The 56,829-nt window shown below is 65.2% G+C and carries 51 protein-coding genes (1 of these 51 cut by a window edge); 31 read left to right on the forward strand and 20 right to left on the reverse strand.

The window, feature by feature from the left end:
- Positions 1–55 precede the first annotated feature (55 nt).
- The 3 genes from ACVIGA_RS33805 (at position 56) to ACVIGA_RS33815 (ending at position 2,966) form a co-directional block, all read left to right on the forward strand.
- Entirely contained in the window at positions 56–916 is an 861-nt protein-coding gene (locus tag ACVIGA_RS33805; RefSeq protein WP_456669418.1) for a VOC family protein, read from the forward strand.
- A gap of 343 nt (positions 917–1,259) precedes the next feature.
- Positions 1,260–1,916, forward strand: coding sequence for a TetR/AcrR family transcriptional regulator (locus tag ACVIGA_RS33810; RefSeq protein ID WP_223968073.1), 657 nt, complete (start codon positions 1,260–1,262; stop codon positions 1,914–1,916).
- A 240-nt stretch (positions 1,917–2,156) separates the two neighbouring features.
- Complete coding sequence (locus ACVIGA_RS33815; RefSeq protein ID WP_456669419.1) at positions 2,157–2,966, forward strand: ABC transporter permease; 810 nt, start codon at positions 2,157–2,159, stop codon at positions 2,964–2,966.
- On the opposite strand, the gene ACVIGA_RS33820 is transcribed toward ACVIGA_RS33815, so the two are convergent.
- Positions 2,963–3,124: a hypothetical protein gene (locus tag ACVIGA_RS33820; protein WP_223968071.1), complete on the reverse strand. Its 162-nt coding sequence runs from the start codon at positions 3,122–3,124 to the stop codon at positions 2,963–2,965. The genes ACVIGA_RS33815 and ACVIGA_RS33820 overlap by 4 nt on opposite strands.
- 15 nt (positions 3,125–3,139) lie before the next feature.
- Here ACVIGA_RS33820 and ACVIGA_RS33825 point away from each other — a divergent pair, with 15 nt between their 5' ends.
- The 7 genes from ACVIGA_RS33825 to ACVIGA_RS33855 all read left to right on the forward strand — a co-directional run bounded on the left by ACVIGA_RS33825 (position 3,140) and on the right by ACVIGA_RS33855 (position 10,882).
- On the forward strand, positions 3,140–4,135 hold the full coding sequence (locus ACVIGA_RS33825; protein WP_456669420.1) for an ABC transporter substrate-binding protein: 996 nt from the start codon (positions 3,140–3,142) through the stop codon (positions 4,133–4,135).
- A 3-nt stretch (positions 4,136–4,138) separates the two neighbouring features.
- Positions 4,139–4,984 (forward strand): ABC transporter ATP-binding protein, encoded by an 846-nt coding sequence (locus tag ACVIGA_RS33830; protein WP_456669421.1) that lies wholly within the window; start codon positions 4,139–4,141, stop codon positions 4,982–4,984.
- Between the two features lie 14 nt (positions 4,985–4,998).
- Positions 4,999–6,405 (forward strand): hypothetical protein, encoded by a 1,407-nt coding sequence (locus ACVIGA_RS33835; RefSeq protein WP_456669422.1) that lies wholly within the window; start codon positions 4,999–5,001, stop codon positions 6,403–6,405.
- Positions 6,402–7,553, forward strand: coding sequence for a Gfo/Idh/MocA family protein (locus ACVIGA_RS33840; protein ID WP_456669423.1), 1,152 nt, complete (start codon positions 6,402–6,404; stop codon positions 7,551–7,553). The genes ACVIGA_RS33835 and ACVIGA_RS33840 overlap by 4 nt, the downstream gene beginning before the upstream one ends.
- A gap of 14 nt (positions 7,554–7,567) precedes the next feature.
- Positions 7,568–8,761 (forward strand): dihydrodipicolinate synthase family protein, encoded by a 1,194-nt coding sequence (locus tag ACVIGA_RS33845; RefSeq protein ID WP_456669424.1) that lies wholly within the window; start codon positions 7,568–7,570, stop codon positions 8,759–8,761.
- Positions 8,761–9,624: a sugar phosphate isomerase/epimerase family protein gene (locus tag ACVIGA_RS33850; protein ID WP_456669425.1), complete on the forward strand. Its 864-nt coding sequence runs from the start codon at positions 8,761–8,763 to the stop codon at positions 9,622–9,624. Before ACVIGA_RS33845 ends, ACVIGA_RS33850 begins: the two co-directional genes overlap by 1 nt.
- 112 nt (positions 9,625–9,736) lie before the next feature.
- A complete protein-coding gene (locus tag ACVIGA_RS33855) occupies positions 9,737–10,882 on the forward strand; it encodes an alpha-hydroxy acid oxidase (RefSeq protein WP_212311245.1) in 1,146 nt (381 codons plus the stop codon).
- Between the two features lie 18 nt (positions 10,883–10,900).
- On the opposite strand, the gene rocD is transcribed toward ACVIGA_RS33855, so the two are convergent.
- From rocD to ACVIGA_RS33870, 3 genes are all read right to left on the reverse strand, one after another.
- Positions 10,901–12,115 (reverse strand): ornithine--oxo-acid transaminase, encoded by a 1,215-nt coding sequence (gene rocD / locus ACVIGA_RS33860; protein WP_456669426.1) that lies wholly within the window; start codon positions 12,113–12,115, stop codon positions 10,901–10,903.
- A 130-nt stretch (positions 12,116–12,245) separates the two neighbouring features.
- The gene (locus tag ACVIGA_RS33865; RefSeq protein WP_223968062.1) at positions 12,246–12,923 is read right to left on the reverse strand and encodes a potassium channel family protein; all 678 of its coding nucleotides are present in this window, start codon (positions 12,921–12,923) and stop codon (positions 12,246–12,248) included.
- 4 nt (positions 12,924–12,927) lie between these two features.
- Positions 12,928–14,163 carry a cytochrome P450 gene (locus ACVIGA_RS33870; protein ID WP_456669427.1) on the reverse strand — a complete coding sequence of 412 codons (1,236 nt, stop codon included), beginning with the start codon at positions 14,161–14,163 and terminating at the stop codon, positions 12,928–12,930.
- Between the two features lie 205 nt (positions 14,164–14,368).
- Here ACVIGA_RS33870 and ACVIGA_RS33875 point away from each other — a divergent pair, with 205 nt between their 5' ends.
- From ACVIGA_RS33875 to cnbZ, 6 genes are all read left to right on the forward strand, one after another.
- Complete coding sequence (locus ACVIGA_RS33875; protein WP_092124983.1) at positions 14,369–14,902, forward strand: thiamine pyrophosphate-binding protein; 534 nt, start codon at positions 14,369–14,371, stop codon at positions 14,900–14,902.
- On the forward strand, positions 14,899–15,489 hold the full coding sequence (locus ACVIGA_RS33880; protein ID WP_456669428.1) for a thiamine pyrophosphate-dependent enzyme: 591 nt from the start codon (positions 14,899–14,901) through the stop codon (positions 15,487–15,489). Before ACVIGA_RS33875 ends, ACVIGA_RS33880 begins: the two co-directional genes overlap by 4 nt.
- Before the next feature lie 64 nt (positions 15,490–15,553).
- Positions 15,554–16,255 (forward strand): TetR/AcrR family transcriptional regulator, encoded by a 702-nt coding sequence (locus tag ACVIGA_RS33885; RefSeq protein WP_212311240.1) that lies wholly within the window; start codon positions 15,554–15,556, stop codon positions 16,253–16,255.
- A 1-nt stretch (position 16,256) separates the two neighbouring features.
- The gene (locus ACVIGA_RS33890; protein WP_223968059.1) at positions 16,257–17,450 is read left to right on the forward strand and encodes an efflux RND transporter periplasmic adaptor subunit; all 1,194 of its coding nucleotides are present in this window, start codon (positions 16,257–16,259) and stop codon (positions 17,448–17,450) included.
- An 83-nt stretch (positions 17,451–17,533) separates the two neighbouring features.
- Complete coding sequence (locus ACVIGA_RS33895) at positions 17,534–20,635, forward strand: multidrug efflux RND transporter permease subunit (protein WP_456669429.1); 3,102 nt, start codon at positions 17,534–17,536, stop codon at positions 20,633–20,635.
- A gap of 262 nt (positions 20,636–20,897) precedes the next feature.
- Complete coding sequence (cnbZ, locus tag ACVIGA_RS33900; protein WP_456669430.1) at positions 20,898–21,641, forward strand: 2-amino-5-chloromuconate deaminase CnbZ; 744 nt, start codon at positions 20,898–20,900, stop codon at positions 21,639–21,641.
- 136 nt (positions 21,642–21,777) lie between these two features.
- Here cnbZ and ACVIGA_RS33905 read toward each other — a convergent pair whose 3' ends face one another.
- From ACVIGA_RS33905 to ACVIGA_RS33960, 12 genes are all read right to left on the reverse strand, one after another.
- Positions 21,778–22,668: an ABC transporter permease gene (locus tag ACVIGA_RS33905; protein ID WP_456669431.1), complete on the reverse strand. Its 891-nt coding sequence runs from the start codon at positions 22,666–22,668 to the stop codon at positions 21,778–21,780.
- 4 nt (positions 22,669–22,672) lie between these two features.
- Positions 22,673–23,614, reverse strand: coding sequence for an ABC transporter permease (locus tag ACVIGA_RS33910; RefSeq protein WP_456669432.1), 942 nt, complete (start codon positions 23,612–23,614; stop codon positions 22,673–22,675).
- Between the two features lie 193 nt (positions 23,615–23,807).
- Positions 23,808–25,319 carry an ABC transporter substrate-binding protein gene (locus tag ACVIGA_RS33915; RefSeq protein WP_456669433.1) on the reverse strand — a complete coding sequence of 504 codons (1,512 nt, stop codon included), beginning with the start codon at positions 25,317–25,319 and terminating at the stop codon, positions 23,808–23,810.
- Between the two features lie 33 nt (positions 25,320–25,352).
- Entirely contained in the window at positions 25,353–26,435 is a 1,083-nt protein-coding gene (locus ACVIGA_RS33920) for an ABC transporter ATP-binding protein (RefSeq protein WP_456669434.1), read from the reverse strand.
- Positions 26,432–27,421: an ABC transporter ATP-binding protein gene (locus ACVIGA_RS33925; protein WP_456669435.1), complete on the reverse strand. Its 990-nt coding sequence runs from the start codon at positions 27,419–27,421 to the stop codon at positions 26,432–26,434. Before ACVIGA_RS33925 ends, ACVIGA_RS33920 begins: the two co-directional genes overlap by 4 nt.
- Positions 27,418–28,128, reverse strand: a complete 711-nt coding sequence (locus ACVIGA_RS33930) for a DUF1028 domain-containing protein (protein ID WP_456669436.1) — start codon at positions 28,126–28,128, stop codon at positions 27,418–27,420. The genes ACVIGA_RS33925 and ACVIGA_RS33930 overlap by 4 nt, the downstream gene beginning before the upstream one ends.
- A 9-nt stretch (positions 28,129–28,137) precedes the next feature.
- Positions 28,138–29,943 (reverse strand): gamma-glutamyltransferase family protein, encoded by a 1,806-nt coding sequence (locus ACVIGA_RS33935; protein ID WP_456669437.1) that lies wholly within the window; start codon positions 29,941–29,943, stop codon positions 28,138–28,140.
- A 100-nt stretch (positions 29,944–30,043) separates the two neighbouring features.
- Entirely contained in the window at positions 30,044–31,039 is a 996-nt protein-coding gene (locus tag ACVIGA_RS33940) for an ABC transporter ATP-binding protein (RefSeq protein ID WP_456669438.1), read from the reverse strand.
- On the reverse strand, positions 31,036–32,019 hold the full coding sequence (locus ACVIGA_RS33945; protein ID WP_456669439.1) for an ABC transporter ATP-binding protein: 984 nt from the start codon (positions 32,017–32,019) through the stop codon (positions 31,036–31,038). The genes ACVIGA_RS33940 and ACVIGA_RS33945 overlap by 4 nt, the downstream gene beginning before the upstream one ends.
- A complete protein-coding gene (locus ACVIGA_RS33950) occupies positions 32,016–32,981 on the reverse strand; it encodes an ABC transporter permease (protein ID WP_456669440.1) in 966 nt (321 codons plus the stop codon). The genes ACVIGA_RS33945 and ACVIGA_RS33950 overlap by 4 nt, the downstream gene beginning before the upstream one ends.
- 11 nt (positions 32,982–32,992) lie before the next feature.
- A complete protein-coding gene (locus tag ACVIGA_RS33955) occupies positions 32,993–33,973 on the reverse strand; it encodes an ABC transporter permease (RefSeq protein ID WP_456669441.1) in 981 nt (326 codons plus the stop codon).
- A gap of 105 nt (positions 33,974–34,078) precedes the next feature.
- Positions 34,079–35,677 carry an ABC transporter substrate-binding protein gene (locus ACVIGA_RS33960; RefSeq protein WP_456669442.1) on the reverse strand — a complete coding sequence of 533 codons (1,599 nt, stop codon included), beginning with the start codon at positions 35,675–35,677 and terminating at the stop codon, positions 34,079–34,081.
- Between the two features lie 399 nt (positions 35,678–36,076).
- Here ACVIGA_RS33960 and ACVIGA_RS33965 point away from each other — a divergent pair, with 399 nt between their 5' ends.
- The 5 genes from ACVIGA_RS33965 (at position 36,077) to ACVIGA_RS33985 (ending at position 43,115) form a co-directional block, all read left to right on the forward strand.
- A complete protein-coding gene (locus ACVIGA_RS33965) occupies positions 36,077–36,331 on the forward strand; it encodes a DUF6489 family protein (protein WP_456669443.1) in 255 nt (84 codons plus the stop codon).
- Between the two features lie 65 nt (positions 36,332–36,396).
- The gene (locus ACVIGA_RS33970; RefSeq protein WP_456670946.1) at positions 36,397–37,131 is read left to right on the forward strand and encodes an esterase/lipase family protein; all 735 of its coding nucleotides are present in this window, start codon (positions 36,397–36,399) and stop codon (positions 37,129–37,131) included.
- Positions 37,132–37,189: 58 nt separating this feature from the next.
- Entirely contained in the window at positions 37,190–38,740 is a 1,551-nt protein-coding gene (locus tag ACVIGA_RS33975) for a WS/DGAT/MGAT family O-acyltransferase (protein WP_223970663.1), read from the forward strand.
- Positions 38,741–38,751: 11 nt separating this feature from the next.
- Positions 38,752–39,747, forward strand: coding sequence for an alpha/beta fold hydrolase (locus ACVIGA_RS33980; RefSeq protein ID WP_456669444.1), 996 nt, complete (start codon positions 38,752–38,754; stop codon positions 39,745–39,747).
- Between the two features lie 134 nt (positions 39,748–39,881).
- Positions 39,882–43,115, forward strand: coding sequence for a bifunctional cytochrome P450/NADPH--P450 reductase (locus ACVIGA_RS33985; protein ID WP_456669445.1), 3,234 nt, complete (start codon positions 39,882–39,884; stop codon positions 43,113–43,115).
- A gap of 127 nt (positions 43,116–43,242) precedes the next feature.
- Here ACVIGA_RS33985 and ACVIGA_RS33990 read toward each other — a convergent pair whose 3' ends face one another.
- Complete coding sequence (locus ACVIGA_RS33990; protein ID WP_456669446.1) at positions 43,243–43,668, reverse strand: hypothetical protein; 426 nt, start codon at positions 43,666–43,668, stop codon at positions 43,243–43,245.
- A gap of 77 nt (positions 43,669–43,745) precedes the next feature.
- Positions 43,746–44,495, reverse strand: coding sequence for a hypothetical protein (locus ACVIGA_RS33995; RefSeq protein WP_456669447.1), 750 nt, complete (start codon positions 44,493–44,495; stop codon positions 43,746–43,748).
- Between the two features lie 424 nt (positions 44,496–44,919).
- Between ACVIGA_RS33995 and ACVIGA_RS34000 the strand changes: the two genes are divergently transcribed.
- From ACVIGA_RS34000 to ACVIGA_RS34045, 10 genes are all read left to right on the forward strand, one after another.
- The gene (locus ACVIGA_RS34000; protein ID WP_456669448.1) at positions 44,920–45,594 is read left to right on the forward strand and encodes a spermidine synthase; all 675 of its coding nucleotides are present in this window, start codon (positions 44,920–44,922) and stop codon (positions 45,592–45,594) included.
- Between the two features lie 106 nt (positions 45,595–45,700).
- Entirely contained in the window at positions 45,701–46,588 is an 888-nt protein-coding gene (locus ACVIGA_RS34005) for a helix-turn-helix domain-containing protein (RefSeq protein WP_456669449.1), read from the forward strand.
- 169 nt (positions 46,589–46,757) lie between these two features.
- Positions 46,758–47,882 carry a maleylacetate reductase gene (locus ACVIGA_RS34010; RefSeq protein ID WP_456669450.1) on the forward strand — a complete coding sequence of 375 codons (1,125 nt, stop codon included), beginning with the start codon at positions 46,758–46,760 and terminating at the stop codon, positions 47,880–47,882.
- Between the two features lie 25 nt (positions 47,883–47,907).
- Positions 47,908–48,810: an intradiol ring-cleavage dioxygenase gene (locus ACVIGA_RS34015; protein WP_456669451.1), complete on the forward strand. Its 903-nt coding sequence runs from the start codon at positions 47,908–47,910 to the stop codon at positions 48,808–48,810.
- Positions 48,811–48,845: 35 nt separating this feature from the next.
- Entirely contained in the window at positions 48,846–50,636 is a 1,791-nt protein-coding gene (locus ACVIGA_RS34020; RefSeq protein ID WP_456669452.1) for an FAD-dependent oxidoreductase, read from the forward strand.
- 81 nt (positions 50,637–50,717) lie between these two features.
- Positions 50,718–52,043, forward strand: coding sequence for an ABC transporter substrate-binding protein (locus tag ACVIGA_RS34025; protein WP_456669453.1), 1,326 nt, complete (start codon positions 50,718–50,720; stop codon positions 52,041–52,043).
- Between the two features lie 85 nt (positions 52,044–52,128).
- Entirely contained in the window at positions 52,129–52,842 is a 714-nt protein-coding gene (locus ACVIGA_RS34030) for an ABC transporter ATP-binding protein (protein WP_456669454.1), read from the forward strand.
- A complete protein-coding gene (locus ACVIGA_RS34035) occupies positions 52,839–53,543 on the forward strand; it encodes an ABC transporter ATP-binding protein (RefSeq protein WP_456669455.1) in 705 nt (234 codons plus the stop codon). Before ACVIGA_RS34030 ends, ACVIGA_RS34035 begins: the two co-directional genes overlap by 4 nt.
- A gap of 7 nt (positions 53,544–53,550) precedes the next feature.
- Entirely contained in the window at positions 53,551–54,417 is an 867-nt protein-coding gene (locus ACVIGA_RS34040; protein ID WP_375779789.1) for a branched-chain amino acid ABC transporter permease, read from the forward strand.
- Positions 54,414–55,508 carry a branched-chain amino acid ABC transporter permease gene (locus ACVIGA_RS34045; RefSeq protein ID WP_456669456.1) on the forward strand — a complete coding sequence of 365 codons (1,095 nt, stop codon included), beginning with the start codon at positions 54,414–54,416 and terminating at the stop codon, positions 55,506–55,508. Before ACVIGA_RS34040 ends, ACVIGA_RS34045 begins: the two co-directional genes overlap by 4 nt.
- Before the next feature lie 156 nt (positions 55,509–55,664).
- Here the strand turns inward: ACVIGA_RS34045 and ACVIGA_RS34050 are convergent, their stop codons facing one another.
- Complete coding sequence (locus tag ACVIGA_RS34050; protein ID WP_456670947.1) at positions 55,665–56,060, reverse strand: nuclear transport factor 2 family protein; 396 nt, start codon at positions 56,058–56,060, stop codon at positions 55,665–55,667.
- Between the two features lie 189 nt (positions 56,061–56,249).
- Positions 56,250–56,829, reverse strand: partial view of an alpha/beta fold hydrolase gene (locus tag ACVIGA_RS34055; RefSeq protein WP_456669457.1) — the 3' portion only. Its footprint extends 341 nt past the window's final position; the window shows 580 of its 921 coding nt (coding positions 342–921); its start codon lies beyond the right edge, outside the window — the gene reads right to left on this strand; the stop codon is at positions 56,250–56,252.

A 56,829-nucleotide genomic window follows, 5' to 3' on the forward strand; every position in this document is an offset into this window, starting at 1 on the left:
TTCCGGGATTCGTAAGGAGAAGCACAATGACGGCAGATTCGAGGAGGCCAATGCCATGATTACCGGTCTCGATCATGTCGTCGTCCTCACCGGCGACATTGCTGCCGCCAGCGCCGCCTATGAGACGCTGTTCGCGCGGGCGCCGGCCTGGCGCAACAGCGGCGACGGCGCCGACCGTGTGCTGTTCACGCTCGACAACACGACGCTGGAATTGATGGCGCCGCGCGGCGACGACGAGGCAGCCCAGCGCGTCCGCAGTGCGCTCGTCACGCAAGGCGAGGGGCTCGCGAGCCTCTGCTTCCGCACCAGCGATATCGCCAGGACACACCGCAAGCTCGACCGGCTGACCCTGAAGCCCGAGCCCGTCGCCGAGGTCGAGAGCCGCGACGAGATCAGCGGCGCCACGCTGGCGTGGAAGCGGACGCGCGCGGCGACCGATGCGACGCGCGGCGTGCGCATGTTCTTCCTGGAGCGCGAGCAGGAGCGGCCGCTATCGGTGCGCACCACGCCGGCCTCGATCACCGCGATGGATCATGTGGTGGTCTCGACCGCCGACCCGGAGCGCGCGGCGGCACTCTATGGTGCGCGGCTCGGGCTCGACATGGCGCTCGACCGGTCACATCCCGAATGGGGCCGGCTGATGTTCTTCCGCTGCGGCGACCTCGTGGTCGAGGTCACGCACCGGCCGGCCAAGGAAAACGTCAAGGCGGAGACGGACGCGCCGGACCGGCTGCGCGGCATCTGCTGGCGCGTCGCCGACGCCGATGCCACACGTGCGCGGCTGGTTGCCGCCGGCGTCGACGTCTCCGAGGTTCGCACCGGCCGCAAGCCCGGCACGCGCGTGATGACGGTGCGCAACGGCACGTGCGGCGTGCCGACGCTTCTGGTGCAGCCCTCACAGGGAAAGCCAGACTAGGCCGCGTTGCATCCGCGCGTCGTCCCGACAGCGTGCACCCCGGGTAATTGAGTTTTATTCGTCATTCCGGGGCTCGCGAAGCGAGAACCCGGAATCCATTCATCACCGGTACATGCGGGTCGATGGATTCCGGGTTCGTGCTGCGCACGCCCTCAGGTGCGCAATTGCGCACCGGGGAATGACGAAAGCCGCCGCACTTGCGAAAAATATTCCCGCATGGCGGTCACGACAACATTCGTTCTCAAACGCCGCGCGTCATGCTACATTCGACAGTTCAGCATCACGGGCGATCGATTTGGCGAAAGCAAAGCGGATACAGAGATGGCAGCGCGACCCTCAGGGGATGCGGCTGCGGATTCTCGAGGCGGCCAAGCAGGAATTCGCCGCCCATGGCCTCGCCGGCGCGCGCGTCGACCGCATCGCGGCCAATGCCGACGCCAACAAGCGCATGCTGTACTACCATGTCGGCAACAAGGAGGATCTCTATCTCGAGGTGCTTGAGGGCGCCTACGAGAAGATCCGCGCCGAGGAGCGCACGCTCGATCTCGAGCATCTCGACCCGCCCGAGGCGATCGGGCGCCTGATCGCCTTCACCTGGAACTATTTTCTGCGCAACCCCGAGTTCCTGGCGTTGCTGAACACGGAAAACCTCGCCAAGGCAAAGCACCTGAAGCGCTCGACCAAGGTCAAGTCGATGCACTCGCCCTTTGTCGAGATGATCCGCACCGTGGTGACGCGCGGGGTCGAGAGCGGCGACTTCCGCGACGCGGTCGATCCGGTGCAGCTCTATATCTCGATCGCGGGGCTCGCGTTCTTCTATCTCTCCAACAGCGCCACGCTGAGCGTGATCTTCGGCCGCGACCTGCTCAAGAAGGACGCCCGCGACGAGCGCCTCGAGCACATGACCGCGCTGGTGCTGGCGGCGCTGACCGGCAAGTCCACCGCCGCGTTTGGCAACGCGATGCCGCCGCTGCGCGCGGCGGAACACCGGGTGGTGTGAACGCCAGTGGCCGCGTAGCCCGGATGCGCGAAGCGACATCCGGAACAGACCATCCGCGCGGACGGATTTTCCCTGATATCGCTGTGCTCATCCGGGCTGCGGCGAACCTCAAATCCAAAAAAAATCGCGCCTGACGAAAGTCGCGTGCTACGGCGCGATTTTGCTGTGTGCGAGGGCTGGACAGTATTTATCCAACGGGTTAATTTCTGCACGAACACAGAGACGGCAAGGGAGCGTGACGTGGCGGAGGCAAAGAGCCCTTCGGGCGTGTCGAAGGTGCTGAACGCGGCGTGGGTGCGCCCGTTCCTGTTCCTGGTGGTCATCGTGGTGGCGTGGGACCTCGCGATCCGCCTGTTCCGCATCCCGGCCTATCAGATCCCGTCGCCCGGCGACGTCGTCGCGGTGCTGTGGAGCGACTGGCCGGAGTTGCTGCGGCAGTCCTGGCCGACCACCTATGCGACGATCTGCGGTTTCCTGCTCTCGGCGCTGTTCGGCATTCCCACAGCGATGCTGATCGCGGGCTCGAGGACGGTCGAGAGCTACGTCTATCCGCTGCTGGTGTTCTCGCAATCGGTGCCGAAGATCGCGATCGCGCCGCTGTTCGTGGTGTGGTTCGGCTTCGGCATCATCCCCAAGGTGATCTCCGCATTCCTGCTCGGCTTCTTCCCCGTGGTGGTCTCGGCGGTGCAGGGCTTCAAGTCGGTCGATCCCGACATGGTTGACCTCGCGCGCGCGATGCAGGGCAGTCGCTTCAATGTGTTCTGCGCGGTCAACCTGCCGCACGCGATGCCCGCGATCTTCTCCGGCCTCAAGGTCTCGGTGACGCTCGCCGTGGTCGGCGCCGTGGTCGGCGAGTTCGTCGGCTCCAATTCCGGCATCGGCTATGTGATGCAGCGCTCGATCGGCACCTTCGACCTGCCGACGATGTTCGCGGCGCTGGTGATCCTGGCGCTGCTCGGCGTCATCCTGTTCTGGATCGTCGACCGCATCGAGCGGCTGGTGATCCCCTGGCACGTCAGCCAGCGCGACGACATCATCTTCGCATCCTAGGATTTGTGCACAGAAACAACAGCAAGCGTCATTGCGAGCAGCGATAGCGACGAAGCAATCCATTTCTCCACTTGCTGCACGATGGATTGCTTCGCGGAGCCTGTCATCCGGCGGCGCTTCGCGCCGACCGGGTGGCTCGCAATGACGAAAAAGAACAACGGGAGGATTATCTGATGCGATTGCTCACTGCCGTTATTGCCGCACTGGCCTGGACCGCGCTTGCGGTGGCGCCGGCGTCCGCGGCCGACAAGGTCGTGCTGATGCTGAACTGGTACGTCTATGGCGAGCACGCGCCGTTCTATTACGGCAAGGCCAAGGGCATCTATGCCGCTGAGGGCATCGACCTCGAGATCCAGGAAGGCCGCGGCTCGGCCGCGACCACGCAGGCGGTGGCGGCCAAGACCGCCGATTTCGGCTATGTCGACGTGCCGACGATGATGCGTGCCGCGGTGAAGGGTGCGCCGGTGATCGCCACCGGCGTGCTGCTGCAGACCAGCCCGATGTCGGCGATGGGCTTCGTCGACAAGAACATCAGGAAGCCGGAGGACATCAAGGGCAAGACGGTCGCGATCACGCCGGCGGATTCGATGACGCAGATCTGGCCGCTGTTCCTGAAGAAGACCGGCCTGAAGGAAAGCGACTTCCAGACCGTTGCCGGCGACGGCCAGACCAAGCTGAACGCCGTCATCAACGGTCAGGCTGACCTGCTGCTCGGCTACGTCATGGACCAGTCGATGAAGATCAAGGACGCCACGGCTAAGGACGTCTATCCGATCAAGTTCGCCGACTACGGCATCAACATGGTGTCGTCCGGCATCATCGCGAACTCCGACTATGTGAAGGCCAATGCCGACCTGGTCCGCCGCTTCATGTCGGCGACGACAAAGGCGGTGGAAGCCGCCGAGAAGGACCCGAGGGCCGCAGCGCAGTCGATCCTCGACGCCAACCCGAAGGGCGGCAAGATCGACACGCTGACGCAGGGCTTCGAGCTGACGATCCCGCTCTATCGCACACCGGAGACCAGGACCAAGCGGCCGTTTCAGGTCACCGACCAGAACATGACCGAGTCGGTCAATCTGATGGTCGAGTATGGCGGCCTCGACGCCAAGGCGAAGGCCAATCCGAAGGCGTTCTACACCAACGACTATCTGCCGAAGGGTGACTCGTAAGCCATGAAATCGGCAATCAAGAGCGCTGCCGAGCAGCCCGCCGCCCATCTGCGTCTGGTGTCAGGCCGCGCGGCCGGCGCAGCGCCGGGCATCAAGCTCTCAGGCGTATCGAAGACCTACCGGTCGCGCGACGGCGACGTGCCGTCGCTGCGGCCGCTCGACTTCACCATCAATGACGGCGAGTTCTTTGTCGTGGTCGGGCCCTCCGGCTGCGGCAAGTCCACGCTGCTCAAGATGATCTCGGGCCTGCTGCCGCCGACGACCGGCGAGGTGCTGATCGACGGCGAGCCGGTGACCAAGCCGCACGGCAATGTCGGCATCGTGTTCCAGAACGCGCTGCTGCTGCCATGGCGCAACATCCTCTCCAACGTGATGCTGCCGATCGACATGAAGCAGCTCGCCCGGGACAAGTATCTCGCCCGCGCCAAGGCGCTGCTGAAGCTGGTTGGGCTCGAGGGTTTCGAGAAGAAGCTGCCCTGGCAGCTGTCCGGCGGCATGCAGCAGCGCGCCTCGATCTGCCGCGCGCTGGTGCACGATCCCAAGATCATGCTGATGGACGAGCCGTTCGGCGCGCTCGACGCCATGACGCGTGAGCGGATGAATGTCGAGCTGATGCGGATCCAGCGCGAGACCGGCAAGACGGTGCTCCTGATCACGCACTCGATCCCCGAGGCCGTGTTCCTCGCTGACCGCGTGCTCGTGATGACCGAGCGGCCCGGCGCGATCGCCGCGATCTACGACGTGCCGATGCCGCGGCCGCGCTCGCTCGAGACGATGTCCGATCCCGTCTTCACCGAGCTGGTGCAGCGGATCCGCAAGCATTTCTTCACGCAGGGATCGTTGGACTAACACCCGAGCCTTCAATGCCGCTTCGCCTCAAAGTCAACGATATCGCTTTCTTCGAACGGCCGCTGGTGTTCGCCCGGCCGTTCCGTTTCGGCGCGGTAACGATCACCGCGTCGACGCAGCTGTTCGTGCGGGTCGAGATCGAGGTGGAGGGCAAGGGCCGCGCGACGGGCGCCAGCGCCGAAATGCTGGCGCCGAAATGGTTCGACAAGCGGCCACATCTGACGGAGGCGCAGTCGCTCGACGGCCTGCGCCGTTCGCTCGCGATTGCACGTGAGCTCTATCTGGCGAACCGGAGTTTCGAGACCGCGTTCGGTCTGCATGCCGCGTGTATCGGTCCGCAGGTCGCGGTCTGCGCTGCGGAGGATATTCCACCGCTCGCCGCCGGCTTTGGCCCGGCCGAGATCGACAAGGCGATCCTCGATGCGCTGCTGCGTGTCGCAAGCGCGAATTTCTTCGACGGCATGACCGGCAATATCGCCGAAATCGACGCGCGGCTGTCGCCGGATATCGACGACGCGGCCATCGCGCGGTTCTTGTCGACGCGCAAGCGGATCGACCGCGTGGCCGTCAGGCATACGGTCGGGATGGACGACACGGTTGAAGGCGAGGGCGGCGTCGCCGACGCAGGCGAGAACGCCGGAGCGCGCTATTTCAAGCTCAAGCTGAACGGCGACCCCGCCCATGACGCGGCGCGGCTGGCGCGGATCGGCAGCGAGCTCGCAAGGCTGCCCTACGCCGCCAAGGTTACGCTCGACGCCAACGAGCAGTATGCGGACCTGGCGGCTCTGAACGCGCTGGTCCACCGGCTCGACCATGACGCGGCGCTTAAGCCGATCGCGGCAAACTTGCTCTATATCGAGCAGCCGATGCCGCGCGATATTACCAAGGCTTCGCCACTCGGCGGATTGGCGGCGCGGAACTTCATCATCGACGAGGCCGACGACAGCTACGACGCATTCCCGCAGGCCCGGACGCTCGGCTATCGCGGCATTTCCTCGAAATCGTGCAAGGGCATCTACAAGTCGATCATCAATGCCACACGCGCGGCCGCATGGAGCGCAGATGGTGGCCAGTACTTCATCAGTGGCGAGGACCTGACCTGCCAGGCCGGGCTCGGCGTGCAGCAAGATCTCGCGCTCGGGGCGCTGATCGGCGTCACCCATGCGGAGCGCAACGGACACCATTACGTCGACGGCTTTGCCGACACCCCGGCCGATGAGGCCGATGCCTTTCTTGTCGCGCATCCCGATTTCTACACGCGCACCGGCGGCAAGGTCCGCCTCGCGATCCATGACGGCGATCTGCTGACGGGATCGATCGCCGCCGCGCCGGGCTTTGCCAGTTCGATCCATCCGGACTGGTCCACCATGCAGCCGCTGAAGCGGCCAACACCACGCGTTTCGCAGGAGCAGACAGTATGACGACCAAACGCCTCGGCCTGATCATGAACGGCATCACGGGCCGGATGGGTCTCAACCAGCATCTGATCCGCTCGATCGTCGCGATCCGCGAGCAGGGCGGCGTGCAGCTCGCGAACGGCGACCGCATCATGCCCGATCCGATCCTGGTCGGCCGCGACGCCGAGAAGGTCGCTGGCCTGGCCAAGCGCTACAACATCGAGCGCCACACCGCCGATCTCGATCGCGCGCTGGCCGACAAGAATGACACCGTGTTCTTCGATGCCGCCACAACGCAGGCGCGGCCCTCGCTGCTGACCAAGGCGATCAACGGCGGCAAGCATGTCTATTGCGAGAAGCCGATCGCGACCAATCTCGAGGAAGCCGTTGCGGTCGTGAAGCTCGCCAATGCCAAGGGATTGAAGCACGGCACGGTGCAGGACAAGCTGTTCCTGCCGGGCCTGAAGAAGCTCGCCTTCCTGCGCGACTCCGGCTTCTTCGGCCGCATGCTCTCGGTGCGCGGCGAATTCGGTTACTGGGTGTTCGAGGGCGGCTGGCAGGAGGCGCAGCGGCCGTCATGGAACTACCGCGCCGAGGATGGCGGCGGCATCATCCTGGATATGGTCTGCCACTGGCGCTATGTGCTCGACAATCTGTTCGGCGAGGTCGAGAGCGTGGTCTGCATCGGGACGACAGATATCCCCGAGCGCTACGACGAGAAGGGCAAGCAGTACCAGGCGACGGCCGACGATTCCGCTTACGCCACCTTCAAGCTGAAGGGCGGCGTGATCGCGCATATCAACATGAGCTGGGTGACGCGGGTTTACCGTGACGATCTTGTCACCTTCCAGGTCGACGGCACCCACGGCTCGGCGGTGGCGGGCCTGACCGACTGCGTGATCCAGGCGCGACAGGCGACGCCTCGGCCGGTGTGGAATCCGGACGAGAAGCGCATGCACGATTTCTATGCCGACTGGCAGAAGCTCCCTGAGAACGTCGTCTACGACAACGGCTTCAAGGAGCAGTGGGAGATGTTCATCCGCCATGTCTGCGAGGATGCGCCCTACAAATACACCCTGCTCGAGGGCGCCAAGGGCGTGCAGCTCGCCGAATGTGCGCTGAAGAGCTGGAAGGAACGGCGCTGGATCGACGTTGCCCCGATATCAGTCTGAGAGAGGACGTTGTCATGAACAAGCCGATCTTGCCGATGTCATCGTTGTCGCTGAAGCTGCCGACCGTCGATGGCGGCCTCGAGACCTATCGCCTGGCGGCGTCGCGGACCTTTCCGGCGAAGCTCGAGGGCACGCTGAATCGCGTCGCGTTCTCGGCCGCCCATGTGGTCGCCGATCCGCGCGCCGACGTCGACCCCTGGCTGACGGCCGCGATCGACTGGGACAAGACGATCGCGTTCCGCGAACACGTCTGGGACCTCGGCCTTGGTGTGGCCGAGGCGATGGACACCGCGCAGCGCGGCATGGGGCTGGACTGGGCGACCTCGCTCGAATTGATCCAGCGTTCGGTAAAAGCGGCAAAGGCCAGGGGCAACGCGCTGGTGTTCTCCGGCGCCGGCACCGATCATCTTGCGGCGGAAGATGCGAAGTCGATCGATGACGTGATCCATGCCTATGAGGAGCAGATCGCGGCGGTGGAGAAGGCCGGCGGGCGGATCATCCTGATGGCCTCGCGCGCGCTGGCAAAGCTCGGCAGGAATGCGGACGACTACGCGAAGGTCTATGACCGCGTGCTGTCGCAGGTTCGTGAGCCCGTGATGATCCACTGGCTCGGCGACATGTTCGATCCGGCTCTGTCAGGCTACTGGGGCACGGCCGACCTCGACAAGGCGATGGACATTGCGGTTGCGATCATCAACGCCAATGCGGCCAAGGTCGATGGCGTCAAGGTCTCGCTACTCGACAAGCAGCGCGAGATCGGCATGCGGCGGCGGCTCGATCCGCGCGTGAAAATGTACACCGGCGACGACTTCAACTATGCCGAGCTGATCGCCGGCGACGACAAGGGATTTTCCCACGCGTTGCTCGGCATCTTCGATGCGATCGCGCCCGCGGCGTCCTATGCGCTGTCGCGGCTCGCCGCCGGCGACGAGGCCGGCTTCCATGACGTGCTGGGACCAACCGTGCCGCTGTCGCGCCACATCTTCAAGGCGCCGACACGCTTCTACAAGACCGGCATCGTGTTCATGGCTTATCTCAATGGTCACCAGGATCATTTCACGATGGTCGGAGGACAGGAAAGTGCGCGCTCGACCCTGCATCTGGCCGAGCTGTTCCGGCTCGCTGACCAAGCGGGGCTGCTCGCCAATCCGGAACTCGCGACACGCCGAATGGCGGCGATCCTGGCGACCCGTGGTATCGACGCCTGATGCGTGATTTTTCCAACGACCACCGCTGGCTGTCGCTGAACACGGCGACCGTCCGAAAACAGGGCGATCTCATCGCCATTATCGAGGCCTGCGCGCGCCACGGCATCCGCGCCATCGATCCCTGGCGGGACCAGGTCGCAGCCGTCGGCCTCGACCGCGCCGTGCGTGCGATCAAGGACGCCGGGCTCGATCTCTCGGGCTATTGCCGCGGCGGCATGTTCACGGCTGACAGCGCGCATCGCAGCGAGGCGCGCGACGACAATCGCCGCGCGGTCGACGAGGCGGCCGCGCTCGGCGCGTCCTGCATCGTGCTCGTGGTCGGCGGCCTGCCGCAATATTCGCGGCCGGGCAGCACGGCGTCCAAGGATATCGCGATGGCCCGGTCGCAGGTGCGTGACGGCGTCGCCGAGATGCTGGAGTATGCAAAACAGGCAAAGCTGCCGCTCGCGATCGAACCGTTGCATCCGGCCTATGCGGCCGATCGCGCCTGTGTGAACACCACGAAACATGCGCTCGACATCTGCGACGCGCTCGATCCCGACCGCACCGGCGCGATCGGGGTCGCGCTCGACGTCTATCACATCTGGTGGGATCCCGAACTCAGGCGCCAGATCGCCCGCGCCGGCAAGGACCGGCTGCTCGCGTTCCACGTCTGCGACTGGCTGGTGCCGACGAAAGACATTCTCAACGACCGCGGCATGATGGGCGACGGCGTCATCGACATCAAATCCGTGCGCGCGATGGTCGAAGCGCAGGGCTTTGCCGGTTATTCGGAGATCGAGATCTTCTCGAATGACTGGTGGAGCCGGCCCTTGGACGACGTGCTGCGGACCTGCATCGAGCGGCATCGGACGGTGGTCTGACCCAACGACCGGTTCGGTGGACAAGGCGAGGCGTGCCGGTTATTCCGAATGCTGTGGTGTGAACGGCACTGGGGGCCGTTGAACTCCGCGGTCCGGACCTTCGGAGCACGACATGCGTTTGAGCGATTGCCACAATTTCCATGACTTCCGCGAACTGGCAAGGCGCCGGCTTCCGGGGCCGATCTTCGACTACATCGACGGTGGAGCGGACGATGAGGCGACGCTTCGGCAGAACACCGCGAGCTTCGAGCGTTGCGATCTGGTGCCCAATGTCCTGCGCGGCGTGGAGAACGTCGATCTCTCGGTCACCGTGATGGGCCAGAAGCTGGCAACGCCGTTCTATTGTTCGCCGACCGCGCTGCAGCGTCTGTTTCATCATGAGGGCGAACGGGCCGTCGCCGCTGCGGCGGCGAAATACGGAACGATGTTCGGCGTGTCCTCGCTCGGGACCGTGAGTTTGGAGGAATTGCGCAAGGCTTACGCTACGCCGCAGGTCTATCAGTTCTATTTCCACCGGGACCGAGGCCTGAACACGGCGATGATGCAGCGCGCCAAGCAGGCCGGCGTCAACGTGATGATGTTGACGGTCGACAGCATCACCGGCGGCAACCGCGAGCGCGACCTGCGCACCGGGTTTTCGATTCCTTTCAGGCTCACGCTCGGCGGCATGCTGCAATTCGCGATCAAGCCTGCGTGGGCCATCAACTACGTCACCCATGAGAGCTTCAAGCTGCCGCAACTCGACGAGCATGTCGACATGAGCGGTGGCGCGATGTCGATCGGGCGCTATTTCACGGAAATGCTCGATCCCGCCATGACATGGGACGACGTCGCGCAAATGGTCCGGCAATGGAATGGCCAGTTTTGCCTGAAGGGCGTCATGTCGGTCGATGATGCGAAGCGCGCGGTTGAGATCGGCTGCACCGGCATCATCCTGTCCAATCACGGCGGCCGGCAGCTCGACGGCTCGCGGGCGGCGTTCGATCAGCTGGCCGAGATCGTCGATGCCGTGGGCGATCGGATCGATGTGATGATGGACGGCGGCATCAAGCGGGGCAGCCATGTGCTGAAGGCGCTGTCGCTGGGCGCCAAGGCCGTCGGCCTCGGACGCTTCTATCTCTATCCGCTGGCGTCGGCCGGCCAGGCCGGAGTCGAGCGGGCACTTGGTCTGCTGCAGGCGGAGCTGGTGCGGGACATGCGGCTGATGGGGTGTTCCTCGATCAGCCAGCTCTCCCGCGCAAACCTGCGGTTCAGGTAGCCGCCCGCTATCTCGCCGTCATGAAAGGTCCTGCGTCAGCGCGGCGCCGATCTGCTCCAGCGCCCAATCGACCTGATCGGGCGTAATCATCAGCGGCGGGGCGATCCGGATGGTGTGGTCATGGGTGTCCTTGGCGAGGATGCCCTTCTCGCGCAGCAGCTCGCAATAGCGGCGGGCGGGACCAGCCTCGGGGTAAAGCTCCACCGCGAGCATCAGCCCGCGTCCACGTACTTCGCGAACTGTGTTGGCGTGGATGCCGCGCAAGCCGACGAGGAAGCGTGCGCCTTCGATGGCCGCGTTCTCGATCATGCCTTCGTCGACGAGCGCGCGCAGCGCCGCGCGTGCGATCGCGCAGGCGAGCGGATTGCCGCCGAAGGTCGAGCCGTGCTGGCCGGGCTTCAGCGTGCCGAGCACCTCGTTGTTGGAAAGCACCGCCGAGACCGGATAGAAGCCGCCGGACAGCGCCTTGCCGAGCAGCGTCACGTCGGCCTCGATGCCTTCGTGCTGTTCCGCGAGCAGCTTGCCGGTGCGGCCGAGCCCGGTCTGGATCTCGTCGAGGACCAGCATGATGTTGTTGCGGGTGCAGAGCGCGCGGACTTCAGCGAAATAGCCCGCGGGCGGAATGACAACGCCGGCCTCGCCCTGGATCGGCTCGACCAGGAAGGCAACGGCGTTCGGCGTGATCGCATCCTCCAGCGCCTTGGCGTCGCCGAACGGAATGATCTTGAAGCCCGGCGCGAACGGCCCGAAATGCGCGCGTGTGTCCGGGTCGGTGCTGAAGCCGACAATCGCAAGCGTGCGCCCGTGGAAATTGTCGGCACAGACGATGATCTCGGCCTCGCCGTCAGGCACGCCCTTGACCTCGTAGCCCCATTTGCGCACCGACTTGATTGCGCTTTCCACCGCCTCCGCGCCGCTGTTCATCGGCAGCACCTTGTGCGATCCGGTCAGCTCGGCGAGTTCCTCGTAGAACGGGGCGAGCTGATCGTTGTGGAAGGCCCGCGAGGTCAGCGTCAGCCGGCCGGCCTGCTCCACCATGGCGGCAAGGATCTTTGGATGGCAGTGGCCCTGATTGACCGCCGAATAGGCGGACAGGCAATCGAGGTAGCGCTTGCCATCGGTATCCCAAACCCAGACGCCTTCGCCGCGCGACAGCACGACGCCGAGCGGCGCATAGTTCTGGGCGCCGAACTGCGCTTCCCTTGCGATGAAATCGGTGACTGGCGGACGCATGTTTCGTCACTCCAGCTGTGCCGGCACCAAGGGTGCCGTCCCGCACATTATCACTGATTTGGGTATCGGCCCGCGCGGCTTAAAGGATTGCTGTGGACCAAATTTGGTCAATCCTGTCAGCGTCGCTGCGCTACGAATCCTGATCGCGGTGCGCGATCTCGAGCGTGACGAGCCGGGCGAGCAATGTCGCCGGGTACAGCTGGCCGAAGATCGCCTCGACATTGCAGAGGCTGCGCGCAAGCGGATGCAGCGGCGCGACGTCGCCATAACCTGTCGTCGTGAGCGTAGCGAAGGAGAAGTAGATCAGCTGGCTCGCGAGCGACGGGCGGTCCTCGACCTTCATGCCGGCAAACGCATCCGGTACCAGCGTGCCGATGAAGGTGTAGAGCGCGGCGAAGATCACCGCCACCGTGAGATAGAGCAGGACCGCGCCGATCACCCGGTGATAGGTGACGCGTCCGGGCGCGAAGGTCGCGCGTGCGACCGTCACCGCCATCGTGATGCCGACCAGCAGCCAGGAGCCGGCAAACAGATTGAGGTCGAGGATCGAGGGCGAGCGCAGCCGCAGGATCGCGCCGGTCACGATCATCGCCAGCGCGATCAGCATGGTGACGACGGCGATCGCGCTGCCCGACATCACGAACACGCCGCCGACCAGGAAGATGGCGAGCAACAGCTCGAACACCTGAAACTCGAACAGGCCGAGCGCCTGCAGCGGCGCCACCACGAACATCATGATCACGAGCAGCACGGTCAGCACCGTCAGCAGCGAATCGCCCCAGCGCTTGCGCAATTGCTCTATGCTCATCGGATCACGCGCCGCGCCGGCATGGCACGCTGAGGAAGCCGCGGAAGCGTACCCGGCCGCCGCGCACCGGCTCGCCGTCGAGTGCATAGTTCGGGAAGCGCTTAAGGAAGCGCGAGATCGCGATGGCGCCTTCGAGGCGCGCCAGCGCCATGCCGGCGCATTGATGCGCGCCGGTGCCGAAGGCGAGGTGGCGGTTCAGCGTGCGTGCGACGTCGAAGCCTTCAGCGTTGGGAAATTGCGCGGGGTCGCGGTTGGCAGCGCCGATGCACAGCGTGACCAGCGTGCCGGGGGGCATCTTGATGCCGCCGAGCTCGGTCTCCTCCACGATCATCCGGTTGCCGAGCTGGTTCGAGCTCTCGTAGCGCAGCATCTCCTCGACCGCGGTCTTGATCAGGTCGGGCTGCGCGATCAGCCGCTGCTTCTCCCCGGGATATTGGGTAAGCGTCACCAGCCCGTTGCCGATCAGGTTGGTCGTGGTCTCGTGGCCGGCGTTGAGCAGGAAGATGCAATTGTGCAGCAATTCCTTCGCGGTCAGCCGCTCGCCATTGTCTTCGCCATTACCTTCTCCTCGGATCAATCGCGTCAGCACATCGCGCTCGGGATTGCCCGGCTTGGCGCGGCGACGTTCGACCAGGGTTTCGAGATAGGCGAGGAAATCCTTCACTGCATCGTTGCCGCGGTCGAATGCGTCCTTGGCAATCACAGGCTCCAGCGCACCCAAAATCGCCAGCGACCAGTCGCGCAGCGGCTCGCGCTCGTCGTGCGGCACGTCGAGCAAATTGCCGATCACCTCGACCGGGATTGCGGAGGCGAAATCGCCGATCAGCTCGAAGCGGTCTTTGGTGGCGATCCGGTCGAGCAGGCTGTCGACCAGCGCGACCAGGTCCGGCTCCATGCCGGCAATCGCCCGCGGCGACAATGCGCCCATGATCAGGCGCCGCACGCGGGTGTGCGCCGGCGGGTCGTTGAAGACGAGGCTCGTCGTATGGTGCTCGTAGAGCAGCGAGTTGCCGTATTTCGGCAAGAACTCCTTCTTCTTGTCAGAGGAGAACGTCTTGGTGTTCTTGTAGGCGGCGATGAGGTCGTCGTAGCGGGTGAGGAAATAGCAGCCGTTCGGCAGCCGCTTGACCGGCGCGTGCTCGCGCAGCGCGCGATAGGTCGGGTAGGGATCCGCGTAGAAGTCAGCCGTCAGCTTTTCCAGGTCGAAGCCGTCAGCCAGCTCTCGCGCGTGCCCGTTCATGGCGATCCAGCCCAATTGGTTTCATTTGCAACTATCGTAAGCCGGGGGCGGCGGCCGCGCAACATCATTTACAGCGACCGGGAACAGCTCGCCGCGCACGGCGCGCGATGCGAGTAAATCGCAGAGCCATATGCGCTATTGCGCTTTGATGAAGCGCGCGTGCCCCTCTACAGTCGCGGCCAAACAACAGAGACCGGAAACGCCGATGCATGCCCGAGCCGACACCGCGGCCTCCTGGCCCGAGGAGATCTTTTCGATCTTGCAGCGCTTCGAGGTGCGTCAGGTGCCCTACGTGCCGGACGCCGGGCATTCCGAGCTGATCGAGCGCGTGCTGGGATCGTCCTCGATGCGCGGCATTGCGCTGACCACCGAGGAGGAAGGCGTGGCGCTGCTCGCAGGCGCTTGGGCCGGCGGCCAGCGCGGCGTGCTGCTGATGCAGTCGAGCGGCGTCGGCAATTGCATCAACATGCTGTCGCTGGTGCAGATCTTCCGCTTGCCGTTCCTTACGCTGGTGACGATGCGCGGCGAGTGGGGCGAGTTCAATCCCTGGCAAGTGCCGATGGGCTCGAACACCCAAGGCATTCTCGAATTGGCGGGGATCAAGGTGCTGCGCGCCTCGCGTCCCGACGAGGTGCGCGAAGTCGTCGAAGCCGGCGCGGCGCAAGCCTACAACGCCTGCACGCCAACCGCCGTGCTGCTGTCGCAGCGCCTGATCGGGGCAAAGGTCTTCACCAAATGAGCAAAGCCAATCTCCTCGACCGCCGCGCCGTGGTTGCCGAACTGCTGAGGGATCGCAAGGGCGCCTTCGCCGTCGGCGGCCTTGGTGCCTCGACCTATGACATCGCCGCCGCCGGCGACCACGACCGCAATTTCTATCTCTGGGGCGGCATGGGCGGCGCGGTGATGATCGGGCTCGGCCTCGCGCTGGCCCAGCCGAAGTTGCCGGTCGTCGTCATCACCGGCGACGGCGAGATGCTGATGGGGATCGGGAGCCTCGCGACCGTCGCGCTGCAACAGCCGAAAAACCTCTCGATCATCGTGCTCGACAACGAGGCCTATGGCGAGACCGGCGGCCAGGCCAGCCATACCGGCGGGCCCGCCGACCTCGTCGGTGTTGCCAAGGCCTGCGGAATCGGAGATAGCCGCTCGATCAGCACGATGGCTGAGGTCGAGGCTTTTGCTTCGTCATTGCAAGATGTTACGGTGGGGCCACGGTTCGCTAGCGCGAAGATCGACGGGGCCAATCTGGAACGCGTGCTGTCGAGCCGCGACGGCACCTACATCGTCAACCGCATCAGAGGGTCGATCGGACACACTCCGATATAAAGTGACTTTCGCGGTGCAATAGAACCTTGACTTTTGGTAAAGTGAGTGATTACTCACGACCCAAATGTCTACCTTACGCATGACGAGTGACTTGCGGCGTCAGTTGATCCTGAGCGCTGCCAAGCGGTGTTTCTCCCGCAACGGCTTTGCCGGCACCACGACAAAGAGCGTGGCGGCCGCGGCTGCCATTTCGGAAGGGCTGCTGTTCAAGCACTTCCCGTCGAAGGCGGCGCTCTACGCCGAAATCCTTGCCGAAGAGTGCGAGGCGGATCCCGATCTCGCGCATCTGCTCGGCCAGGAACCCTCCACCGCGACGCTGATCGAACTGGTGCAGGGCATGGTCGGCCACTTCATGCAACTGCGCGACGCGCCGGACCAGGAAGAGGCGCAGCGGATGCGGCTGATGGTGACGAGCCATCTCGACGACGGCGAGTTTGCGCGCCTGCTCTACGACAAGGTCGGCAAGCTGATCGGTCCGACCTTCGCTGCCTCGCTCGAGCGTGCCATCGCCGCCGGCGAAGCGACGCGGATCGGTGACGAGCCGCTCAACCTGTTCTGGTTTGCGCACCATACCGTGCTTATGGGCGCACTGACGCAGCTGCCTGCGACACCTTGTCTCCCCTACGGGGATGCCGCTGCGGCCGAGCGGCAGCTTTGCCAGTTCATTCTTCGCGGCATCGGACTTACCGAAGCCGCAATTTCAACTCATTTGGGCCGCCAGCCGTCGCCGAGCGCAGGACCGTCGGTAACTGCAGAAAGTGCATGACATGAATATCCAGACCGAAAGCCACATCTCGGGGCAACCGCTCAAGGAGAAGCAAGCCAAGCGTCCCGTCCGCCTGGTGCGTTGGTTCATCATCGTGGGATTGTTGCTGGCCCTGCTGGTCGGCGCGCTGGTCGGCTTCAACGCCTTCCGCAGCCACATGATCGCGCAGTTCTTCGCCAACAATAAGCCGCCGCCGTCGAACGTCTCGGTCGCCGAGGCGAAGACTGAGGTGATTCCGAATCTGCTGACCGCCGTCGGCGATCTCGTCGCCGTGCACCAGGTCAATGTCACGACCGACGTGCCGGGCCGCATCACCGAGATCCATTTCACCGCCGGTAGCCATGTGAAGGCGGGCACGCCGCTGGTGCAGCTGTTCGACGCGCCGGAGCAGGGCGACCTCGCCAGCTTCAAGGCGCAGGCGACCGTGGGTGAGCAGCAGCTCGACCGCGCCAAGCAGCTCGCGTCGCGTCAGTTCGGGCCGCAGTCGACCGTTGATACAGCGCAGGCGACCTACGACCAGGCCAAGGCGGGCATCGCCAAGACCGAGGCGCTGATCTCGCAGAAGCTGGTGCGCGCGCCGTTCGAAGGCGATCTCGGCGTTCGCCAGGTTGAAGTCGGCCAGTATCTGACGGCCGGCACGCAGATCGTGTCGCTCACCGATCTGTCGGTGCTGTACGCCAACCTGACCGTGACCGAGAAGCAGAGCTCGCAGATCAAGGTCGGCCAGGCCGTGCGGGTCGCGGTCGACGCCTATCCGGGCCGCACCTTCGAGGGCAAGATCACCACCATCGAGCCGCAGATCGCGACCGAGACCCGCAACATCCGGGTGCAGGCGACGATCCAGAATCCGGAAAGCATTCTCAAGCCCGGCATGTTCGCGACCACCACGATCGTGCTGCCCGAGAAGCCGCCGGTCGTGACCATTCCCGAAACCGCCGTCGACTACACGCTGTACGGAGACTCGGTGTTCCTGATCACCGAGAAGAAGGGCGAGGACGGCAAGACCAGCCTGACCGCGGACCGCACCTTCGTGAAGACGGGCAACCGTGTCGAAGGCCGCGTCCAAATCCTCAAGGGCCTGAAGGCCGGGGACAGGGTCGTGGCCGTCGGCCAGATCAAGCTGCAATCGGGCATGGCTGTTGCGATCTCGAACGATCCGCAGCCGCCGGTTCCGGCCGAGCCGCCGCGCTACTGATCTTCATCATCTGAACTCGGGGGGCCGATAGGCCCTCCGCCACATGTTGCCGCAACCGGCAGACAACACGAATCGAGTTGGCGATGGCCTTCACTGATATTTTCATCAAGCGCCCGGTGCTGTCGGTCGTCGTTAGCCTGCTGATCCTCCTGATCGGCTTGCGCGCGGCGATGGTGCTGCCGATCCGGCAATATCCGAACCTGTCGAATACCGTCGTGACGATCACGACGTCATATCCCGGCGCGTCGCCCGAGCTGATCAACGGCTTCATCACCACGCCGATCGAGCAGGCCGTCGCTTCGGCTGAAGGCGTCGACTACATGACGTCGAACTCGGTGCTCGGCACCTCGACGATCCAGGTCTACGTCAAGCTCAATCACGATCCGAACCAGGCGCTGACCGAAGTGCTCGCCAAGGTCAATTCGGTCAAATATCTGATCCCGAAGGAAGCCTTCGATCCAGTCGTGAGCAAGGCGACCGGCGACACCATCGCCGTGATGTATCTCGGCTTCTCCAGCGAAGAGCTGACCGGATCGGCGATCTCGGACTATCTGACCCGCGTCGTGCAGCCGGTGCTCTCGACGGTCGACGGCGTCGCGTCGGCCGACATCCTGGGCGGCCAGACCTTTGCGATGCGCGTCTGGCTCGATCCGAACCGGATGGCCGGACGCGGCGTGTCACCCAACGACGTTGCGGCTGCGATCGCCGCCAACAACTTCCAGGCGGCCGCCGGCCAGACCAAGGGCTTCTTCATCGTCTCGAACGTCTCGGCCAATACCGACCTTCAGAACATCGATCAGTTCAAGCGAATGATCGTGAAGGCGAAGGACGGCGGCTTCGTGCGTATCGAGGACATCGCGACGGTGGAGCTCGCGGCGCAGTCGACCGACGCCAGCGTCGCCTTCAACGGCGAGCATGCGATCTTCATCGGCATCAAGGCGACGCCGCAGGGCAACCCGCTGACCCTGGTGAAGGGCGTGCGCGCGCTGTTCCCCGACCTCGAGCGCAATTTGCCGCCGTCGATGAAGATGAAGGTGGCCTACGACTCCACCAAGTTCATCCAATCGTCGATCGACGAGGTTCAGAAGACGCTGACTGAAGCCGTCTTGATCGTCGTCGTCGTCATCTTCCTGTTCCTGGCGTCGCTGCGCTCGGTGATCATCCCCGTCGTCACCATTCCGCTGTCGCTGATCGGCGTCTGCATCCTGATGCTGGCCGCGGGCTTCAGCTTCAATCTGCTGACGCTGCTGGCGATGGTGCTGGCGATCGGTCTCGTGGTCGACGACGCCATCGTGGTGGTGGAGAATATCCATCGACATCTCGAGGAGGGCCTGCCACCCGTGCAGGCATCGCTGAAAGGTGCACGCGAGATCGTGGGCCCGGTCGTCTCGATGACGATCACGCTCGCGGCGGTGTACGCGCCGATCGGCTTCCTCGGCGGTGTGACCGGCACGCTGTTCCGCGAATTCGCCTTTACGCTGGCCGGCTCGGTGATCGTGTCGGGCGTGATCGCGCTGACGCTGTCGCCGATGATGTGCTCGGTGTTCCTGAAGAGCGCGGAAGAGGGGCGTTTCGCCAGGCTGGTCAATCGGGTGTTCGGCGCGTTGACGCGCGCCTATGGCCGCCAGCTCGACCGTTCGCTCGACTACCGCCCTATCACGGCGCTGTTCGCCGTGACCATCCTCGGTCTGGTCGGCTTCCTCTACATGCACATCCAGAAGGAGCTGGCGCCGCAGGAAGACCAGGGCATCGTGTTCGCGGTGACCAAGGCGCCGAAATACGCCAACATCGACTACATCGATTTCTACGGCGACAAGATGGACAAGGAGTTCCAGAAGTTCCCGGAGACCGACCTGCGGTTCATCCTGAACGGCATCACCGGTCCGCAGGGCGGCTTCGCCGGCATGCTGCTCAAGCCGTGGGATGAGCGCAAGCGCTCGGCCCAGGCGCTGCAGCCGCTGGTGCAGGCCGAGCTGTCGAAGATCGAGGGCGTCAGCGCGTTCGCGTTCAGCCTGCCGCCGTTGCCCGGCGGTCCCGGCGGTCTGCCGGTGCAGATGGTGATCTCGTCGACAGCCGGATTCCAGCAGGTGTTCGACCAGATGAACAAGCTGAAGGACGCCGCGCGCAAGAGCGGCCTGTTCATCGTCTCCGACAGCGACCTCGACTTCAACCAGCCGGTGGTCCGCGTGAAGGTCGATCGCTCCAAGGCGAGCGACCTCGGCATCACCATGCAGTCGATCGGCGGCGCGCTGGCGACCCTGCTCGGCGGCAACTACGTCAACCGCTTCAACCTCGAAGGACGCTCCTATCAGGTGATTCCGCAGGTGCCGCGCGCCAGCCGGCTCGCGCCGGAATCGTTCGACAACTACTACGTCCCGACCGCGACCGGGCAGCTGGTCCGGCTGTCGACCGTGGTGACGGTCGAGACCGGCGTCGATCCGAACGCGCTGACCCACTACAACCAGCTCAACTCGTCGACCTTCCAGGCCGTGCCGATGCCCGGCGTCTCGATGGGGCAGGCGGTCGAGTTCCTGCAGGGTGAAGCCAAGAAGCTGCCGTCGGGCTTCAGCTACGACTTCCTGGCCGACTCCCGCCAGTACGTCCATGAAGGCAGCCAGCTGCTGGTCACCTTCGCGTTCGCTATCATCATCATCTTCCTGGTGCTGGCGGCGCAGTTCGAGAGCTTGCGCGATCCGTTCGTGATCATGATCTCCGTGCCGATGGCGATCGTCGGCGCCCTGATCCCGCTGTTCTTCGGCGTCGCCACCATGAACATCTACACCCAGGTGGGCCTGCTGACGCTGGTCGGACTGATCACCAAGCACGGTATCCTGATGGTGGAGTTCGCCAACGAACTGCAGCTCAAGGAGGGATTGGACCGTCGCTCGGCGATCGAGATGGCGGCCCGGATTCGTCTGCGTCCGATCCTGATGACGACGGCGGCCATGGTCACCGGCCTGTTGCCGCTGCTCACCGCCTCGGGCGCCGGCGCCGCCAGCCGCTTCTCGATCGGGCTCGTCGTCGTCACCGGCATGACGATCGGCACGCTGTTCACGCTGTTCGTGCTGCCGATGGTCTACACGGTGATCGCGACCGACCACCAGGCCGCGGCCCGGTCCGAGCGCGCCAAGCAGATCGCCGACTACGAACTCGATGCCCGCGACGGCGCACTGAAACCGACCTGAGCCCTCCAAGCTCATGCTCGCAGGAAAGGCGGCACTTGGCGAAAGCCACTGCCGCCTTTTCTTTGTCTCGTGATAGCCTTGTTGATCGGCAGCGCTAACCGCGACGGCGCTGCGCTCCCTCTCCCGCTTGCGGGGGAGGGCTGGGGTGGGGGCTCTCTCCACGAGTCGCATCGTTGAGAGAGCCCCCACCCGCCACGCTGCGCGTGGCGACCTCCCCCGCAAGCGGGAGAGGTGAAGCGGACAAGATCTGGAGGAAACAGGCATGGCGAGCGAATTTGCGGCGGGCAATTACCGGTTCATTCCGGCCGTGTTCCAATATTCAAGCGGTGCGCAGGCGAACGCCGGCTATGAGATCGAGCGGGTGCGCTTCGATCGCCTGGTGCCGCTCGCGGAAGGCTTTGCGCGGATTGCGGCCTACATCAAGGACGCCGGCCGGCCGCTGACCGCGTTCTGCGCCTGCGAATTGCGTTCGCCGGCGGCTTTCACCGAGGACGGCTTCCGCGCCTTTAACCAGCACTACGTCAAGACGCTCGCCGAATGGGGCCTGTTCGACGGCACCATCAATCCGGTGGCGCGCAGCAATGTCTGTCCCGAGATCGATCCGCCGGCCGAGCCGTCGTTCCACGCCTTCTCGTTCACGCGGCCGAGCACGAGCGTGTCGCCATCCTTCGTGATCGCCGGCGGCGCCGAGGCCCGCAGTGGCACTGCCAGCTATCCCGACCGCATCATTTGCTACCGCGATCTCAGCGCCGGCGCATGGCGGGAGAAGGTCCGCTTCACTGCCGGCGAGATGGAGCGCCGTCTCGCGGAGTTCAGCTTCGGCTGGCAGGAGACAACCGCGGTGCAGGCCTACACCGTGCACGACATCCATCCCGTGATCGTCGACGAGCTGGTCCGCCGCGGTGCCACGCGCTCCGGCCTGACCTGGCACTTCTGCCGCCCGCCGGTGGTCGATCTCGAATACGAGATGGATTGCCGGAGGGTGTTGCGCGAGGTGGTGATTTAGATCGAGAGATGCGGTCTGCAAGACCCGTCATCCTGAGGAGCCGCGAAGCGGCGTCTCGAAGGATGCGCGGCCACAGTCGGGCCGTCGTGCTTCGAGACGGCCGCTGCGCGGCCTCCTCAGCATGACGGTGAGATATCTACCGCGCCTTCGGATCGAGCGCGTCGCGCAGGCCGTCGCCGACCAAGTTGAACGACAGCACGACCAGGAAGATCGCAAGCCCCGGCCAGATCGCCATCCATGGCGCGCTGGTCAGGAAGCGTTGCGCGGCGTTGAGCATGCTGCCCCAGGACGGCGCCGGCGGCTGCTGGCCGAGGCCGAGGAAGGACAGCGCGGCCTCGGCGATGATCGCGGCCGCGATTGACAGCGTCGCCTGCACCAGCAGCGCCGGCAGGATGTTGGGCAGGATGTGGACCAGCGCGATGCGCCAGCGCGGATTGCCCATGGCGCGCGCCGCCTCGACATAGTCCTCGACCTTGACGCTCATCACCTGGCCGCGGGTCAGGCGGATGAAGATCGGGGTCGCCGAGACGCCGATCGCGATCATCGCGTTGCCGAGGCTCGGCCCGAGAAAGGCGGCGAGCGCGATCGCCAGGATCAGGAACGGGCAGGCCAGCATCGCATCGGTGATGCGGCTGATCAGGGCGTCGATGAAGCCGCCGCGATAGCCGGCGAGCAGGCCGAGCGGCACGCCGATCGCAAGCGCGATGCTGACCGAGATCACGCCGGCGAGCAGCGAGGCGCGGGCGCCGAACACGACGCGAGCGAGCACGTCGCGGCCGAGCTCGTCGGTGCCGAACCAGTGCTGCAGCGACGGCGCCTTGCGGACCAGCGACCAGCTGGTCGCGATCGGATCATAGGGCACGATCAGCGGCGCGAACACGGCAAGCAGGATGAAGAGCGCGATCACGGCAAGCCCGAGCACGGCGCCCTTGCGCCGGATCAGCCGCCGCCCAGCGCGCCGTGCCGGGCTTTCGAGCGTCTCGGCGGCGGCAAGCGCAGCTGATGTCACGAGTACAGCGTCGGTCATCCGATCAGCCCCTCAGCCGTGGATTGACCAGGATGTAGGCGATGTCGGCGATCAGGTTGAGTGTGATGTAGATCGTCGCCGTCGTCAGCACCACGCCCTGCACGACGGCATAGTCGCGGTTGAACACGGCATCGACGATCAGCTTGCCGAAGCCCGGGATCGAGAAGATCTGCTCGGTGAGAACCGCACCGGAGAGGAGCGTGCCGAGCTCGAGCGCGCCGAGCGTGATGATCGGCGTCAGTGCGTTGCGCATCGCATGCTTGAGGATCACCGTGCGCTCGGAGAGGCCCTTGGCGCGTGCGGTGCGGACATAATCGCTCTCCAGCACCTGCAGCATGGCGCTTCGCGTATGCCGCATCAGGACCGCGGCGATCGCGTTGCCGAGCACGAAGGCCGGCATGACGGATGCGGCGAGACTCGCGCGCCAGTTTTCGCTGAGCGGCACGTAGCCGGAGGCCGGCAGCCAGCCAAGTTCGACGGAGAACAGGAAGATCAGCATGATGCCGAGCCAGAAATTCGGCGTCGAGATACCCCACAGCGCGAACAGGTTGGCGCCGTAATCCCAGGCGGTGCCTTTCTTCACCGCCGAGATGATGCCGGCGGGAATCCCGATCAGAAAGGCGACCACGATCGCCATGCCGGCGATCTGCATCGTTACCGGCAGCTTCTGCGCGATCAGGCTCGACACCGGCATCTTGTTGCGCAGGGATTCGCCGAGGTCACCCATCAGCACGCCCTTGACCCAATAGGCGTATTGCACCGGGATCGGTTGATCCAGGTGGTATTGCTGGCGGATCTGTTCAATCACGGCCGGATCGCGCTCCTCGCCGGCCATCACGAGTGCCGGATCGCCGGGCAGCAGGTGTTGCAGCGAGAAGATCAGGAGCGAGACGAAGAACAGCGTAGGGACCAGCTGAACCAGCCGCTTGGCGAGGAAGTTCAGCATGGTGGGCGTCTATCTTTGCGCGGCGGGAGATGAAGTGTGACGCTATGGCGAGCTGCTACCGTTCCCTCCCCCCTTGTGGGGGAGGGGCAGGGAGGGGGGTAACCCAACGGGACTCCGAGTTCGTGGCACCCCCCACCCCAGCCCTCCCCCACAAGGGGGGAGGGAGCGGAGAGAGCACCAATGCGGCCGGTCATCATTTCAATTTCAGCCCGACCACGCGCACCAATCCATCCGGCATCTGTCGGTAACCCTCGACCTTGGCGGTGTGCGCGATCAAAAGCGTGCGGTGATAGATGTAGATGATGGGCTCGTCATTGAGCACGATCTTGGTCATCTTCTCGTAGATCGCCTTGCGCTGGGCGGGATCGTTGATCAGCCGCGCATCTTCCATCAACTTGTCGGCTTCCGCGTTGGAATAGCCGCCGTCGTTCTGCGGCGCCTTGGTGTGCAGGAAGACATAGGAATTGCCGTCGGGATCGATCCGGCCGCTCCAGTTGATCTGAAACACCTGAAACTCGCCGGCCTGGGCCTGCTTGAAAGTCGTCGCAAATTCGACCACGCGGATCTTGATGTCGAAGCCCGCTTCGGCCGCCATCGACTGCACGACCTGGGCCACGGCTTCGTTCTCGGCCCCTTTGGGGACCATGTAGTCGATGGCGACAGGCAGCGCGACACCGGCCTCCTTCAGCAGCGCCTTGGCCTTGGCAATGTCGCGTCCCCGAACCGGAAAAGCCTTCTGATAGTAGGGATGGACCGGGCTGACCCATTGATTGCCCGGCGTGAACTCTCCGTTGAAGACGACCTGGTTGAGCGCCTCGCGGTCAATCGACAGGTCGAGCGCCTGGCGCACTTTTTCCGACTGGCTGAGCGGCCCCTTGCTCTTGTCGTTGCCGATGTTGATGGTGAGGCCGAGATAACCGAGTTCGGGCGCGGTCGACAGCACAAGCCGCTTGTCGGCGCGGACGTCCTTGATGTCGGTGGCGAGCACGCGCTCGATCAGGTCGAGCCCGCCGGATTTCAGATTGGCGAGCCGCACCGTAGCATCGACGATGGGAAGGAACACGATGCGATCGATGAAGACGTTGTCCTTGTTCCAGTAGTCCCCGAACTTCTCGAACACCATGCGGTCCTGCTGCACGCGTTCGACGAACTTGTAGGGTCCGGCGCAGACCGGATGCAGGCCGAATTTGTCGCCCGCTTCCTTCACCGCCTTCGGCGAGACCATCATGCCGGCGCGGTCGGTCAACTGGGCGATCAGCGGCGAGTAGGGCGTCTTGAGCACCAGTTTGATGGTCAGGGGATCGACGACGTCGACATGGTCGAGCGCGGCCAGTTCGGGTTTGCGAAACGAGGTCGGCAGCGTCAGATGGCGCTCCAGCGAGAATTTGGCGGCTTCGGCGTCGAACGGCTCATCATCGTGGAACTTGACGCCCGGCCGGAGCTTGATCGTCATCTCCTTGCCGTCAGCCGAGTTCTCGTAGGACAGCGCGAGTTGCGGAACGATATTCAGCTTCTCGTCGATGTCGAACAGCTTGTCGCAGAAGGCCGAAAAGACGATGCGGCCGACATAGGTGCGTCCGATTGAAGGATCGAGGATGTCGGGATCCTCGGCGAGCCCGATGCGAAGCGTGGTCTCGACACGCGCGCTCGTTCCGCACCAGGTCACGAGTGCTGCCATCAGGACCGCCAAGCGCCAAAATCTCATCGCCAACCCCTTAATCCCCTGCGCATTTGTTCCTTACGAAATAACCCCGGGCCGCCCCTGGGCTTCCGCCGTATTGAACGCCGCCACCAGCTTTTCCAGTGTCGGTGAGAACCCGCCATCGGACGGCACGATCGCCTCCGCGCCGGGCAGCTCGCCCGTTCGGTGACAGGCCGTTGCATATCCGGTGCCATCTTCGCGCAACTGCGGCACTTCGCTGCGGCAGCGCGCGATCACATAGGGGCAGCGGGTATGGAAGCGGCAGCCGGACGGCGGATTGAGCGCGCTCGGCAGCTCGCCCTCCAGCACGATGCGGCTGCGCCTGGCGCGCGGCTTCGGCACCGGGATCGCCGACAACAGCGCGCGGCTGTAGGGATGGCGCGGCGCGGCGAACAGCGCCTGCGCCTCCGCCGTCTCGACGATGGTGCCGAGATTCATCACGGCGACCCGGTCGGCGATGTGCTTCACGACGGCCAGATCGTGCGAGACGAAGATGTAGGCGAGCTTCAGACGATCCTGCAGGTCGCGCAGCAAATTCAGGATCTGCGAGCGGATGGAGACGTCGAGCGCCGACACCGGCTCGTCGCAGATGATCAGCTTCGGCTCGACCGCGAGCGCGCGGGCAATCGCGATGCGCTGGCGCTGGCCGCCGGAGAATTCATGGGGATAGCGGCGCGCAAAGCGCGGCTCGAGCCCGACCAGGCGCAACAGCTCCTCGACCCGCTCGCGGCGGCCCGCCGCCGGGACGAGATTGTGCAGCGCCAGCGGCTCGGTCAGGATCTGGCTCACCGTCATGCGCGGGTTGAGCGAGGCGTAGGGGTCCTGGAAGATCAGCTGTGCGTCGCGGCGGAACGCGCGCAGCTGCTCGGCATTGAGCGTGCGGAGGTCGCGGCCCTCGAAATGGATACGTCCGGCGTCCGGCTCGATCAGCCGCAGCACCAGGCGGCTGACGGTGGATTTGCCGCAGCCGGATTCGCCGACCAGCGCCAGCGTCTTGCCGGCCTCGACCGTGAAGCTGACGCCATCGACCGCCTTCACATGAGCGGTCGGCCGTCCGAACACCGAGCGTTCGGCGACGAAATGCTTCACCAGCCCTTCGACCTCGAGCAGCGCAGTCATGACACCAGCCTTTCCAGCGGCGCGCGGATGCAGCGCGAGGCGTGGGTCGCGCTCAGCAACACGAGCGGCGGCGGCGACCGGGTGCAGGCATCTTCCACGAACGGGCAGCGCGCGGCGAAGCGGCAGCCCGCCGGCGGGTTCGCCATGTTCGGCACCATGCCCTCGATGGTGGCGAGATGGCTGGTGCGGCGGTCGAGCCGCGGGATCGAGCCGAGCAGGCCGACCGTGTAGGGATGCTGCGGATTGGCAAACAGCTCGTCGACCGGCGCGCGCTCGACGATCTCACCCGCATACATCACCGCGACCTCGTCGCAGACCTCGGCGACGACGCCGAGATCGTGGGTGATCAGGATGATCGCAGCCCCACTCGCGGCCTTCAGTTCGCGCATCAGATCGAGGATCTGGGCTTGCAGCGTGACGTCGAGCGCGGTGGTCGGCTCGTCGGCGATCAAGAGCTGCGGATCGCAGGCCAGCGCCATGGCGATCATCACGCGCTGGCGCATGCCGCCGGACAGCTTGTGCGGATATTCGTCGATGCGCTTCTCGGGCGAGGGGATATGCACGCGGCGCAGCAGCTCGATGGTGCGCTCGCGTGCCGCGCGCCGGGAGCCGCCGCGGTGGCGCAATATCGTCTCGGCGATCTGGTCGCCGATCGTGAAGCTCGGATTGAGCGACATCATCGGCTCCTGGAAGATCATCGCGAGCCGATTGCCGCGCAGGTCGCGCAGCGTCGCATCCGGCACGTCGAGCAGGTCGAAGCCGTCGAAGCGGATCGCGCCGGAAACCACGGCGGACTGCTTCGGCAACAGCCCCATGATCGCGAGCGAGGTGACGCTCTTGCCGCAGCCGGACTCGCCGACCAGGCCGAGTGTGGCGCCGTTGGCGACGGAAAGATCAACGCTGTCGACGGCATGCGTCGTGCGGCCGTCGTCGCCGTGGAAGGTGACGCGCAGGCCCTCGATCTCGATCAGCGGGCCGGCGGTCATTCGCGGCTCTTGGTTGCCGCTGCGATGCCGGCCTCGATCCTGGCGCGGTCGCTGATTCCGGCCGGGTTGTCGCGAGTCGGCATGAAGTCCCGGAACGGCACCCAGTGCTCGCGGCTGACTGCTTCCAGCCGTTCCAGCTCGCGCAAGGGATCGGCGTGGTCGTCGACCCGCAGATCGAGCAACGGCCATTGCTCGGTTCCGTGGATCAGGACGGCGGCTGATTGCTTGCCGCGCTTGTCACCGCCGGCCGCCTCGCCGGCGAACATCGCCGTGATCAGCCGCTCTGCGAACGGCAGCTTCTCGTTCGCGGCATAGACGCGCGTGGTCTCATCGAGCACGGCGGGCCCGGCCAGCATGTTGCCGGCGATCGAGAAGCCGTCGCCGGCGATATGGCCGAACCAGTCGATGCAATCCTTGCCGGAATGCGCGGCGATCCGGCCCTTGCTGTCCATGACATGCACCTGCCGACTCTCGCGGCCGCCGTCGGGCGCGAGCAGCGCCGCGATTGTCTCATGCGGGCTGTTGCCATCGCGCAGCAGCGCGAGGCCGTCGATGCCGTAATAGGGATTGACCAGCGCCTGCGTCGCGATGGCGCCGATCCCAGGCGCAATGTGCGGCACCAGCGCGCCGACCGCGAAGAACCGCGTCGCGACCGCGATGCCGAGCTGGCCGGTGGCGCTGTCGCGGGCGATGATCGACCAGGTCATCCCAAACCTCTAGCGGCCCGCGGCGTAACCCTGCATGCCGCGCGGGTTGGCGGCGGCGCGGCGGCGGGGGCCGACCTTCGAGGCCGCGGTGAGGCGGCCTTCCGACCAATCCGGCCCAATCTCGACCACATGGCCGCGACGTTTCAATTCGTCGATGGTCGATTTCGGCACGCGATTCTCCAGCACCAGCACGCCGGGCCGCGAAGTGCGCGGCCAGAACGAGATCGGGAAATGCTCGGAGTGCCAGGCCGGCGCGTCGATCGCCTCCTGCAGATTGAGTCTCGCGTGGACATGGCGCAGGAAGAACTGCGTGATCCACTGATCCTGCTGGTCGCCGCCCGGCGAGCCCCAGGAGAGATACGGCTCGCCGTCGCGCAGCGCCATGGTCGGCGACAGCGTGGTGCGCGGCCGCTTGCCCGGCGCCAGCGAGGCAGGGTGGTTTTCCTCCAGCCAGAACATCTGGGCGCGGCTGCCGAGGCAGAAGCCGATCTCGGGAATGACAGGCGAGGATTGCAGCCAGCCGCCGGACGGCGTCGCCGAGATCATGTTGCCGGCCTTGTCGATGATGTCGAAATGCACGGTGTCGCCGCGCACCTCGCCGAACCGGCCGACGGTCGGTTCGCCCGCGCCCATCGCGCCGACCGCCTCGCGATGCCCTTCGGCGTGCCGCAGCTTCACGACGCCGCCGAAACCTGCGACCGAGCCGGGGCGGAAGTCGAGCGAAGCCTTGTCCTTCGAGATCAGCTTGCGCCGTTCGTTGTTGTAGGCATCGGACAGCAGCGTTTCGATCGGGATCTCAGTGAACTTCGGATCGCCGTAGAACGTCTCGCGATCGGCATAGGCAAGCTTGGCGGCTTCGATCTGCAAATGGATGAAGTCGGGGCCCGCGGGATCGAGCCCGTCGAGCTCGAAACCCTTCAGCAGCGCGAGCTGCTGCAGCATCACCGGACCCTGGCTCCAGACGCCGCACTTCTGCACGGTGTAGCGGCCGTAATCGTAGGTCAGCGGCGCTTCGATGGTCGGCTGCCAGCGCGCCATGTCGTCGGCCGAGAGCACGCCGCGATGCGGCGAGCCGGAGACATCCATCACCTCCTGGGTGCGGCAGAACTTGTCGATCGCCTCGGCGACGAAGCCCTTCGACCATGCCTGCCGCGCGCGCTCGATCTGTGCGACGCGGTCGCTACCGGCGCTCTCCGCCTCGGTCAGGATGCGTGCATAGGTCTCGGCGAGCTTCTTGTTGGTAAAGAGGGTGCCGGGCTTCGGCACTTCGCCGTTGGGCAGATAGACGTCGGCCGACGTGGACCAGTATTTCCGGAACAGCTGCTCGACTGTCTTGATGGTAGCCGACGCGCGTTCGACCAGCGGATGGCCGTCGCGGGCATAGGCGATCGCGGGCTCCAGCACGTCGCGCAGCTTCATCGTGCCGTAGTCGCGCAGCAGCAGCATCCAGGTTTCGAACGTGCCGGGCACACAGGCCGCGAGCAGGCCGGTGCCGGGCACCATTTCGAGGCCTTCGCTGCGATAATGCGCAATCGTGGCTTTCGCCGGCGCCGGTCCCTGGCCGCAGATCACTTCGGTTTTGCCGCGCTTGACGTCGTGCACGATGAGCGGGACGTCGCCGCCGGGGCCGTTCAGATGCGGCTCGACCACCTGCAACGTGAACGCCGCTGCAACGCCGGCGTCGAAGGCGTTGCCGCCTTTCTCAAGCGCTGCCATGCCGACCGCGGTCGCGATCCAGTGGGTCGAGGTGACGACACCGAAGGTGCCTTCGATCTCGGGCCTTGTGGTGAACGGATCGGGGTTGACGTTGCTCATGGGGCTGCGCTTCCGGCTGGGTCTTGTGGCGCGCGCACTTGATCACAGGCGGGCTGGCATGCCAACCGCTTGGTGGACATGGCCGCTCCCATCCGCGTGATCATGCCGGAACGGCGGCGGCCGGGCTGTTGACGGCGTGGCAGGCGACGCCGTCAATCAGTTCCGGCGCTTTTTCGCGGCAGAGATCGAAGGCGAGGGGACAGCGCGGGTTGAACGCGCAGCCCCGCGGCGGATCGATCGGGTTCGGGATCTCGCCCTTGACCGGGATGCGCTGGCGGCCGGACATCGCAAGGTCCGGAACCGCGCCGAGCAGCATCTTGGTGTAGGGCATCCGCGGGTTCTCGAACAATTTCCGGCCCTCGGCGATCTCGACGATGCGGCCGAGATACATCACGCCGATCCGGCTCGCCATGTGGCGCACAACCGCGAGATTGTGGCTGATGAAGAGATAGGTCAGGCCGAACTTGTCCTGCAGGTCGCGCATCAGATTGAGGATCTGCGCCTGCACCGAGACGTCGAGCGCCGAGGTCGGCTCGTCGCAGACGATGAACTCGGCCTCGGACGCCAGCGCGCGGGCGATCGCGATGCGCTGGCGCTGGCCGCCGGAAAATTCATGCGGGAATTTCTGGCCGTCGTCGGGGTGCAGGCCGACCAGCGAGAGCAATTCGCCGACCCGGGCCTTGATGTCGCGCTCGCCCTCGATCAGGTCGAAGGCGCGGATCGGCTCGGCGACGATGGCGGCGACGCGGCAGCGCGGATTGAGGCTCGCATAAGGGTCCTGGAAGACCATCTGGATGCGCCGGCGCAGCCGGCGGCGCGCCTGGGCCTGCCGCGGGTCGGTCATCGAGACGCCGTCGATGACGACTTCGCCCGAGCTCGGCGGCAGCAGGCCGACGACCATGCGCGCAACCGTGGTCTTGCCGGAGCCGGATTCGCCGACCAGTGCAAACGTCTCGCCGCGCTTGATGTCGAAGCTGACGCCGTCGACAGCCTTCAGGAATTCGAGATGGCCGCCTTCGATCACGCGGTTGAGCCACGGTTTCGAGACGTCGAAGACGCGGCGCAGGTTCTTGACCTCGATCAACGTCCCGCTCATGCCGCCGTCTCCTTCGCCGGCTCGAACAGATGGCAGGCGACCGATTGGTCACCATGCCGGATCGGCTCGGGGCGTTCGACGCGGCAGCGATCGAACACAAACGCACAGCGCGGATTGAACGGGCAGCCTTGCGGGATCGCCGACAGCCGCGGCATCGAGCCCGGGATCTGCACCAGGCGCTTGTCCTCGCCCGCGAGCGTCGGAATCGCGCCCATCAGGCCCTTGGCGTAGGGATGCAGCGGGTTGCGCACCACTTCCTGCACCGGGCCGATCTCGGCGATGCGGCCGGAATACATCACCGCGACGCGGTCGCAGGTCTCCGCGATGACGCCCATGTCGTGGGTCACCAGCATCACGGCGGTGCCGTGGTCGCGGCCGAGCCGCTTGATCAGCGTGATGATCTGCGCCTGCACCGAGACGTCGAGCGCGGTGGTCGGCTCGTCCGCGATGATCAGCTCGGGCTCGGCGCAGATCGCGAGCGCGATCACGACGCGCTGGCGCATGCCGCCGGAGAATTCGTGCGGGTAGCCGTCGATGCGCTTTTCCGGCGCAGGGATGCCGACCTCGGCCAGAAGATCGATAGCGCGCCGGCGCGCAGCGCTTTCGCTCAAATTGGTGTGGGTGCGTATGGTCTCGATGATCTGGTCGCCGATCCGGTAGAGCGGATTGAGGCTGGTCAGCGGATCCTGGAAGATCATGCCGATCCGCTTGCCTCGGACTCTGCGGATCTCTTCCGGCGGCAGATGGTCGATCCGCGTGCCCGATAGTTCGATCTCGCCGCCGGAGATACGACCAGGCGGATCGATCAGCCCGATCACCGCAAGCCCGGTGACCGACTTGCCGGCGCCGGACTCGCCGACGACGCCGAGCACCTCGCCCTTGGCGATGTCGAACGACACGCCGTTGATGGCGCGCAAGATCGCGCGGCGGGTGACGAATTCCACCTCGAGATTGCGCACGGAGAGAACAGGCTGGGTCATCGGAGCTTTGGGTTCAATGCGTCGCGCAGCCAGTCGCCGAGCAGGTTGATGGAGAGGATCAGGCCCGCCAGGGCAATGCCCGGGAAGGCGACGATCCACCATTCGCCGGCGAATAGATAATTGTTGCCGATCCGGATCAGGGTGCCGAGCGAGGGCATGGTGTCGGGCATGCCGGCGCCGAGGAACGACAGCGTCGCCTCGGTGATGATCGCGAGCGCGAGGTTGATGGTGGCGATGACCAGGATCGGGCCCATCGTATTCGGCAGCACGTGCCGCAGCATGATCTTCGGCGCCGGCAGGCCGATCAGCTGCGCCGCCGCCACGTAATCCTTGTTCTTCTCGACCATCACCGAGCCGCGCACGGTGCGGGCATATTGCACCCAGAAACTGAGGCCGATCGCGATGATCAGCACGCCGAACGTGCTCATCTCGTCAAGCCGGTTGCCGAGCAGCGATTTGGCGACACCGTTGACCAGGAGCGCGATCAGGATCGCCGGGAAGGTGAGCTGGACGTCGGCAATCCGCATGATCACGCTGTCGACCACGCCGCCGAAATAACCGGCGACCAGCCCGAGGGCGATCCCGAGCGCGCCGGCGAACACCACGCCGGCAACTCCGACCGCAAGCGAGATGCGCAGGCCGTAGAGGATTGCCGAGAGTACGTCGCGGCCCTGCTCGTCGGTGCCGAGCAGGAACGGGCTCTGGCCGTCGGCGGTCCATAGCGGCGCGATCCGCGAGTTGATCAACTGCAGCTGCGCCGGATCGAACGGGTTCTGCACCGCAAGCCATGACGCAAAGATCGCCAGCAGGAAGAACAACAGCGTGATCACCGCGGCGACCATCGTCAGCCTGGAACGGCGGAACGAATAGAGGATGTCGCTGTCGAGCGCGCGTCTGAACCAGCCGGCAGCAGGTGCCTGCGGGTGATCTTCGGAGCGATGGGGGACGACGGCGTCGGACATCGGTCAGCCCCTCACGTCGCGCGGCCGATGGTCGAGCGCAAGCGCGGATCGACCACGGTGTAGAGGATGTCCACCACGAGATTGATGGTGACGAAGATCAGCGAGACCATCAACAGATACGCGGCCATGATCGGGATATCGACATTCTGCACGGCCTGCACGAACAGAAGTCCCATGCCCGGCCATTGGAACACGGTTTCGGTGATGATCGAGAAAGCAATAACCGAGCCAAACTGCAGGCCGGCGACGGTGATCACCGGAACCAGGGTGTTCTTCAGCGCATGGCCGAAATGGATCGCGCGCGTGGTCAGCCCACGCGCGCGAGCGAAGCGGATATAGTCGGTCCGCAGCACTTCCAGCATTTCGGCGCGCACCAGCCGCATGATCAGGGTCATCTGGAACAATCCGAGCGTGATCGCCGGCATGATCAGCGCCTTCAGGCCCGAGACGGTGAGCAGCCCGGTGGTCCACCAACCGAGCTTCACCACCTCGCCGCGGCCGAAGGAGGGCAGCCAGCCCAAGGTCACCGCGAACAGATAGATCAGGAGGATGCCGATCAGGAAGGTCGGCAACGAAATGCCGACCAGCGATACGGCCTGGAATAATTTGGCGAGCACGGTGTCGCGGCGCAGCGCCGAATAGACCCCCATCAGGATGCCGGCGACCATCGCGAACAGCGTGGCGCAGATCGCAAGCTCCAGCGTCGCGGGCAGGCGCTCCGCCAGCAACGATGAGACCGGCAGGCGGAACTGGTAGGACACGCCGAACTTGAACTGCAGCGCATTGATGAAGTAGCGGCCGAACTGCACCAGTACGGAATCATCCAGGCCGAGCGAGCGCCGGATTTCAGCGCGCTGCGCGGCCGAGGTGTCGATCGAGACGATCTGGCTCACCGGATCGCCGGCGAAGCGGAACATTGCGAACGCAATGACGCCTACGGCGAGCATCACGCCGATCGCCTGCAGCACGCGGCGAAGAGTGAAAGCGAGCATCTCTACCTTTCACTGCTTTTGGCATCCGGCGCGCGCGGCTTTGCGCGGCCGAAAACCGAGAGGTCCCGGAAGCCTGCGCTTCCGGGACCCAATTCGCTGCAACCACTATTCACCTTGCTTGGTCGCCCAGTAGAGCAGCACCTGGTTGTCTGCGCGCTGGGTCAATTTGACCTTTTTCGACACGCCCCACACCAGCGGTTGCTGATGCAGCGGAATGTAGCCGTAATCCTTGATGACGATCTCGTAGGCCTGCTTGATCAACTGGTCGCGCTTGGCCGTGTCGCTCTCGATCAGGACCTTGTCGGTGAGCGCGTCGACTTCCTTGTTGCAATAGCCGCCGAGATTGGCCTCGCCCCGGGTCGAATCTTTCGGATCGTCACGGCAGCCGAGGATGTCGTGCAGCACGTTGTGCGAGTCTGATGTCGCGGGCGTCCAGCCCAGCATGAAGAACGAGGTCTGGTAGCCGCCGGGCTTCAGCACCTTGCCGAAATACTGTGCCTTCGGCTGCGCCAGCAGGTTCACCTTGATGCCGATGCGGGCCAGCATGCCGACCACCGCCTGGCAGATCGCCGCGTCGTTGACGTAGCGGTCGTTCGGGCAATCCATCGTGACTTCGAAGCCGTTCGGATAGCCGGCCTCGGCCAAGAGCTTCTTGGCACCTTCCGGGTCGAGCTTCGGCCGGGTGAACTCCTTCGACAGCGGATAGAGCTCGGGCGCGATCATCAGGGTCGAGGGCGTCGACATGCCGCGCATCACGCGGGTCTTGATCAGGTCGACGTCGATCGTCTTGTAGAAGGCTTCGCGGACCTTGATGTCCTTGAACGGATTCTTGCCCTTGATGTTGGAGTACAGCAGCTCGTCGCGCGCCATATCCATGCCGATGAAGATGGTGCGGATCTCCGGCGCGGTCATGACGGTGGCGACGCCGCTGGAATTGACGCGCTGGATGTCCTGCAGCGGAACCGGTTCGATGACATCGACCTCGCCCGAGAGCAGCGCGGCGACGCGAGTGGCGTCGGAGCCGATCGGGGTGAAGATGATCTCCTTGAGATTATGCTCGGGCTTGCGCCAATAGCCCGGAAATGCCTTGAACACGGTCTTCACGCCGGGCTGGTGGCTCTCGATCGTGAAGGGACCGGTGCCGTTCTCGTGCAGCGCGGCGTAGCTCGGCGTGGTCGCGGAGGCCGGCGTCGGTGCGACGGCGTTGTTCTCCTCGCTCCACTTCTTGTCCATGATGTACCAGCTATCCCACTGCGAGGTCAGGATGGGATTGGGCGAGTCCAGCGTCACGTCGACGGTGTAATCGTCGACCTTGGTGAACTTGGCGTCGGCCGGGACGTTGCTCAGGAAGTTGGAGCCCTTGGCGCGGACGCGGTCGGCGGAGAACAGCACGTCGTCGGCGGTGAAGGGGTCGCCATTGTGGAATTTCACGCCCTTGCGCAGATGGAAGCGCCATTTGGTCGGGCTCAGCGTCTCCCAGCTTTCCGCCAGCGCCGGAATGATCTTGAGGTCCTTGTCGCGCGCGGTGAGGCCTTCGTAGACGTGCGCGTGGTGCGCGATCGTCGTGGTTTCCTTCAGCGTGTACGGATCCAGCGACTTCAGCTCGCCTTGATTGGCGTATTTCAGCGTCTGGGCCGATGCCGGCAAGGCAAAGGCGACCAGCGCGACGGCAGCCGCCGCAAACAAACTCCAACGTACCGACATGTGATCCCGCGTCCCCGTTTTTGTCCGCCGGCTGCTTTGTCCGGCTGGTATTATTGATGCATGTTGCCAGAGTTTGCCGGCCGCGCAAGCGCGATTTCCCAAAGGGTTAATCGGTTCGCGCGGGTGCAGCGCAATGAATGCGCAAGGAGAGTAGGCGCTTGGTGCGGGCGCGTGACATTCGACTTTCGGAGTGCCGCTCGCCGGTCACGGGATTGATCGCCGACGAGCCAGGCTGATGCCGGTCGCGCCAAACGGTTTGAAGCCGCCGTTCCAAACGGTTTGGTTGACCATAACGGATGATTGAGGCCGACTGGACATCGGGGCAGGTACGGCTCGCTTGCGTGACCGGCCCGGTCCCGGCGATACTGAGGCGGGCCAGGCGCATTTGAGGAGGCGGATATGAAGGTCAACGTCGAGATAGATTGTACGCCCCTTGAAGCGCGCCAGTTCTTCGGTCTGCCGGACGTGGCACCGATGCAGAACGCGGTGATGGACAGGCTGCAGCAGCAGATGATGTCGAACATCGAGAAGGTTTCGCCGGAAGCGTTGATGCAAAGCTGGTTCACCTTCGATCCCAAGCTCGCCGAGCGCTTCCAGGACATGTTCGTGACGATGGCCGGCCTCGGCGGCTTGGCCAAGAAGGATAAGAAATAGTGGCGGCCGCGAAAGGGAGCGTTGATGCGGCCGAACGCCGATTGCGCCCACCCAGCCTGTTCCTGATGCTGGCGGAAGCGCGCGGCGTGCTCGAGCTGAATTCGAGCCTGCTGCTGTCGCCGCTGCTGATGCAGGCGCCGAAGGGCGACGGTCATCCGGTGCTGGCGCTGCCCGGCTTCCTCGCCAGCGACCTTTCGATGGCGCCGATGCGGCGCTATCTGAAGGAGCTCGGCTATGACGCCTACGCCTGGAACATGGGCCGCAATTTCGGCGGGATCTCCAGCAGGCGGACTGCGCTGCGCGACCTGCTGAAACGGGTCCATGAGGCGTCGGGGCGCAAGGTCTCGATCGTCGGCTGGAGCCTCGGCGGCGTCTATGCGCGCGACCTGGCGTCGCAGATGCCCGAGCTGGTGCGCTCCATCATCACGCTCGGCAGCCCGTTCGCCGACGACATCCGCGCCACCAACGCGACCCGGCTGTACGAGCTGCTGTCCGGCGAGGGGGTGGACGCCATTCCCGAAATCCGCGCGGCGATCGCCGGCGACATGCCGGTGCCGGCAACCTCGATCTATTCCCGCACCGACGGCATCGTGAACTGGCGGACCTCACGGGTGCGGCCGTCGGCGACCGCTGAGAACATCGAGGTGCATTTCGCCAGCCATCTCGGCCTCGGCGTCAACCCCGCAGCGCTGTGGGCGATCGCGGACCGGCTGGCACAGCCGGAAGGGGAGTTCCGGCATTTTGACCGCTCGGGCCCCTTTGCCATTGCCTATGGGCCGGCAGAACAGGCACTATCCTGACTGAACGACGAGAAGCGCCGCCAAGGCGCCCGCGTGAGTTGGCTCTCGGGAGGAAATCATGAGCGACGCCAAGAAGCTGTCCTCGCTGGACGCATCGTTTCTGTATCTGGAAACGCCGGAAATGCCGATGCATGTCGGCAGCATGGCGATCTTCCGGCTGCCCGACGGCTACAAGGGCGACTTCTTCGAGGAGTTCAAGGCGATGATCGCCTCGCGGCTGCACGTCGCGCCGATCCTCAAGGCGCGGCTGCAGAAGGCGCCGCTCGACATCGACCACCCGTCCTGGGTCGAGGATGATCAGTTCGACATCGACCGCCACATCTTCCGCGCCAGCCTGCCTGCGCCACGCGACCGCGCCACGCTGGAGCGCATCGTCGGCTGGATGCATGCCAAGCTGTTGAACCGCGCCCGCCCGCTCTGGGAGTTCTACGTCTTCGAGGGCATGAAGGACAACGAGATCGGGCTCTATTCCAAGATGCACCACGCCTGCATCGACGGTGGCGCCGGCGCGGCGCTGACCAGCATGATCTATGACCTGACGCCGGTGCCGCGGCAGATCGAGCCGCCGAGCGCGAAAAAGGTCGCGCAGGAGCCGCGCGACATCGCGGCCAACTTGATCGACGCCTATCAGCAGCTCTGGACCCAGCCGTTCGAGGCGGCCGCCGCCGCGCAGAAGAGCCTGGAGCTGCCGCGCTCCGGCAAGAGCGACCTCGGCTCGATCCTGTTCGACAACGCCATGTTCCAGATCGAGAGCGCGGTGAAGTTCGCAGGCTCGATGCCGACCGTGCTCAAGAGCCTCTCCGACGTCGTCGCCAAGGTCGCCGATCCGAGGTCGCGCGAGAGCCTGCAGGCGATGGCCTCGCCGCCGACCATCCTCAACAAGGCGATCTCGTCGGAGCGCAGCTTTGCCGGCACCTCGATCTCGCTGTCGCGCGCCAAGGCGCTGGCGAAAGCCTCTGGCGGCAAGCTTAACGACGTCGTGCTGGCGCTCGCCTCGGGCGTGGTGCGGCGCTATCTGATCAGCCAGGGCGCGCTGCCGAACAAGTCGCTGACCGCCGGCGTGCCGATCTCGCTGCGCGAGGAAGGCAACGCCGAATCCAACAACCAGGTGTTCGGCATGATCTGCTCGATCGCGACCGACGTCGAGGATCCGAAGAAGCGGCTGGAAACCATCATCGCGCAGTCGACCAAGTCCAAGGAGATGTCGCATCCGCTGCGCGCCCTGGTGCCGCAGGTCTCCAACATCTCGCTCTTGGGCGCGCCGATCGTGGTGCAGGTTCTGGCCTTGCTCTACAGCCGATCTGACCTCTCCAACGTGCTGCCGCCGGCGACCAACATCACGGTGTCGAACGTACCGGGGCCGCGGCAGACGCTGTACGCGGCGGGCGCGGAGCTGCTGCACATCTTCCCGGTTTCGATCTCGACCCACGGCGTGGCGCTCAACATCACTGTGCAGAGCTACCGCGATCAACTCGATTTCGGCTTCATCGTCGGTGCCAACATCATTCCGCATGTGCAGGTGATGTGCGACATGCTGCCGCTCGAATTCGATGTACTCGAGGCGGCGTTCGCGCCTCCGCCTGCCGACATCAAGGGCGCGGCCGAATAGGAATTCCTGCAATGATCGACATGCCACCGCTGCAGTTCGCCGAGACGAACGGCATTCGCATGGGGTTTTACGAAGCAGGCCCCAAGACCGACACGCCGCCCGTGGTGTTGTGCCACGGCTGGCCCGAACTGGCGTTCTCCTGGCGCCATCAGATCAAGGCGCTGGGCGAGGCCGGCATCCGGGTGATTGCGCCGGATCAGCGCGGCTATGGCGCGACCGACCGGCCGGAGCCGGTCGAGGCGTACGACATGGAGCACCTGACCGGCGACCTCGTCGGCCTGCTCGACCATCTCAAGATCGACAAGGCGATCTTCGTCGGTCACGACTGGGGCGGCTTTGTCGTCTGGCAGATGCCGCTCAGACATCCGTCGCGGGTCGCCGGCGTCGTCGGCGTCAACACGCCGCATTTGAACCGCGCGCCGATGGACCCGATCGCGCTGTTCCGCCAGCGCTTCGGCGACCAGATGTACATCGTCCAGTTCCAGGATCTGGCGCGCGAGCCCGATCGGATCTTCGGCAGCCGCGTGGAACAGACCTTCGATGCCTTCATGCGCAAGCCGGCGGCGCGCCCGCCGGGCGCACCGGAGGAACAGCCGATCGCCGGCGTCGGCGCCTCGGCGCGGCTCAACCTGGCGTTCCCGCAGATGATCGCGAACTACGACGCCAAGCACGATCCGCGGACGCCGATCCTGTCGGCCGAGGAGAAGAAGGTGTTCGTCGACACTTTCACCAGGACCGGCTTCACCGGCGGCATCAACTGGTATCGCAACTTCACCCGCAACTGGGAACGTTCGGCGGGGCTGGACCACAATGTGCGGGTGCCGTCGCTGATGATCATGGCCGAGAACGACGCGGTGCTGCCGCCCTCGGCTGCCGATGGAATGGAGAAGCTGGTGCCGGACCTCGAAAAGTATCTGGTCCACGACAGCGGCCATTGGACGCAGCAGGAAAAGCCGGACGAGGTCAGCGCCAAGCTGATTGAGTGGCGTAAGCGAAAATTCGGCTAGACGTCATCCTGAGGTGCGCGCCGGTTTCGGCGCGCCTCGAAGGATGAGAGGGACTGGAGCAAGCGGCCATCCTTCGAGACGCGCGCGGGGCGCGCTCCTCAGGATGACGGCGCGTAGTGAGGGGCACTTCGACAATGGCATCCGGCAACAGACTGAGTCCGATCCCGCATCCGCCGACGAAGCCGGTGGTCGGCAACATGCTGTCGCTGGATTCGAACGCGCCGGTGCAGCATCTGGTCAAGCTCTCCAAGGAGCTCGGACCGATCTTCTGGCTCGACATGATGGGCGCGCCGATCGTGATCGTCTCCGGTCACGATCTGGTCGATGAGCTCTCCGACGAGAAGCGCTTCGACAAGGCGGTGCGCGGCTCGTTGCGCCGGGTGCGCGCGGTCGGCGGCGACGGGCTGTTCACCGCCGACACCAAGGAGCCGAACTGGAGCAAGGCGCACAACATCCTGATGCAGCCGTTCGGCAACCGCGCCATGCAGTCGTATCACCCGAGCATGGTCGATATCGCCGAGCAACTGGTCAAGAAATGGGAGCGCCTCAACGCCGACGAGGAGATCGAGGTCGTCCACGACATGACGGCGCTGACCCTCGACACCATCGGGCTGTGCGGCTTCGACTACCGCTTCAATTCGTTCTACCGCCGCGACTACCACCCTTTCGTGGAATCGCTGGTGCGCTCGCTCGAGACCATCATGATGACCCGCGGCCTGCCGCTCGAGGGTCTGTGGATGCAGAAGCGGCGCAAGACGCTGACCGACGACGTCGGCTTCATGAACAAGATGGTCGACGAGATCATCGCCGAGCGGCGCGGCAACACCGATGTGACCAGTGACAAGAAGGACATGCTGGCCGCGATGATGACCGGCGTCGATCGCGCCACCGGCGAGCAGCTCGACGACGTCAACATCCGCTACCAGATCAATACCTTCCTGATCGCCGGCCACGAGACCACCAGCGGCCTGCTGTCATGCACGATCTATGCGCTGCTGAAGCATCCCGAGGTGCTGAAGAAGGCCTATGAGGAGGTCGACCGCGTTCTTGGTCCGGATGTCGATGCGAGGCCGACCTATCAGCAGGTGACGCAGCTCACCTACATCACCCAATGCCTGAAGGAGGCGCTACGGCTGTGGCCGCCGGCGCCGGCCTACGGCATCGCGCCGCTCAACGACGAGACGATCGGCGGCAAGTACAAGCTGAAGAAGAACACCTTCATCACCGTGCTGGTGATGGCGCTGCATCGCGATCCCTCGGTCTGGGGCCCGCACCCCGACGTGTTCGATCCGGAGAATTTCAGCCGCGAGGCGGAGGCAAAACGCCCGATCAATGCCTGGAAGCCGTTCGGCAACGGCCAGCGCGCCTGCATCGGTCGCGGCTTTGCCATGCACGAGGCGGCGCTCGCGATCGGGATGATCCTGCAACGCTTCAAGCTGCTCGACGTGCATCGCTACCAGATGCATCTGAAGGAGACGCTGACCGTCAAGCCCGACGGTTTCAGGATCAAGGTGCGGCCGCGCGACGACAGGGAGCGTGGCGCGTTCGCCGGCAGCACCGGCGCGGTTGCGGCCGCGCCGAAGGCACCGCGCGCGCCGACCACGCGCCCCGGCCACAACACGCCGATGCTGGTGCTGTATGGCTCCAACCTCGGCTCGGCCGAGGAGCTGGCGACTCGCATGGCCGATCTGTCGGAGATCAATGGCTTCTCGGTGCGGCTTGGCCCGCTGGACGACTATGTCGGCAAGCTGCCGGAGGAGGGCGGCGTCCTGATCATCTGCGCCTCCTATAACGGCGCGGCGCCCGACAATGCGACGCAGTTCGTCAAATGGCTTGAGACCGATCTGCCGAAGGATGCCTTCGCCAAGGTGCGCTACGCGGTGTTCGGCTGCGGCAACAGCGATTGGGCCGCGACCTACCAGTCGGTGCCGCGCTTCATCGACGAGCAGCTGACCAAGCATGGCGCCCGCGCCGTCTATCCGCGCGGCGAGGGCGATGCGCGCAGCGATCTCGACGGTCAGTTCCAGAAATGGTTTCCGGAGGCCGCGAAGGTCGCGACCAAGGAATTCGGCATCGACTGGAATTTCACCCGCACCGCCGAGGACGAGCCGCTCTACGCGATCGAGCCGGTGGCGCAGGGCGCGGTCAACACCATCGTGACGCAGGGCGGCGCGGTGCCGATGAAGGTGCTCGCCAACAACGAGCTGCAGAACAAGGAAGGCGCGCATCCGTCGGAGCGCTCGACCCGGCACATCGAGGTCGAGCTGCCGGCGAACCTGAAATATCGCGTCGGCGATCATCTCAGCGTGGTGCCGCGCAACGATCCGACCCTGGTCGATTCCGTTGCGCGCCGGTTCGGCTTCCTGCCGGCCGATCAGATCCGGCTGCAGGTCTCGGACGGCCGCCGCGCGCAACTGCCGGTCGGCAACGCGGTGTCGGTCGGGCGGCTGCTCACCGAGTTCGTCGAATTGCAGCAGGTCGCGACCCGCAAGCAGATCCAGATCATGGCCGAGCACACCCGCTGCCCGGTGACCAAGCCGAAGCTGATGGCCTATGTCGGCGACGACGAGGCTTCCGCCGGGCGCTACCGCGCCGAGGTGCTGGCCAGGCGCAAATCGGTGTTCGACCTGCTTGAGGAATATCCGGCCTGCGAGCTGCCGTTCCACCTCTACCTCGAAATGCTGTCGTTGCTCGCGCCGCGCTATTACTCGATCTCGTCGTCTCCGGCGGGCGAGGCGCAGCGCTGCAGCGTGACTGTGGGCGTGGTGGAAGCGCCTGCGAGCTCAGGGCGCGGCATCTACAAGGGAATCTGCTCGAACTATCTGGCGCGCCGCCGTGCCGGCGATACCGTCCACGCCACCATCAAGGAGACCAAGGCCGGCTTCCGCCTGCCTGACGACAGCGCCGTGCCGATCATCATGATCGGGCCGGGCACCGGGCTTGCGCCGTTCCGCGGCTTCCTGCAGGAGCGCGCCGCGCGCAAGGCCCAGGGCGCGACGCTGGGTCCCGCGATGCTGTTCTTCGGCTGCCGCCATCCGGAGCAGGACTTTATCTATGCGGATGAGCTGAAGGCGTTCGCGGCCGATGGTGTCAGTGAACTCCATACCGCCTTCTCGCGCGCCGACGGGCCGAAGACCTATGTGCAGCATCTCGTCGCCGCGCAGAAGGATCGGGTCTGGGAGCTGATCGAGAAGGGCGCGATCGTCTATGTCTGCGGCGATGGCGGCAAGATGGAGCCCGACGTCAAGGCGACGTTGATGTCGATCTATCGCGAGCGCAGCGGTGCCGACGCCGACGCCGCCGCGCGCTGGATCGAGGAGATGGGCACCAAGAACCGATACGTGCTCGACGTCTGGGCAGGTGGGTAGCCTCACACCGTCGTAGCCCGGATGGAGCGAAGCGTAATCCGGGACAGTCACACGGGACCGACGGGCCCCGGACGCGGTGGCTTAGGCCGCTCTGACTTTACTTCCCGGGCGTCATGGCTTGCGCAGGTCAGCGACAGCTATTGCCTACTGCCTCCATCCTTTGCCGCAGATCAGCGAGCGCACGCGCGTCGGGCTCGGTCCCAAGTTGTCTGTACGTAGTGCCGTCGGCCGCCTTTGCGCTGACGCAGAGACAGTAATCCTGAACTTGTGCCTCTGTCGCGGTTGGACTGATCGAGCGTTGTTTGCGAACACAGGACGATTGAACGCCGGTGACAAACGCCTTGCGAGCCTCCCCGCTGATCACGTCATCGCTCGCGAAGAAGATCTCTCCGTAGATGAAAAGAGCTGCAAACACTCCAACGAGAAGCGCCGCGAATGTGGCCGCCCACGCAATCGCATTGGCGTTCGACTTTGATTTCCGCCGGTTGAATAAGTTTCGCACTACGGCGATCAAGACAAAAATGAGCGGCGCTGCGAGAGTTTGACCAGCCAAAGAGCTGATCGTCCAACCACTACCGGTGTGAGCATAGTTTGCAAGTTCAAAACCTCTACCGTTGGCAACCTGAAGTACTAGGGTGGAGGCGCCGACGAGAAGCCCAATACTGGCACTTTTCGCACCTCGTGCTTGATCCTCTGTTCGGCCAGCTCGGACGCGTAAATCAGCGGCAGATCCCGTGGCGAAATATCCTCGATTGCCACGCGCTCGCCGGTTCGCTTGCCCATTGCAGAGTCTTTGACGTTGGATTGTTTGAAGGTCATGAGCACGCGCCGATGATCGGCGGTGGCTGATGATTCAAGCAAGAGCTTCTGGTCCTCGATCTGGCGCTGCGCTTCTCTTGCCTGCGACGTATCGAATGTGAGTGCGGCCTTGATCTGCCTCTTGCCGTCCTCATACGCGATCGCCTGTAATTTGGCGTGCCCGTTTGGATCGTTGGCGATGGCAGCGACGGCGCCTATGAAATCCTTAAGGTCCGAGCGCGTGGCGTCAGGCTCTTTTGAACCGCCAAGGTATTTGCCGAGTACCGCTCCATAGTTGCGCACGAATTTTTCGACGATTTGAATTTGCTCGATCACGTTGACGACCGCGCTCAAGCCCTGCATCGCCCACGGGATCAGATCGGCTTCGATGGAGCCAGCGCGAACCTCGCGCACATAAATCTTGGCGTCACCGGACAGCTCCGGATAGTCCGACCTCACAAACTTCTCGTACTGGCTCGCGATGGAGGAAAATGCGGAGACAAAATCGCCTAATTCGATCGGTTGGTCAGTTTCAATGTTTAGAACGATGTGGGGTAACGCATCCGGTTTGCGCCGCGCCATGATCGGTCAAGTCCCCCTCTAAAAATGCCCGGTTGCGTTATACCCGGAGTGCGCGCAAAGCGCTACAATCGACAATGGTCTAGGTTTGGGCTGCCACAACCACGATGCCCCACGATGATCCCGGATCGCCGTTGGCTAAATGGGACTCGGGGTATGGTTACCCCGAGTAACTTTGCGGGACGCCCCGAAGCGGTCTTCGGCCAACCCGCTTTGCTTTGCGTAGACCCTCACGGGCAGCCCTCGACCGCCGCGTCGGGTCGCGAAATAGACTTCTCGTGCTCCAACAGCCGATCGAATTCTTGCCCAGCCGTGTAACGTAACTCGAGCCAGTGTCGCACGGAACCGACGGGTCCCGGATTGCGCAGCGCCTCATCCGGGCTACGCAAGGTGCTTTGCGACCACCGCCCATGCTACAAGCCGCCGCATGATTCCCTGGGAAAAGATCGATACCGCGCGCATTCCTGGCACCGAAGGTGAATTGCGCCTGATGCGGCGCGGCCGCGAATTCTCGATCATGCTCGGCACCAACGAGCTGATGAACAGCCGCCTGTCGGGCTCGGAAGCTGCGCTGGCGACGCTCGCCGCGAAGAAGATCGAGAAGGTTGCACGGCCGCATTTTCTGATCGGCGGCCTCGGCATGGGCTTTACGCTGCGGGCCGCGCTCGCCGTGCTTGGAGCCGAGGCACAAATCGTGGTGGCCGAGCTGGTGCCGTCGGTCGTTGCATGGGCGAGGGGCCCGATGGCCGAGATCTTCGGCGACAGCCTGAACGATCCGCGCGTCAGCGTTCAGGAGGTGGATGTCGCTGATGTGATCGAGCGCAATCCGCGCACCTACGATGCCATTCTCCTCGACGTCGATAACGGCCCGGAAGGTCTGACCCGCAAGGCCAATGACGCGCTGTATGACATCTCCGGGCTGAAGATCGCGCACGCCGCCTTGCGGCACGGCGGCGTGCTCGCCGTCTGGTCGTCCGGTCCAAATGCCAAGTTCCCGAAATCGCTCTCCCGCGCCGGGTTCGCGGTCAATGAGGTGGCGGTCCGTGCCACCGGCCGCGGCCGCGGCGTGCGCCACGTGATCTGGATCGCGGTCAAGGAATAGAAAGCGCCGCTATTGCGATGCAGCAAGGCTGCCGGGATTGTGTTGAAAAGCGAGTGCCGTTGGGTTTCACTCGCGGCGCCGAAGCCTCGAGCCCTTGGTCTGTCTGATGCAGCCGACGTCGAATTTTGGGGTGCAGGAGACGCACGGGATCCTGGACCGCTTCCAGGCCGAATTCCGCGGCTCGAGCGAGGGGCTCGGCTGGTCGTCCGCGTATGCCTCGGTCCAGCGCGAGCGGCCGTTTGACGGGCACTTCCACGCGCTGTCCGATAATCTGATGGTGCTGCACCGGGGTGGCCCGGTCGAGATCACCTATGTGATGGACGGCAAGTCGGTTGCCCGGCAGATCCCGCGCGGCGGGGTGTTCTTCTTGCCGGCGGGACACGCCTGCAACGTGGTGCTGCGCGAGGCGCTGGAATCCACGCATATCTATCTGCGCTCCGACCTGTTCGCGGGCCGGGACGGGGCGCCGAGTCTGATCGGCGGGCTCGCGCCGATGCTGGGCGATCAGGATTCTGTGCTGGAGCATCTCGCCGCGGCGATCGGCGACACCATCACCGGCGGCCTGCCGGCCTCGTCGCTGTTCGTCGATCCGATCGCGCAGGCGATCGCCAACCGCTTCGTCGCGATCAATTTCCACAAGCCGAGCGTGGAGGCCGGCAAGCATCCGAACCTGCTTAGCAACCGGCAGATGGCGCGCATCCGCGAATTCGTCGACACTAACCTGGATACCGATATCCGGCTCGACCAGCTGGCAGAACTGTGCGGCCGCAGCACCGAGTATTTCGTACGCCTGTTCAAGGCGACCAGCGGCATCTCGCCCTACCAATACGTGCTCAATCTGCGCATCGAGCGCGCCCGGGCGCTGCTTGCTGACGAGACGCAAAGCCTCGCCGACATCGCGCTGGCCTGCGGCTTCTCCCATCAGGAGCATTTCACCCGCATGTTCCGCCGCTTCACCGGCGTGACGCCGGGGCGCTACCGCCGCAGCCACTAGCGCGCGGCCGGCGGTTCGGACGGGCAGGGGCGCTAGCCCGAGCCCGCGGATGATTTTTCCGGTTTCGTGCAGATTTTCTCCGGTTTCGTGCAGGCCCGCCGGGGCCGCCGGCCGCTAGCTTTCTCCCAACAAGACGAGACTGCCGGTTCGCCGGCTTGGGAGAAATGCCATGAGCATCGCAGTGCCTGATGCCGTACGCCCGCCCGTCGTGGCGGCCGGAGATGCCGGCAGCGGCACATTTGCCTATTGCTCGCAGCAATATCGCGTGGTGTTCGGCGCCGGCACCTCGGCGCGGCTTGGCGAGGAGAGCGAGCGCCTTGGTATCAAGCGGGCGCTGGTGCTGACCACAAGCGAGCAGCAGGATCTCGGGCGACGTCTCGGCGCAGGCCTCGGCGACCGGCTCGCAGGGCTGTTTGCCGGTGCACGCATGCATACGCCGGTCGAGGTCACCAACGAGGCGCTTCGCATCGTCGAGTCCCGCGACATCGACGGGCTCGTCGCCATCGGCGGCGGCTCGACGGTCGGGCTCGGCAAGGCGCTGTCGCTGCGCACGGGGCTGCCGCACATCGCGATGCCGACCACCTATGCCGGCTCCGAAATGACGCCGATCCTTGGCGAAACCAGCAACGGCATCAAGACCACGCAGCATTCCCAGGACCTGGTGCCGGACACCGTCATCTACGACGTCGATCTCACTGTGAGCCTGCCGCCGCACATCTCCGCCGCCAGCGGCATGAATGCGATCGCCCACGCCGTCGAGGCGCTCTATGCGCCCGACGCCAATCCGTTGACCTCGCTGATGGCGGAAGACGGCATCGCCGCGCTCGCGCGCGCGCTGCCGCGCATCATGGCGGCGCCGGCCGATGCCGGAGCGCGGCGCGACGCGCTCTACGGCGCCTGGCTGTGCGGCGTCTGCCTCGGCGCGGTCGGGATGTCGCTGCACCACAAGCTCTGCCACGTGCTGGGCGGCATGTTCAACCTGCCGCATGCCGAAACCCACGCGATCGTGCTGCCGCACGCCGCCGCTTACAACGCCGCTGCGGCGCCGGAAGCGATGAGCCGTGTCGCACGAGCGTTGCACAGCGCCAACGCCCCGCAGGGCCTGTTTGATCTTGCCCGGCAGCTCGCGTTGCCGCGCCGGCTCTCCGACATCGGGATGCCCGAGGACGGCATCGCGCGCGCTGCCGAGGTGGCGGTGCGCAATCCCTATGCCAACCCAAGACCCGTGGAGCGCGTCGCAATCCAGGACCTGATCGCGGCAGCCTGGCGCGGCGATGCGCCCGTGCAGCACTGACATCTCCAAATCAAAGGACAACACGATGGCCAATTTCAACGAGCATGACCTCACCGACGAGGTGATCAGCAGCTTCGCCAACACCCCGAACACGCGGCTCAAGTTCCTCATCGAGGAGACGGTCAAGTCGCTGCATGATCTGGTGCGTCGCACCGAACTCACTTTCGAGGAATGGAATCAGGCGATCGAATTCCTCACCCGCACCGGCCAAACCTGCACGCCGCTGCGCCAGGAGTTCATCCTGCTGTCCGACGTGCTCGGCGTCTCGATGCTGGTCGATGCGGTCAATCACCGTGAGCGCGAGGGCGCCACCGAGACCACGGTGCTCGGCCCGTTCTACGTCGGCGAGCATCGCGTCACGCCGCACGGCGCCAATATCTCGGAGGGGATCGACGGCGAAGTGATGTTCGTGCAGAGCCGCGTCACTGACCTGGCCGGTCAACCGCTCGCCGGTGCCGAGATCGACGTCTGGCACGCCGACGACGACGGCTTCTACGATTCGCAGAAGGCGGACTATGCGGCGCACGGCCCGTCGCTGCGCGCGCGTTTCGTGACGGATGCGGACGGCCGCTTCTCGTTCCGCACCATTCTGCCGTGCAGCTATCCGATCCCGACCGACGGCCCGGTCGGCGATCTCATCGCCGCGACGAAACGTCATCCGATGCGGCCGGCGCATGTGCACTTCCTGGTCAAGGCCGAAGGCTACGAGCCGCTGATCACCCACGTCTTCCTCGATGGCGACGAATATCTGCGCAGCGACGTGGTGTTCGGCGTCAAGGACGAGCTCATCGCGCGCGTCGAGCCGCGTAGCGAGCCGGCGCTGCCGAACGGCGAGCGCGTTTCCGGCCCGTGGCACCTGATGTCCTACGATTTCCAGATGCGGCCCGGCGCCGGCCTGGTGCCGCAGCCGATGATGGCCGCGGAATGACGATCGCAACCAACACGACGAGCAAGGAGAGGACCATGACCAGCAAACCGATTGAGACCGACGTCCTTGTCGTCGGCAGTGGCCCGGCCGGCGCGACGGCGGCGGCGCTGCTCGGCATGTATGGCGTCAAGCACATCCTGGTGACCAAATATAGCTGGCTGGCCGATACGCCGCGCGCTCACATCACGAACCAGCGCGCGATGGAGGTGCTGCGCGATCTCGGCCTCGAGGAGAAGGCCGTGGCGCAGGCCGTGCCGCAGCATCTGATGGCCAACAACGTGTTCTGCGAGAGCCTCGCCGGCGAGGAGTTCGGCCGGCTGTATTCCTGGGGCAATCATCCCTCGCGCAAGGCGGATTACGACCTCGCCAGTCCAGCTCGCATCTGCGACCTGCCGCAGAATTTCCTCGAGCCGATCCTGATCGAGGCCGCCGGCCAGCGCGGCACCTCGCTGTGCTTCAACACCGAGTTCGTCGACCTGGTGCAGGATGCCGACGGCGTCACGGCGACGGTGAAGGATCGCCTGTCCGGCGAGACCACTCAGATCCGCGCCAAATATCTGATCGGGGCCGACGGCGGCCGCAGTCGGGTTGCCGAAGTGATCGGGCTGCCGATGGAAGGCCAGATGGGCCGCGCCGGCAGCATGAACATCATCGTGCAGGCGGATTTGAGCAAGTACGTCGCGCACCGGCCGAGCGTGCTGTACTGGGTGTTGCAGCCCGGCGCCGAGATCGGCGGCATCGGTGCCGGCCTGATCCGCATGGTGCGGCCGTGGAACGAATGGCTGATCATCTGGGGCTACGACATCGAGCAGGGCGAGCGCAAGCTCTCTGATGACGAGGCGATCTCGATCGTGCGCAATCTCGTCGGCGACGAGACGCTCGAGGTCAAGGTGCGCTCCACCTCGACCTGGACCGTGAACGAGATGTATGCCGGCCACTACGCGTCGGGCCGCGTGTTCTGCGTCGGCGACGCCGTGCACCGCCATCCGCCGACCAACGGCCTCGGCTCCAACACCTCGATCCAGGATTCCTTCAATCTGTGCTGGAAGCTGAAGCTGGTGCTCGAGGGCCACGCGGCGCCGTCGCTGCTGGAAACCTATTCGGCCGAGCGCCAGCCGGTAGGCAAGCAGATCGTGACCCGCGCCAACAAGAGCATCGGCGACTTCCCGCCGATCTTCGAGGCGGTGGGGCTCGTGGCTTCGACCGATCCGGCTGAAGCGCGCAAGGCGATTGCAGCGCGCAAGGCGCCGACCGCCGAGGGCAAGGCGCGCCGCAAGAAGCTCTATGAGGCCATCGCCAACAAGAGCTACGAGTTCAACTGTCACGGCGTCGAGATGAACCAGCGCTACGGCTCGACCGCCGTGGTGTCCGACGGCACGCCGATGCCGGCGTTCACCCGCGACCACGAGCTGTATTATCAGGCCACCACCTGGCCCGGTGCGCATTTGCCGCATGTCTGGGTCGAGCATCAGGGCGAGCGGAAGTCGACGCTCGATCTCACCGGCAAGGGCCGCTTCACGCTGCTTACCGGGATCGGCGGCGACGGCTGGAAGGCGGCTGCCGCCGCGGTCGAGAAGGCCTACGGCTTGCCGGTCGACGTCGTCACCATCGGCCCGCAAGGCTGCGATGCGCTCGACATCTATGCGGACTGGTATCGCCAGAGCGAGGTCGACGAGGACGGCTGCGTGCTGGTGCGTCCCGACATGTATGTCGCCTGGCGCGCCAAGGAGGCGGCGGCTGACGCCTCCGATGTGCTGCTCGACGTGTTCGGCCAGATCCTCGGCCGCAGCGCGAAGGCGCAGACGAAGTCCGTCGCAGCCGCGTGATGCGGCGCGACGCCGGCAATTTTTCAAAAACAGAATGAACGGCAGCCGGCTTGAAACCGGCTTGCCTCAAGGGAGGGGAAAATGACCAAAGACCATTTGAACGTCATGTCTTTTGATCGCCGCCGCGTGCTGCAGGGTATCGCCGGCGGTTTCGCCGCCGCAGGCACGACCACATTGTTCGCGCCGGCCGTGCGCGCGGCCAACAAGCCGATCAGGATCGGCTACGTCTCGCCCAAGAGTGGCCCGCTGGCTGCCTTCGCCGAAGCCGACGATTTTGTGCTCGGCGAATTCCGAAAGTTCATCAAGGATGGCGTCAAGGTCGGATCGCAGACCTATCCGGTCGAGGTGGTGACGAAAGACAGCCAGTCGAACCCGAACCGCGCCGCTGAAGTCGCCAAGGAATTGATCACCCGCGACAATGTCAGCCTGATCGTGGTCGGCGCCACGCCCGAGACCAACAACCCGGTGGCGACGCAGTGCGAGCTCGAGCAGGTGCCGTGCATCTCGACTGTCGCACCGTGGCAGACCAATTTCATCGGGCGGCAGGCCAATCCGGGCGACCCCAAGAGCTGGAAGCCGTTCGACTACACCTTCCATTATTTCTGGGGGCTCGAGGACGTGATCGGCGTCTTCACCAGCATGTGGAGCCAGGTCGCAACCAACAAGTCGGTCGGCGCGCTGTTTCCGAACGATGCCGACGGCAATGCCTGGGGCGACACCACGATCGGCTTCCCGCCGGTCATGGCCAAGCAAGGCTTCAAGCTGACCGATCCCGGCCGCTTCCAGAATCTCACCGATGATTTCAGCTCCCAGATCGCCGCATTTCGAGGGGCCGATGCCGAGATCATCACCGGCGTGATCATCCCGCCGGACTTCACCACGTTCTGGAACCAGGCGCGGCAGAAGGGGCTGAAGCCGAAAGTCGTCTCGGTCGCCAAGGCGTTGCTGTTCCCGGCGTCGGTGCAGGCGCTCGGCAAGGGCGGCAACAACATCTCGACCGAAGTGTGGTGGACGCCGACGCATCCCTACAAGTCGAGCCTCAGCGGCGTCAGCGCAGCCGATCTCGCCAAGGGATATGAGCAGGCCTCCGGCAAGCAATGGACCCAGCCGATCGGCTTCGTGCATTCGCTGTTCGAGGTCGCGATCGATGCGATCAAGCGCTCCGGCGATCCGGCCGATGGCGCGGCGCTGGCGAAAGCGATCGGCGCCACCAAGCTCGACACCATCGTGGGCCAGGTCGCGTTCGGCTCCAGCGCGGTGCCGCCGTTCGCGGCGAAGAACATCGCCAAGACGCCGCTGGTCGGCGGCCAATGGCGGCTCAACGGCGACAAGTACAGCATGGTGATCACGGACAACAAGCTGGCGCCGCAGATCCCGCTCGGCGGCGACATGCAGGCGCTGAGCTAGCAAGCGCGTTCCGGACGAATTGTTCATCGGAGATGCGCGGACCACCCGCGCATCTCCTCGAAGCAAATGGATGCGGTGAGCGACCATGCTCGAACTCCATGCCGTCTCGAAGAGGTTCGGCGCCATCGTCGTTGCCGACGCGATCGATCTGACGCTGTCCTCCGGCGAGGCGCTGGGCGTGATCGGGCCGAACGGCGCCGGCAAATCGACGCTGTTCAACCTGATCACCGGACTGTTGCGGCCGGATGCCGGCCGCGTCGTGCTCGACGGCGTCGACATTACGGCTCTCGCCCCGGAGGCACGCTGCCGCGCCGGCATCGGGCGTTCGTTCCAGATCCCGCAGCCGTTCGATCACCTCTCGGTGTTCGAGAACCTTGCGGTCGCCGCCCAATTCGGCGGTGGGCTCTCGGAGGCCGATGCGGTCCAGCATTGCGGCCGCATGCTTGATCTGACCGGCCTTGAAGCCAAGGCCAATCGCCTGGCGGGAAGCCTGCCGCTGCTCGATCGCAAGCGGCTCGAGCTGGCGCGGGCGCTCGCCACCAGGCCGCGCACGCTGCTGCTCGACGAGATCGCAGGCGGCCTCACCGATGCCGAATGTCATGAACTGGTCGAGACCATCCGCACCATCCACGCCGAAGGCGTCGGCATCATCTGGATCGAGCATGTGGTGCACGCGCTGCTCGCGGTGGTGCAGCGGCTGGTGGTGCTGAACTTCGGCAAGATCGTCGCGCAAGGCGCACCAGTCGAGGTGATGCGCTCGCGCGAGGTCGAGACCATCTACATGGGAGTGCCGGCATGACCGCGCTGCTCAATGTCTCCGCGCTCGATGCGTTCTACGGCGACTTCCAGGCGCTGTTCGGCATCGATTTCGAACTGGCGGAGGGCGAGGCGGTCGCGGTGATCGGCGCCAACGGCGCCGGCAAGTCGACCATGCTGAAGTCGCTGGCCGGGCTCGTGAAGAACCGTTCCGATGCGATCCGCCTCGGCGGGCGGGCGATCGGTGATGCATCTGCCGCCAGCATCGTGCGGCTCGGCCTTGCGCTGGTTCCCGAGGGCCGCCAGCTGTTTCCCTCGCTCAGCGTCGAGGAGAACCTGTTGATCGGGGCCTACGGCGGCGAACGAACAACTCCGTGGGATCTCGCGGCGGTCTACCGGATGTTTCCGGTGCTGAAGGAGCGGCGGCGCGCTGCCGTCACGGCGCTGTCGGGCGGTCAGCAACAGATGGTCGCGATCGGCCGCGCGCTGATGTCGAACCCACAGGTCCTGCTGTGCGACGAGATCAGCCTCGGCCTCGCGCCGATCGTGGTGGAGGACATCTACCGCATGCTGCCGCAGATCCGCTCGGGCGGCACCGCGGTCGTGCTGGTCGAGCAGGACATCGCCCGCGCGCTGCGGGCCGCCGATCGCTTCTACTGCCTGCAGGAGGGGCGCGTGACGCTGAGCGGACGGCCAAAGGATGTGGATCAGGACACGATCCGCGCTGCCTATTTCGGAGCATGAGGGCGCCATGAGCGGGTTCGATACCATCATCGAGGGTGTGCTGCTCGGCGGCGTCTATGCGCTGTTCGCGCTCGGCCTGTCGCTGATCTTCGGCATCATGCGCCTGGTCAATCTGGCCCATGGCGACCTGATCCTGCTTGCGGCCTATCTGGTGCTGAGCGCGACCACGGCGCTCGGCCTGCCGCTTGCGGCCGCAGCCCTGCTGGTGGTCGTAACGATGTTCGTGCTCGGCTTCGTGCTGCAGCGGCTGGTGCTGGAGCGGGTGCTCGGCGACGACATCCTGCCGCCGCTGCTCGTCACCTTCGGCCTGTCGATCGTGATCCAGAACGGGTTGCTGCTCGGCTATGGCGCCGACAGCCGCCGGCTGCAGGCCGGCGCGTTCGAATCCTCGTCGGTGACGCTGGTCCCTGGCCTGAGCGTTGGCCTCGCGCCGCTGACGGCGCTGGTGACGGCGATCGCCGCCGTCGCGCTGCTCCAGCTCATCTTCTATCGCACCTCGCTCGGCCGCGCCTTCCGCGCCACCGCCGACAATCCCGCGATCGCGCAATTGATGGGCGTCAACGAGCGCAATGTCTATGCGATCGCGGTCGGGCTCTCGCTCGCAGTGTCGGTGATCGCCGCTGTCGTGTTCGGCATCCGCGCCAGCTTCGATCCGTCGATCGGCCCGGCGCGGCTGCTCTATGCGTTCGAGGCCGTGATCATCGGCGGGCTCGGCAGCCTGTGGGGGACGCTGGCCGGCGGCATCGTGCTCGGGCTCGCACAGGCGATCGGCGGGCGGATCAATCCGGAGTGGCAGATCCTGGCCGGCCATCTCGCCTTCCTTGCCGTGCTGATGGTGCGGCCGCGTGGGCTTTTCCCGGCGAGGCGGACATGAGCGTCGAGAGCATCAATATCCCGACAAGCCGGGAGCAGCGCGCGGTCGAAGCGCCGGTGTGGCGAGTTCGGGTCGGCACGCGCTTGTCGCGCGGTGCGGCCGTCGCCGGTATCGCGCTGGTCGTGGTGCTTGCCGCGCTGCCGGCGATCGCATCACGTAACCTGATCCAGGATCTGATCTTCGTCTTCACTATGCTGACGCTGGCGCAGCTCTGGAACGTGTTGGCCGGGTGGGGCGGGCTGGTGTCGGTCGGGCAGCAGGCGTTTGTCGGGCTCGGCGCCTATGCGCTGTTCGCCGGCATCGTGATGGCCGGGCTCGATCCCGTTGCGGCGATCCCGCTGGCCGGGCTGTTCGCGGCGCTGGTCGCGGCGGTGCTCGGCCCGCTGCTGTTCCGGCTGGAGGGGCCGTATTTCGCGATCGGCAGCTGGGTTGCCGCCGAAGCGCTGCGGCTGATCTGCGCCCAGTTCAAGTCGCTCGGCGGCGGCACCGGGATGTCGATCTCGCCGAGCGAACTGTCGCAGATGGTCGGGTTGAAGGCGGTGCAGGCGCTGCTCGGATTGCGGCCGGCGGCCGCGCGCGACGTGCTGGTCTACTGGCTGGCGCTGCTGCTCGCCGTGCTGGTCACGCTCGGCATCTACGCCTTCATCCGCTCGCGCCACGGCCTCGCGCTGGCGGCAAGCCGGGACAACGCGGCCGCGGCGCGCAGCGTCGGCGTGCGCACCGCTAGGATTCGCCATGTTCTGTGGATCGCGGTCGCCTTCGCCACCGGCATGGTCGGCGCCGTGGTCTATTTGCAGAAGGCGCGCATCTCGCCTGACGCCGCCTTCAGCGTCACTGACTGGACCGCCTATGTCATCTTCATCGTCGTGATCGGCGGGGTGCGCACCATCGAGGGCCCGATGGTCGGTGTGCTCCTGCTGTGGGGGCTCGTCACCTGGCTCGCCCAGTATGGCAGCCTGTATCTCGTCGTGCTCGGCACGCTCGCCATCCTGATCATGCTGTTCATGCCGAGGGGCGTGTGGGGTGCCGCGGCGCGGCGCTGGCAGGTGCAGCTGTTCCCGACACAGCGATGGCTCGGTCGCAGTCGGTAGGTCCGGCTCCGCGATCCCGCGTCCTCAACCCGTCACCCTGAGAGCGCGCCCTTGCGCGCGTCTCAGGATGACGGGATTGACGGCGACGCGTCGTCTTTGGATTTCGCCAGGGCGACGTCAGACTTTTGTCTCGCTATCGCCTGTGCTCTTGGAGCCTCAGAACATAGTGTTGCTGTTCGCCGGATTCTCCGGCACCGGCTGCACCACGTCCCAATGCTCGACGATCTTGCCATCCTCGAGCTTGAAGATGTCGACGATCGCATTGCCGGGGGTGCCGGGCTCGCGCACGGCGTGGACGTGCAGGATCACGTAGTCGCCATCGACGAAGGAGCGCTTGATCTCGCTATGCGAGTTCGGAAACTTCTCGCGCAGGAAGCCGATGAACTTGCGGAAGCCTTCGGGGCCATCGGCCGCGCCGGGATTGTGCTGCACATAGCGGTTGCCGACATAGGCGAGCGCCGCGTCGGCATCCTTCTGGTTCAGCCCCTTCTCGTAGAAGGCCAGCACCGCCTTGCGGTTGGCTTCCTGCTGCGCGTCGCTGGTGGCGGCCATCGCGGTGGAAGACGCGAGCGCGAGGAAGAGAGCGGCGACGGCTGTCCGCGGCCGGAGAAGGGTCTTCATCTGATGACTCCCGGTGGCTGATGGCGCGCGATCTGCGCGGTGCATGGCGTGTCTACAGCCTGCGCGCGCCAGCCGGAAGAACGCACCCTCGGCTCACATGGTCACCGGAAGATACCTGCCTCACGCCGCCTTCACTGCCACCCCATGCGCGTGCTTGTCGATCGCGTCGATGATCTGCGGCCACATCGGGATCGGCAGCGCATGACCCATGCCCTCGACCATCAGAAGCTTTGCGCCGGGGATCGAGACTGCGGTGTCCTTGCCGCCTTCCGGATGCACCAGCGGATCGACCGTGCCGTGGATCACCAGCGTCGGCGCCTTGACGCTGCGCAGCCGCTCCTTGCGGCTGCCGGAGGCGAGGATGGCGCGCAGCTGGCGGCCGACGCCCTCCGGATTGAGACCGCGCTCAAAGGTGCGCCGCGCGCGCTCGGGATCGAGCGCCTCATCTTCGGGGAACGACCCGTTGCGCAGCACCTTCCAGGTCTGGCCGAAGCGCACGAAGTACTCCTCCTTGCTCTTCGGCGGCGGCGCCATCAGCACCGCGGTCGCCTCGCGGGTCGGCCCCGGCACCTTCGGATTGCCGGTGGTCGACATGATCGAGGTCAGCGATCGCACGCGCTCGGGGAAGGTGATCGCAACCTCCTGCGCGATCATGCCGCCCATCGAGGCGCCGACCAGATGCGCGGTGCGGATGCCGAGC

The sequence above is a fragment of the Bradyrhizobium sp. USDA 3240 genome, assembly GCF_054063295.1.

Excerpts from the sequence above, each read along its gene's own strand:
- ACVIGA_RS33905 (WP_456669431.1), bottom strand. The coding sequence starts at position 22,668 with ATGACCGACGCTGTACTCGTGACATCAGCTGCGCTTGCCGCCGCCGAG.
- ACVIGA_RS33970 (WP_456670946.1), top strand. The coding sequence starts at position 36,397 with ATGCTGGCGGAAGCGCGCGGCGTGCTCGAGCTGAATTCGAGCCTGCTG.
- ACVIGA_RS33865 (WP_223968062.1), bottom strand. The coding sequence starts at position 12,923 with ATGAGCATAGAGCAATTGCGCAAGCGCTGGGGCGATTCGCTGCTGACG.
- ACVIGA_RS33830 (WP_456669421.1), top strand. The coding sequence starts at position 4,139 with ATGAAATCGGCAATCAAGAGCGCTGCCGAGCAGCCCGCCGCCCATCTG.
- ACVIGA_RS33810 (WP_223968073.1), top strand. The coding sequence starts at position 1,260 with ATGCGGCTGCGGATTCTCGAGGCGGCCAAGCAGGAATTCGCCGCCCAT.
- rocD (WP_456669426.1), bottom strand. The coding sequence starts at position 12,115 with ATGCGTCCGCCAGTCACCGATTTCATCGCAAGGGAAGCGCAGTTCGGC.
- ACVIGA_RS33945 (WP_456669439.1), bottom strand. The coding sequence starts at position 32,019 with ATGACCCAGCCTGTTCTCTCCGTGCGCAATCTCGAGGTGGAATTCGTC.
- ACVIGA_RS34025 (WP_456669453.1), top strand. The coding sequence starts at position 50,718 with ATGACCAAAGACCATTTGAACGTCATGTCTTTTGATCGCCGCCGCGTG.
- ACVIGA_RS33985 (WP_456669445.1), top strand. The coding sequence starts at position 39,882 with ATGGCATCCGGCAACAGACTGAGTCCGATCCCGCATCCGCCGACGAAG.
- ACVIGA_RS33880 (WP_456669428.1), top strand. The coding sequence starts at position 14,899 with ATGAGCAAAGCCAATCTCCTCGACCGCCGCGCCGTGGTTGCCGAACTG.
- ACVIGA_RS33950 (WP_456669440.1), bottom strand. The coding sequence starts at position 32,981 with ATGTCCGACGCCGTCGTCCCCCATCGCTCCGAAGATCACCCGCAGGCA.
- ACVIGA_RS33805 (WP_456669418.1), top strand. The coding sequence starts at position 56 with ATGATTACCGGTCTCGATCATGTCGTCGTCCTCACCGGCGACATTGCT.
- ACVIGA_RS34005 (WP_456669449.1), top strand. The coding sequence starts at position 45,701 with ATGCAGCCGACGTCGAATTTTGGGGTGCAGGAGACGCACGGGATCCTG.
- cnbZ (WP_456669430.1), top strand. The coding sequence starts at position 20,898 with ATGGCGAGCGAATTTGCGGCGGGCAATTACCGGTTCATTCCGGCCGTG.
- ACVIGA_RS34010 (WP_456669450.1), top strand. The coding sequence starts at position 46,758 with ATGAGCATCGCAGTGCCTGATGCCGTACGCCCGCCCGTCGTGGCGGCC.
- ACVIGA_RS34020 (WP_456669452.1), top strand. The coding sequence starts at position 48,846 with ATGACCAGCAAACCGATTGAGACCGACGTCCTTGTCGTCGGCAGTGGC.
- ACVIGA_RS33850 (WP_456669425.1), top strand. The coding sequence starts at position 8,761 with ATGCGTGATTTTTCCAACGACCACCGCTGGCTGTCGCTGAACACGGCG.
- ACVIGA_RS33885 (WP_212311240.1), top strand. The coding sequence starts at position 15,554 with ATGTCTACCTTACGCATGACGAGTGACTTGCGGCGTCAGTTGATCCTG.
- ACVIGA_RS33875 (WP_092124983.1), top strand. The coding sequence starts at position 14,369 with ATGCATGCCCGAGCCGACACCGCGGCCTCCTGGCCCGAGGAGATCTTT.
- ACVIGA_RS33925 (WP_456669435.1), bottom strand. The coding sequence starts at position 27,421 with ATGACCGCCGGCCCGCTGATCGAGATCGAGGGCCTGCGCGTCACCTTC.
- ACVIGA_RS34040 (WP_375779789.1), top strand. The coding sequence starts at position 53,551 with ATGAGCGGGTTCGATACCATCATCGAGGGTGTGCTGCTCGGCGGCGTC.
- ACVIGA_RS33840 (WP_456669423.1), top strand. The coding sequence starts at position 6,402 with ATGACGACCAAACGCCTCGGCCTGATCATGAACGGCATCACGGGCCGG.
- ACVIGA_RS33960 (WP_456669442.1), bottom strand. The coding sequence starts at position 35,677 with ATGTCGGTACGTTGGAGTTTGTTTGCGGCGGCTGCCGTCGCGCTGGTC.
- ACVIGA_RS34000 (WP_456669448.1), top strand. The coding sequence starts at position 44,920 with ATGATTCCCTGGGAAAAGATCGATACCGCGCGCATTCCTGGCACCGAA.
- ACVIGA_RS33835 (WP_456669422.1), top strand. The coding sequence starts at position 4,999 with ATGCCGCTTCGCCTCAAAGTCAACGATATCGCTTTCTTCGAACGGCCG.
- ACVIGA_RS33915 (WP_456669433.1), bottom strand. The coding sequence starts at position 25,319 with ATGAGATTTTGGCGCTTGGCGGTCCTGATGGCAGCACTCGTGACCTGG.
- ACVIGA_RS33940 (WP_456669438.1), bottom strand. The coding sequence starts at position 31,039 with ATGAGCGGGACGTTGATCGAGGTCAAGAACCTGCGCCGCGTCTTCGAC.
- ACVIGA_RS33975 (WP_223970663.1), top strand. The coding sequence starts at position 37,190 with ATGAGCGACGCCAAGAAGCTGTCCTCGCTGGACGCATCGTTTCTGTAT.
- ACVIGA_RS33965 (WP_456669443.1), top strand. The coding sequence starts at position 36,077 with ATGAAGGTCAACGTCGAGATAGATTGTACGCCCCTTGAAGCGCGCCAG.
- ACVIGA_RS34030 (WP_456669454.1), top strand. The coding sequence starts at position 52,129 with ATGCTCGAACTCCATGCCGTCTCGAAGAGGTTCGGCGCCATCGTCGTT.
- ACVIGA_RS34035 (WP_456669455.1), top strand. The coding sequence starts at position 52,839 with ATGACCGCGCTGCTCAATGTCTCCGCGCTCGATGCGTTCTACGGCGAC.
- ACVIGA_RS33895 (WP_456669429.1), top strand. The coding sequence starts at position 17,534 with ATGGCCTTCACTGATATTTTCATCAAGCGCCCGGTGCTGTCGGTCGTC.
- ACVIGA_RS33935 (WP_456669437.1), bottom strand. The coding sequence starts at position 29,943 with ATGAGCAACGTCAACCCCGATCCGTTCACCACAAGGCCCGAGATCGAA.
- ACVIGA_RS34015 (WP_456669451.1), top strand. The coding sequence starts at position 47,908 with ATGGCCAATTTCAACGAGCATGACCTCACCGACGAGGTGATCAGCAGC.
- ACVIGA_RS34050 (WP_456670947.1), bottom strand. The coding sequence starts at position 56,060 with ATGGCCGCCACCAGCGACGCGCAGCAGGAAGCCAACCGCAAGGCGGTG.
- ACVIGA_RS33845 (WP_456669424.1), top strand. The coding sequence starts at position 7,568 with ATGAACAAGCCGATCTTGCCGATGTCATCGTTGTCGCTGAAGCTGCCG.
- ACVIGA_RS33920 (WP_456669434.1), bottom strand. The coding sequence starts at position 26,435 with ATGACTGCGCTGCTCGAGGTCGAAGGGCTGGTGAAGCATTTCGTCGCC.
- ACVIGA_RS33980 (WP_456669444.1), top strand. The coding sequence starts at position 38,752 with ATGATCGACATGCCACCGCTGCAGTTCGCCGAGACGAACGGCATTCGC.
- ACVIGA_RS33890 (WP_223968059.1), top strand. The coding sequence starts at position 16,257 with ATGAATATCCAGACCGAAAGCCACATCTCGGGGCAACCGCTCAAGGAG.
- ACVIGA_RS34045 (WP_456669456.1), top strand. The coding sequence starts at position 54,414 with ATGAGCGTCGAGAGCATCAATATCCCGACAAGCCGGGAGCAGCGCGCG.
- ACVIGA_RS33995 (WP_456669447.1), bottom strand. The coding sequence starts at position 44,495 with ATGGCGCGGCGCAAACCGGATGCGTTACCCCACATCGTTCTAAACATT.
- ACVIGA_RS33855 (WP_212311245.1), top strand. The coding sequence starts at position 9,737 with ATGCGTTTGAGCGATTGCCACAATTTCCATGACTTCCGCGAACTGGCA.
- ACVIGA_RS33825 (WP_456669420.1), top strand. The coding sequence starts at position 3,140 with ATGCGATTGCTCACTGCCGTTATTGCCGCACTGGCCTGGACCGCGCTT.
- ACVIGA_RS33930 (WP_456669436.1), bottom strand. The coding sequence starts at position 28,128 with ATGACCTGGTCGATCATCGCCCGCGACAGCGCCACCGGCCAGCTCGGC.
- ACVIGA_RS33910 (WP_456669432.1), bottom strand. The coding sequence starts at position 23,614 with ATGCTGAACTTCCTCGCCAAGCGGCTGGTTCAGCTGGTCCCTACGCTG.
- ACVIGA_RS33870 (WP_456669427.1), bottom strand. The coding sequence starts at position 14,163 with ATGAACGGGCACGCGCGAGAGCTGGCTGACGGCTTCGACCTGGAAAAG.
- ACVIGA_RS33955 (WP_456669441.1), bottom strand. The coding sequence starts at position 33,973 with ATGCTCGCTTTCACTCTTCGCCGCGTGCTGCAGGCGATCGGCGTGATG.